Raw genomic sequence first — 57,671 nt, 5'->3', positions numbered from 1 at the left:
AAGGCGCGTAAGCAGCGCCTGCTGAGTAGAAAGACTGCCTGCAAGAGAGCGTCCAAAATCATAGCTGCTGTTACAACCCGTTTTCTTCAAGAAAATGGGTTTTTTTAGCAATATTTTTTGAATAAGACTCACTTTCCCTTTAAACCGGAGAAAACCTCTCTCTTACAAGTGGTTAATGATGTTCGTTTTTCACCTTACCCTAAAGGCAATTTCTTAAACCCTTGATTCGTCAGGGTTCTAAAATTTGGAGTTTCTCGTATCGTGAAAATTTCGTGACGCTAGCATCGTACAAATACTGACAAAAACTAGAAATTACTAAATCTTTACTAAAATTCCCTACATTTTTATCAGAACTATACAAATAATGCCGTAGTTGTATATAAAAATTGATGAATTGTGAATATTACTACCAGACTTAGCTAAATTAGTGGAGCCAGATATTGCAAACATTACTTGCTAAAGCTTCATCGGTAGGTACTCGCCCTGAAATCGAAGTGCTGCTAATCTGTGCCAGTACTCGGATGGAATTGGAAAGAGTTGAGCGGCTAGTTACTCTACTCCAGGAAAACAATATAGACTGGGCAGAACTGATGCAAATGGCGACTGAGCATAGGGTGATGCCGCTTTTGTATTGGAACCTAAACAGCACCTGTCCGGAAGCGGTTCCGAAGGATATTCTGGCTAAGTTGCGGGCTGATTTTCAAACCCTCACACGACGCAGCCTATTTTTGAGCGGCGAACTGGTTAGACTTGTGAATCTATTTGAAGCACAAGGAATTCCGGTTCTACCTTTCAAAGGTCCAGTATTAGCCGCTTCTGCCTACGGTAATTTGTTGAGAAGACAGTTCTGGGATTTAGACATTCTGGTGCAAGAAAGAGACATCGAAAGGGCAAAGGCGCTGTTTTTGTCTCAAGGATACCAGATGAAAATCGAGCGCATCGAAGTGACTCAAGAACAGGAAGCGGCTTTTGTGCGATCGCCTCATATTCATCAATTTGTACGCGAAGCCGCCTATCCATTTAGAAACCACCAGAAAGGAGTGTTGGTGGAACTGCACTGGGGAGTAATGCCAAAGTATTTTTCTTTTCCCATCGATTCTAAAGAATTGTGGGATGACCTGGAGCCAGTCTCCATTGCTGGAACGACAGTTCCCAACCTCTCCCCAGAGAATTCGTTGCTAACGATTTGCGGACACGGAACCAAAGACTGTTGGACGCAACTGGCAAGAATCTGCGACGTAGCCGAACTTATCCGCAGCCATCCGCAGCTAGATTGGGTCAAACTGATGCAGCAAGCTAGCGCCAAGGGCGGTCAGCGAATGTTGTTTATAGGTTTAAGGCTGGCACATCGTCTTCTAGGAACTGCCCTGCCAGATGATGTCTGGCAAAAGATTCAGGCTGACCCAGCGGTAGAATTGCTGGCGGCTGAAGTATGCGAACAGCTTTTCCGTTTGTCGGACGGATCTGTTAAAGACGGGACAACCACCCGCTTCCATTTAAAAGCCAGAGAACGCCTAATTGACAGGGTACGGTATTCTCTGAAATTAGCAATCACTCCGACTACTACCGACTGGTTGCTACTACCTTTGGCGGAATTTCCAGCTTTCCTTTACTATTTGCTGCGACCACTCAGGCTAATAGGAGAGCAAATATTAAAAAGATTCAAGCTGAGTAAAAAAAACTTATGATTTTCATGCTTAAACTATAAAATTTATTCCTTAATCAAAATGGTAGTAAGTAAGGAATAAATGTTTTTCAATTTTAAACCGGATACATATTATGAGCTTTAAATTTAAACTAAATCAAAAGCTCATAATATGTATTTTTTAATAACTAATATTATTTAAAATCGTTAGTTTATAATATAAGCGGAATCATTATAAAGTCTATAAGTTTAGCAATAAACCTAATTAGTTATACCTTGACATTAGAATATCTCAAGGTTAGCTTAGGGTTAAGAAAAGCGAAACAAAGCTTGGTAGTATAGCAAAAAAATCATGAATCATTCAGAGATATTTAAGGCGAATGCTCCTAAAGTTGTCCACGAAACGATTGATGGTGAAGTTGTAATCGTCAACTTAGATAAGGGAGATTATTATAGCTTAGTAAAAGTTGGAGCTGATATTTGGGAAGAAATTATTAAAGGGACTTCCAAAAGCAATATTATCCAAAAAATAATCCAGTGCTACGATGGCGATCGCCAAAATATTGAAAATACTGTCAATGATTTTATTGCCAGATTGCAGCAAGAAGAACTCATTACTCTTGATGGCACAGAAGATCCTAAAAATTTAAATATAGACAGCGCACCAAGCACCACAAACGACAATCCTGAAAAGCTGAGCTTTTCACCCCCAACTTTAGAAAAATATACAGATATGGAAGAATTGCTAGCTTTAGACCCCATTCACGAAGTGAATGAGGTGGTGGGCTGGCCTAATGTTAAAGTTGAAGCCTGATTAAATCAGCATTTGGCATCATTATCAGCAGCTTCAAGGTGTATTGGGAAGGGGCAGCCGTCAGGATTTGCCCCTAGGTTTCAGCTAATTCCTTAAGTTTTTTCAACATGATGACTAACGAGTTGGCATCTGAGATTGCCACTAAAACAGAAGCGAAAGACCCTTTAGCCTTTTTTAATACGGTTTATGAATTATACGAAAAAGCTGAGGCTGCATCTGGTTCTATTGACCGTTTTTATTGCTTAGGCGGGTTTAAAATTCGGTTGCGTTTTGCTGGTTCAGCTTTAATTTCCTACATGACACCTGCTTTAGGACATTTAGCTACAGAAGCCGTTTCAGATCCAGCGCTGACAGTTTGTTTGTGGGATAGCGCCTCGACAAACACCGTAATGCCACCTCCACCTTGGCAAATAAATCATCATCATCCAAAGCGTGGGGAAATTATCGGGTTTACTAATGAGCGCATTCATACCAGTTTCCAATGGGGAGCGTTTGCGTTAAGTATTTTAGATAGCGATCGCAACCTGGGAATCTATTGGGTTGAGACAACCGAACAACTTCCTTACTGGGAGGCAGGTTCTCCGCTACGGACAATTTTTAACGTCTGGATGAGTAAGCAGGGATTGCAACTGGTTCATGCGGGTGCAGTTGGAATGCCCAGTGGCGGCGTGTTGCTAGTCGGAAAAGGGGGGTCTGGTAAATCAACTACAGCTTTAACCTGCCTTAACTCTGAGCTTTTCTATGCCAGCGACGACTATAGTTTGATTACTTCCGACCCCACTCCAACTGTTTTTAGCATTTACAGCACTGGCAAAAAAAATGCCGATGATGTTCAAAGATTGCCGTTTCTCGCTAAGGCAATTAGCAATAGCGATCGCTTAGATTCGGAAAAAGCGCTTTATTTCATCAACGACCATTTTCCCGAAAAAATCTTGCCCAGTTTTCCCCTTCGAGGAATTTTAATTCCACGCATTACTGGGGAAACAGATACTAAGTTAACAGCCACCTCATCGGCAGCAGCCTTAGCATCACTTGTACCAAGTACCATCCTACAACTACCGGGTGCTGGCAAGGAAGCTTGCCAGATGATGATGAAAATCGTTAGCCAGCTTCCTTGTTATTACTTAGAACTTGGCACCAATTTAGGGCAAATTCCTGAAGTAATTTTAAACCTTATTTCCAATCGATAGCCAATGGAAAATCGCCAATTGTTCGTTAGCGTTATTATCCCTGTTTACAACGGAGAAAAATTTTTATCAGAAGTAATCTTTAATGTCAAAAATCAAGAATATCAGCCTTTAGAAATTATCATTGTTGATGATGGCTCAACTGATGGAACAGCGGAAGTAGCAGCACAATTCAAAAATAGTATCCGCTATGTTTATCAAGATAACAGCGGTCCAGCAGCGGCTCGTAACCGTGGTTTAAGTATAGCAGAAGGGGATGCGATCGCTTTTTTAGATGTTGACGATTTATGGTCAGAAGATAAACTGAAACTGCAAGTAGGTTATTTAGTAGATAACCCCTCAGTAGAGATTGTCCAGGGATTAATTCAACAAATGAAGCTATGTCAAATTACAACGAACAATCAGCCCCTTTTTGAACCTGCTTACAATCCTTATAGCTATATAAATTTAGGAAGCGCAATTTATCGGAGGTTAGTTTTTGATAAAATTGGCTTATTTGATGAAACACTTAACTATGCTGAAGATGTCGATTGGTTTATCCGAGCGTGGGAAAATGGGATTTCAAAAGTTGTATTAGAACGGGTTAGTTTGTTTTATCGCAAGCACGAAGATAACATGACCGTTGGAAAAAACTTAGTCGAGCTTGGATTTGTAAGGATTTTCAAAAAACATTTAGATCGGTGCCGAAAACGAGGGAATTATCAAAAGGCTTCTTTATTAGATATGCCAATTAATGAGTACCTTGGCACTTCTCCTGAAATTCCTAAAATAATGTAAAATCCTCAAAAAAATAATACAATGGAATATTTACCGCTAGTCAGTGTAATTATTGCTGTCAAGAATGGAGAACATCGATTAGCAGATGCTATCGAAAGCGTTCTATCGCAAACTTATGAAGACTATGAAATTATTGTTGTTGATGGTAAATCAACAGATAATACTGAAAAAATTGCCAAGTCTTATGAACGAGTTCGCTATATTTGGCAAGCTGGTCAGGGCCTTGCTGACGCTTGGAATCTTGGGATTGAGGCTGCGAAAGGAAAATTTATTGCTTTTCTTGACCACGATGATGTATGGACACCCAATAAACTAAGTCTTCAGGTTGATTACCTTATCAACAATCCAACAATTCAATATGCGATCGCTAAATTTAGGTTTATTTTAGAGCCAGAATGTCCTATCCCCTTAGGTTTCAAGAAAGATCTATTAGACAAAGATATTGTTGGGCCTATCCCTGGAACTGTAATAGTGCGGAAATCCCTATTAAATTCAGTTGGTAAATTTAACACTAACCTGGTGATTGCTAGCGATGTCGATTGGTTTGCTAGAGCCAAAGATGAAAATATACCTATGGCTGTTATCCCCGAAGTTTTTCTATATAAACGAGTTCACACCCAAAATCTATCATCCAATGCTGAGATAAACAATCAAGAATTATTGCAGATACTTAAGCAATCTGTTAATCGTCAACGTCGTGCCAAAATTAAAAAAGATGCAATTCAACAATGAAGCGATCGCATTATTTAGAGCCAACAGAGTTTTATAAAAACCAAATACTTTTTTCAAAAGTGTAGATTTACTAAAATCTGCTTAAACTTTTGCAAATGAAAAACATCAAAAGGATTTACTTCAATAGATTTATTTAAAGATATTGCAACTTAAATTAGAAAGAAAGACTTTGATTAAGAATGAATAATTCTTTTTTAGTTAGCGTTATTATCCCTGTCTATAATTGCGATCGCTATCTGGCTGAAGCGATTGAAAGCGTACTAGCTCAAACTTATCAGCCACTGGAAATCATTGTAATAGATGATGGTTCAACAGATAACAGTGCAGAAGTAGCAAAGCACTTTGCGTCATCAGTGCGGTACTATTCCCAATCCCAAAGCGGTGCTGGTGCTGCCCGAAATTATGGCACAGAATTAGCGCAAGGAAGTTTCTTTGCTTTTCTCGATGCAGATGATTTTTGGGTCAAAGATAAATTGACTTGTCAAATGCAGGTTTTTGAGAGCGAACCCGATATTGATATAGTCTTCGGATACGTTCAACAGTTTCACAGTCCCGAATTAGATGAAAGCATCAAGAATAAAATATACTGTCCTCCTGAATTAATGGCGGGATATCACCCTGGAACCATGCTGCTTAAACGGGAAGCTTTTCTTCGGGTAGGAAAATTTGAAACCAACTTACAAATGGGAGAATTTATCAGTTGGTATGCGCGTGCAACAGAGCTGGGATTGCGTGAAAAGATGTTACCAGACCTCTTGATGTCAAGGCGGTTGCACGAAACCAATCTGAGCATTCGCCAGCGTGAAGCGCGGACTGATTATGTCCGGCTGATTAAAGCTTCACTCGACCGACGCCGCGCCGCAACTTTGCCAGAAAATAATTCTTCATTTTCTCAATAAATATGAGTTTGAAAACTCGCCTTAAAGCTGCCTTAACAGCCTTCGTGAATCCGCCTACAGCTCCAAAGTTGGTAGTTACAAAACCAGCAACAGAGCCTTCGGTAGTTATCGATAATCAGCTTTTAGCTGGAAAAAATGTTCTGATAACTGGAGCAGCCAGAAATATTGGCAGAAGTATTGCTCTTGAAATGGCAAAACAAGGCGCAAACATTTTCTTCACTGACCTAGTTCGGGAAGGATGTGAAAATTTAGAAAAAGAATTAAGTTGCTATCCAGTTAAGTCAAGAGCCTTTGTGTTAGATATTTCTAAGACTGAAGATAACGATTATTTATGTAATTATTTATTAGAAAACAAAATAAATATTGATGTTCTTGTCAACAATGTGGGAATCCAATTTGAGACGAGCCAGATAAAAAACCTTGATTTAGGAGAATGGCATAAAACCTTTAATACAAATGTTTTCGGGCCAATGTATCTCACAAAGCTTATTTCTGAAATGATGGTTAATCATCGCATTCATGGCTCGATTATATATATCACGTCTATTCACCAATGGGAACTTGTACGTTGGCCTAGTTACAGCTCCTCAAAAGCTGCATTAGGAATGATTATCAAAGAATTGGCTCTAGAATTGGCAACTTCTGGGGTAAAAGTTAACGGAATCGCTCCCGGCTGGGTAGCGGAAGATGAGCAAGGAAACTCCCTCCGTCACAGCTATACTCCGCTGCATAACAGTTCAATCAATCCTTGTTATATTGGTCGGGCTGCTGTTTACCTAGCCTCCGACTATTTTTCAAAATTTACGACTGGAACCGTTCTCAAAATCGATGCTGGGTTGTCATTATATAATCATCGTTATGCCGAATATCTGAATCAATAAAAAAGCTTGTTATTTTAAAGAAAACCAAATGTTTAATATCATAAAATGGGTAAAAAGAAAAGTAGAAAAGCAATTATTTTCAGGGCACTTGGAGGCGAAATGTCAAGCAGTTAAAAGTCTTTTCCCTAAAAATGCAACTGTTGAGCGTGTGGCTACGGGATTTGAATTTACAGAAGGCCCTATTTGGTTTGCTGAAGAAAAGTATCTCCTCTTTAGTGATATTCCAGCTAACAAAATCTTTAAACTGACTCCCAGTAGTGACGTAACAGTCTTTAGAGAGACTAGCCATAATTCCAATGGTTTGACTAGAGATAAGCAAGGACGACTCATTGCTTGTGAACACGGAACGCGCCGCGTCACCCGCACCGAAAAAGATGGTTCGATTACCGTCTTAGCTGATAAATTTCAAGGTAATAAACTGAATAGTCCTAATGATGTTGTCGTGAAAAGTGACGGTTCTATCTACTTCACAGATCCGCCTTATGGCATCAAACCCGAACAGCAGGAACAACCAATCCAGGGGGTTTACCGCCTCTCGTCTGATGGCAAAGAAATTATTGTCGTAGCCGACGATTTTGATAAACCCAATGGACTAGCATTTTCACCGGATGAAAAAAAGCTTTATATCGACGATTCTGAACGCCGTCATATTCGCGTATTCGACGTTCAAGCTGACGGTAAACTTGCCAACAGTCGCATTTTTTACAATATCAATGGTAAGAAACCTGCTTTACCTGATGGGATGAAAGTAGACGTGCAAGGACATATCTACTGCACAGGTGCAGGAGGCGTGTGGGTTTTTGATCCAGAAGGGAATCATTTGGGAACAATTGTGACTCCGGAGGTGCCAGCGAATTGTGCTTGGGGAGATGATGATTTGCAAAGTCTTTATATTACTGCTGGCACTTCTGTTTACAAAATTCGAGTAAATGTTCCAGGCATCAAAGTGCCTTAATTGATTACCATCGTTTGAAATTTTCAATTACAAAAGATGCCTAAAATGAATCTATATAATAAGGATAGCTGTGACTGGCTTAATTCCGAGCAAAAATTGCTTTTGCGGGCAGCACTGTTGCAGGGAGAAGAGGCAATTGATTCTTGGAATCAATGGAAAGCATCTGCCGATCTTGAGAATCTCGATGTAGAATCCTATCGATTGCTGCCTTTACTTTATCGCAACTTATCCGCACATGGCGTGACGGATCTGCATATGGCAAGACTAAAGGGAGTTTACCGACGCACATGGTGTGAAACCCAAGTTTTGTTGCAACAAGTCGCAGCTATTATCAGTTGTTTTCAGAATGATGGTATCACAACAATGCTGCTCAAGGATGCAGCTTTGAATCTACATTATTACAAAGATTATGGCTCACGAATGATACATAATTTTGATTTTTTAGTTCATCCAGCAGATGCTTTAGCAGCCGTAAGTCTGTTACAAAAAATTGGCTGGAGAGCCAAAGGAAAAATACCAGTTACAATTACGCCCTTCTCTCATACTCTAGGATTTGACAATGAATTAAAACAACAGTTTAATCTTCGCTGGCATCTGTTCGCAGATGGTTTTCAAGAAGATGCTGAAAAATATTTTTGGGATAGTGCGATATTAACCAAGCTGGATGACTTATCAACTTATGTTTTAAATCCTACCGATCAGCTATTGTACGTTTGTGTATATGGAGGAATGAGTAATTTTGTTTTTCCAATTAGTCGGCTAGCTGATGCCGCAATACTTCTCAACTCATACCAAGCAGAAATTGATTGGAACCGACTGGTAACTCTGGCACAAAAATATCGCTTAATTTTGCCCATACAAAATATACTGACAAAATTACATAAAATCCTATATTCCCCAATCCCTCTGTCGATTTTACAAGAAGTACAGAGTATACCCGTTTCTAAATTTGAGTGCAGCGAATATCAGCTCACGAGTAGAAAAAGAAAATCATTTTCCGAGGGTTTGATAATGAGATATATACAATATTCAAGAGCAGTAAATACGGATAATTCTAAATTAGAATTTTTAGGTTTTCCCAGATATCTACAATATATCTGGGGTTTAGAACATTTATGGGAAGTTCCATTGCAAGCAATGATGCGGGGTATAAAAAGGCTCGTTTGGTAATCGCGATCGCTTTCACCTGAAAAGAGATGAAGACAACCAGGGTAGAAGCGATCGCCATCAATGCACTAGCAGATAACTATAAGCGTCTCCTAAAGCCCTTTACACATTTCCCTACCAGCCGGAAGAGGCAAGTCTCATACATGAGATAGAGCCTAGACACTCCAGAATCTGAGAACTTAAGAACAAATAAAGAAAATCTTCAACAACTGCTTTCTAATCATCATGTTTGGAAACCAAATTAAGACAGCAGCGTTGCTGGGACTCCTCAGCGGTCTTCTGGTTCTGGGTGGCTATTATCTGGTCGGCAACGAGCAGGGGCTATATTTAGGTCTGGCTTTTGCTGCATTCAGTAGTTTTAGCTCCTGGTACTATTCTGACCAAGCCGCCTTGATGGCGTATCGCGCCCAACCACTAGAGCGTCAGGAGGCTCCAGAACTCTACGATATGGTAGCTTCTTTGAGCCAAAAGGCGGGGATTCCCATGCCGAAACTGTTTTTAGTGCCAACCAAATCCCCCAATGCTTTTGCAACCGGGCGAGATCCGGATCATGCTTCTGTGGCAGTGACTCAAGGGATTATAGAATTACTCTCCCGCGAAGAACTTGAAGGTGTTTTGGCTCACGAACTTACCCACGTCAAAAACCGCGACACTTTAACTCAGGCAGTTGTAGGCACCATCGCTGGAGCGATTACTTTTGTCGGACGGATTCTCACTTTGGGAGCGCTCTACGGCCCTGTCACCCGCGATGACCGCCGAGGTGGAAACGCTTTGGGTGCCTTGTTTCTAATCGTTTTGGCTCCTATTACTGCGGCGCTAATCCAGTTTGCGATTTCCCGCACCAGGGAGTATTCTGCTGACTTGGGTTCGGCTGAAATCACGGGGAATCCTTTGGCGCTTGCCAGTGCGTTGGAGAAGCTTGAGGCAATGGGTCATCAGATTCCGATGAACGGCAATCCCACGATGTCGCCGCTACTGATTGTCAATCCTATCTCGACAAAAGGGTTGCAATCTCTTTTCCGTACCCATCCCCCGACTGAGGATCGGATTCGTCGTCTCGTAGAATTGGCTCAGCAACAAAAGCAACAAAAGCAAATGACTCCAGCGATCGCATAATGTGCAAGCAGTGCTGGTGATGCTTGATTTTAGCCGGTGGTAACGCCGGTTTTTTATTGAATGAGGATGCTAAACCGGAGATGTCTCGCGTTTCGATTATTATTCCCACGCTGAATGAGGCGACGTGCTTGGAACGCACGCTGCGCCAGTTGAATTTGCTAGATCCTCCAGCTTGGGAAGTGCTGGTGGTAGATGGGGGAAGTGACGATGAGACAGTTGCGATCGCCCAGCGGATCTTACAAGCGATCGCCCCGTCATCTCAAGCGCGTGTCCTCTGTTGTGATGTTCGCGGACGTTCAGTGCAGATGAACCGAGGCGCAGAGGCGGCGACGGGAGATATCCTGTGCTTCTTACACGCAGATACTTCGGTTCCAGATGATTTTGTGGCAGTGGTTGAGCAAACTTTAGCCGATCCATCTGTTGCTGGCGGCGGGTTTATTTCTTTGATGACAGGTTCCCAGACGACGCGCTGGGGAGTTTCGCTGCATAATTACCTCAAAACTTACTACGCGCCGCTGCTTTTCCGACCTCGTTTGTTTTTTCAGGGGTTGCGATTGTTATTTGGCGATCAGGTGATGTTTTGTCGTCGCGCCGATTTCTGGAAATGTGGCGGATTTGATCCGGCATTGCCAATTATGGAGGAAGCGGATTTGTGCCTGAAGTTGGTGCAACGAGGTCGGATTCGTCAAGTGAATCGAGTTGTGCAAAGTAGCGATCGCCGTGTGGCAAAATGGGGTTCGCTGAAGGCTACCGCGATATATCTCTACATCGGCTTTCTTTGGGGTATCGGAGTTGAAGCAACTTACCTGAAAAAGTTTTATGAGGAAATTCGCTAATTCGTTATTAGTTATAGAATCTGTTTAATTTCCCATAATAAAAGAACCCCACCCCCCAACCCCTCCCCGCAAGCGGGGAGGGGAGCCAGAGCCGCAGGCGTTGGCGGGGTGGGGTTCCGGGGAGTGGGTAATTACTGAATTTGATATCAAAGTGCATCTGCTGTCGCTCAACTAACAACTAATAACTCTTTTTTTCATTCAGATTCCACTCGTAATAGAGATAGGAAATCGGCGTTGAAGCGTCAAGAGGCACGTCGGTTTTTAAATACAAGCGGATGTATTCAGGAATTGAAGGTGCGACTTTCAGTAAATCGCTCTTGTACCACTTGAAAATTTTGCTACAGTAAAGCGTTCCCGTTTGGAAATCGTAGCGAACTTTATCGGGATTATTGATAAAACGGCTGGCGTCATCCTCTAACTGAGTCCGCACCGATTCCGGAAAGTATGCACCGTTTCGCAACAACGGACAACCGATGGATGCACAAACAAGGGCGAAGTGGATGAGGGGTTCGTCAAATTCGCGGCGGAGGATGCCATGTTCGATTTGGTTGAGGCTGTAGCGTTTACCTGCAAAGGAATAGACGGGACGGATGAAGAACAACAGGAAGGCAAGCCAGTTGGGAATTCCTAAAATCTTCGGTCGGATGGAGGGGATGGGATAGCGTTCTAGAACTTGATTGAGCGCGATCGCATTATATAAATTCAGCCACAGCGCTAACCGTTCATCTAGGTTGGGATAATCCCCCAAATCTACTTCCTGCAAGGAATTCAGCCATTGTGAAAGCGCTTGCGATCGCTCTGAAGACCAAGCATGATAATCGACGCGACCTTCTAGATCGACGTATCGGCGCAGTAGCTCATCCCAAACTGTAAAGTCGATCATGGCTCAATACTTTCTCCGAGCGGACAAATCTAACCCCATATTAAAGTTCCTGACCTCTTGCACGTCAGCCTCAAAACCCACCCAGAAATAAATTTCTGGGCGGGTTATTGCAACTGGTGCAAGATGTGTGATTCCCGATAAGGGAAGGGAGAAGAATTGAACTCCCCTCTCTTTTTAGAGGATGCTTTAAAAGGTAAGGGTAGCTGTAAAAAAGCTCACAAGGCTGAAGCTGAAATTGCAAATATCAGCACCACGCGCACGCGAATGACTAAAGCATACTAAGCGCAACCTAACGTGTGTTTAGCTGGCGATTATCAAAGACTACCCGCAACCTCGGAGGTTTTTATCTATATAGCCATGAGGGGGATTATGGTCAGACAATTGACATAATTTTCAACTGGTTTTGGTTTTAATAAACCCATTTTTTATAAACCTAACCTTTAATAATTAAGCGATTATAAACTTGTCTGTTATTATTTTTAATGGATTTGAAAAGCCAACAATCCATCTGATTAAGAAAAACTATTATTAAAAATTATTTAAGCTAGGGGAAACTGAGACAAATCCAGACCAAAATATAGTAGAAGTATCTCGTTGCAAGGGGGTTAAAATTTTGCTCTGCTGATAGTGGCAAAAAAGTGTTATGGTGCTTCTCGATTGAGTCAACTACACTCAATGTCTAACTTCCAACAGAGTTCCCGGAATCGAGCAAGGGGCTAACTTCTAAGCCTCTCTCTGATTCCAAATAAAGAGCAAAAGTGTACTGTATACAAATGAGAACTGCTATATTATTTTTCTTTTATCTAAAGTGACACAAAAGAACTACTCACTGTACTTATAGTCTCATAATACCCGCAGAATATTTGTTTTCCGACATCTGGAGAGCGAGAAATAATCACAAGGAAATGACGCATGAACGCCTTTGAGTTCGAGATTACCATTCAGAGCAAGTCAGGTGTTAGTAGCTGGCCTATTGTTGTCAGGTGTAAGCAACCGGACGGACTAACTATCCATTCAAAAGAAACCCTACAGCTAAGTCAGGATAACTTTCACCAACTCACCCAACAGCAAGAAAACGAGAAAGAATACGGTACCTTACTAGGCAAAGCCCTGTTTCAAGGGGAGGTGCGCGAAACATTTATTCGTGCTTTATCCAAAAGCAGCCAGGACTCCCCCTTGCGAATTCTGCTCTCGATTGAAGCGGCTGAAAATGACGAACTCAAAATATTGCATTGGGAAAGGCTGTGCGCCCCGATTGATACTGACGGAAGTTGGCATCTTTTAGCCCGCGATCAGCGCGTTCCCTTTTCCATTTATATTCCTACTATTATCGATCGCCGCTTTCCCCCGATTGGACGGCGTGACTTACATGCCCTTGTACTAGTAGCAAGTCCCTCGAATATCGGCAAGTTTCAATTAGCACCTTTTGATGTGGAAGCTGTTTTATCCGGAGTCAAGGAAGCGCTTGGTGAAATTCCTCACGATATTTTGGCAAATAATGTTGCAGGTGCTATCGGACCCCCGACGCTACAAGAACTTTCCAAGCAACTAATCAATGCCAAAAAACCATACACATTACTGCACTTTGTCGCCCACGGCAAGCTACTTGATAACGGAGAAACTGTTCTGTATTGGGCAAAAGCCGACAATCAAGTTCTGCCAATTACTGGAGAAGAATTACTCTCAGAGCTAAAGAATATTGGCAATCATCAAAGGAGTTTACCGCACTTTGCCTTCCTCTGTACTTGCGAGAGTGCCGATCCTAGAGCAGAAGCAGGATTAGGTGGATTAGGTCAAAGATTGGTGAGAAATTTGGGAATGCCTGCTGTAGTAGCGATGACTCGCAAGGTGAGCGTAGAGACAGGCTTGGCTCTAGGACAGAACTTTTACCGACGACTGAGAGAGTCCGGAGAAGTAGACATAGCGCTACAACAGGCAACAGCCGGACTGGGAAAGCGCCACGACATTACGGTTCCGGCTTTATTTAGCCGTTTGGGTGGGCGTCCCTTATTTAGCGATCGCCTCGACAATCGGGATTTAACAGACGAGGAAATCGAGTATGGGATTGCGAAGCTAAGCAAATTCCTCGCAGAACGCGCTCCTAATGCCTCCGTACTCAAGCAGCGGTTTAAAACGCAGGTAGAGACGCTCAAAGATACCCAAGGAGCCGAGTCACGCACCGCCCGTGAAGAGCGCCAGCAGGCAATATTAGAGATCGATAACTTGTGCGATCAAGTTCTGGAAATTAGCTTTGATGCTCTCTCCGCTTTGGGTAAGGAACCACCACCCTATCAGGCTGAGTGTCCTTTTCCGGGTCTATCTTCCTTTGCTGAGGAACAATTCCACAAGTTCTTTTTTGGGCGCGATGAGCTGATTAGAGACTTACAAAAAGAACTGGCGAAGGATAATTTCTTAGCGGTTATCGGTGCTTCGGGCAGCGGCAAGTCATCCGTAGTGCTAGCAGGACTGATTCCGAAGCTGAAAGAGCAGGAGCCAAGCCTACAGTCGGTTCGTATCACGCCAAGCAACGAGCCGCTGAAACAATTAGAAATCCTGTTAAAGGTATCCCAACAGCCTTCGGTACTGGTGGTAGACCAATTTGAGGAACTGTTCACCCTTTGCGAGGATAAAGCCAATCGCCAAGAATTTATCGACAAGTTGTTACACCTTGCCGAGCGGCGGAAGGTTGTAATTACGATGCGGGCGGACTTTTTAGGAGAGTGTACCTTCTACCCCGAACTGAGAAAGCGGATTGAAACCCGACAAAAATTGGTTGGACCGATGGAACCTGCGGAACTGATTACAGCGATGAAGATGCAGGCAGATAGGGGAGGGTTGCGCTTTGAAGCTGGTTTGAGCCACTCGATTCTCAATGATGTGCAAGGAGAGCCTGGGGCAATGCCACTGCTGCAATATGCGTTGCAGGAACTGTGGAAGCGGCGGCGGGGGCGCTGGTTGTGCGATGAGGAGTACCAATCTATCGGTAGAGTTCACCAGGCGATCGCGAAAACTGCCGATGATTTTTACAATAGCCTACCAGCCAAGGAACAAGAGCAAGTCCAGAATATTTTCTTGCGCTTAACTCGCTTGGATAAGAATGCCGTACAGGAAGAGAAGCGACGGGACACCCGCCAGCGAGTGGAGTTAGAGGATCTGGTGCCAAGCGGGAGCAATCTGGCCCAGACAAAGAAGTTGGTACAGCAGCTAGCTGGTGAGGGGGTACGGCTAGTCGTTACCAGTCGGAACAAAAGTACCGGGAAGGAAGAAGTAGAAGTCGCCCACGAAGCTTTAATCCGCTATTGGCCTACGTTGCAGGAGTGGTTAAGCCAGAATCGGAGCGACTTGCAACTGAGAGAGAGCATCAATCAGGCGACGGAGGATTGGTATAACCATAAAGAGCAACCAGACCAAGAAAGTTATCTGATTCATCAGGGCGGACGATTAGAAGACGCCCAAATGCTCTTGCAGCACCCAAAATTTGTGCATCTGAATCAAGAAGAGGCGGCATATGTCAACGCTTGTTTGGAATTGCGCGATCGCATTCGCAAGCAAGAAAGACAACGCAGACATCGCTTGCTTTTCGCTGCGGTCAGCTCAGCTTTTGTCCTTGCAGGATTTGCAATTTTTGCTGGATATCAGTGGCGACAAGCAGAAATCGAGCGAATTCAGGCGTTAAGTGCTTCCTCAGAAGCTAAGTTGGAAGTGGATCAATTAGAGGCATTGATAGGAAGTTTACAAGCTGGAAAAGAAGCTAAGCATCTGTGGATATCAAAAGCAACCTTAATAAACGAAGTCAGGGGCAGGCTGCAAAAAGTAACTTCTGAAGTCAGAGAACTCAATCGCTTAGAAGAGTATGAACGCTCAGTTACAGATGTCAGTTTTAGCCCAGACGGTCAGATCCTGGCGAGTACTGGAGTTGATGGTACAGTTCGTTTGTCAGATTTACATGGTAAAGAACTAATCAAATTTTTAGGGACTAAAGAGCGGATTAGAAATGTCAACTTTAGTCCCGATGGTCGGCTACTGGCAACGGGTGCTGAAGATGGAACGGCAAAATTGTGGGATTTGCAGGGGAGAGTATTAAGAGAATTTCCTAGACAGGAAAAGGGGGTATTTAACATCACTTTCAGTCCTAACGGTCAGATTGTCGCCACTGGTTCTGGGGATGGCATCGTTCACTTGTGGAATTTGCAGGGAAAATTAATCAAAGAATTTCCTGCCCACAATATCGGTAGTAATAAAAAAGTCTGGGGTATCAGTTTCAGTCCTGATGGTAAGACTCTCGCTACTGGTTCTGGAGACCGCACCGCCAAGTTGTGGGATTTGAACGGAAAACTATTAAGCGAATTTAAAGGGCATAAAGATACGGTGTTTAGTGTTAGTTTTAGTCCCAATGGTCAAAAACTTGCTACCGCCTCTAAGGACAGCACTGTCAAGTTGTGGGATTTGAAAGGAAAAGAGTTGAGAGAATTGTCAGGACATAAAGACTGGGTGTTTAGCGTCACTTTTAGTCCAGATGGTCAGAATCTTGCCAGTGGTTCAAAGGACGGTGTTGTTCGCTTCTGGGATTTGAATGGAAAACTCTTGAAGGAATTTAAAGGGCATAACGACTCAGTTAGGAGTGTTATTTTCAGCCCAAATGGCAAGCTTTTGGCAACTGCGGGATACGACAACACTGTCCGCTTGTGGAATTTGCAATATCGCCCGCAGCTAACTGATTTTAAAGGGCACAAAGGGGCAGTGTGGAGTATCAGTTTTAGCCCGGATGGCGAGAGCCTAGCGACGGCTGGAGCTGATGGCACTGTCCGCCTGTGGGATTATTTATCAGGTGAGCAATTGGGGGAATTCAAAGGTCATAAAGGTGTAGTTTGGAAGGTGAGTTTTAGCCCAAATGGCAAACTTTTGGCTACATCAGGACAGGATGGCACCGCTCGCTTATGGAGTTTATTTGGTAAGCAACGGAGAGAATTCAAAGGTCATAAAGGTGAAGTCTTAGGTCTGAACTTTAGCCCGGATAATAAACTTTTAGCCACATCAGGAGAGGATGGCACTGCCCGCTTGTGGGATTTGTCTGGTCAGCAATTAAGAGAATTAAAAGGTCATAAAGGAAATGTACTGAGTGTCAGTTTTAGCCCGGATGGGAGACTTTTAGCGACTTCAGGAGCGGATGGTATAGTCCGCTTGTGGGATTTGTCTGGTCAGCAGTTAAGGGAATTCCCAGCGCATCGAGACTGGATCAACAGCGTCATTTGGAGCAATGATGGTCAGAAACTGGTTACAGCTAGTAGCGATCGCACTGTCCGCTTGTGGGATTTGGAAGGTCATAAATTAAAGGAATTGAAAGGTCATATAGGTGCGGTGCTTAAACTCCGTTGGAGTAACGATGGTAAGCTGCTAGCAACTGCCGGAGCTGATTCAACTGCTCGTCTATGGGATGTATCCGGTCAAGAGGTAGCCGTATTCAAAGGTCATAAAGGTGAAGTCAAGAGCGTCGGTTTTAGTCTTGATGGCAAGCTTCTAGCTACGGGTGGTGAAGATGGAACGGTTAAGTTGTGGCGGGTGGAAGGATTAGATGAGCTGATGGTGAGGGGTTGCGCTTGGGTACGAGATTATATTAACAATCCGAATACGGAACTCGATCCGAAAGAACGTCACGTTTGTGACGGTATCGGCACTGCTAGTAATTTACCAAAATCCAACTGAGACTATGAGCTGTTACTTGAAAGTTTGAAAGCTGCGCGGGAATTTTACGGCACAACTTTTTTCATTTTCATAGTTGCGATATTGGTGCTCGCTGCGATCGCGTTATTAGTTCAATCCCTTCAACACATCCAAAAGGTTGCTAGCTAGTGACATTGCTGTTTGCATTTCGGTGCTATTAGCTGGAGCTTTTTGTACAGTATTGATAAATTGCTCTAGTGATTCAAGTAGTTGATGAAGCTGCTCTGGAGCAGGCTCATTAACTACTTGCTCTTGATTTTCCTGCGCCTCTCCCGACTTATTGGAAGGCAAATGCACAGTTTCAATAGTGGGGCACTCGGCACTCGCATCCTTACTGCTATTAACCACCAGCCGCACTGCTGGATCGCCACTAATCGCATAGTTGCGGGCGTTGTTGTTAGCCGTCCACATACCAGCTAAACTCTGATTATTGGGAGCCGTGCCAAACTTGATCTCTTCTAATTCAACATTCAGGTCAGAAGAAATTTCGGTATCCCGTCTTCATGGCATCTTTGGTTACTCCCCATACTCCTGATATATCAGCTTTTACTGTATAAACAGTCTCTGAATAACAACAGAATATTTGCGGTTCAACATCTACTGAAGAGCAAAAAATAATGGGAGGAGATAACGCATGAACGCCTTTGAGTTCGAGATTACCATCCAGAGCAAGTCAGGCGATAATAGCTGGCCCATTGTTTTAAGATGCAAGCAACTGGATGGGCTAACCACCCATTCCAGCGGAATTCTCCAGCTCAGCCAGGATGACTTTTACAAGCTGACACAACAGCAAGAAAACGAGAAGGCATACGGCATCATACTGGGCAAAGCCCTTTTTATAGGAAATGTGCGTGATACCTTTGTCCGTGCCCTGTCTATGAGTAGTCAGGACTGCCTCTTAAGAATTTTGCTTTCTATTGAAGCTGCTGACAACGACGAAGTTAGAATATTGCATTGGGAAAGGCTGTGCGCCCCTATTGATACTGACGACAGTTGGCAGCTTTTAGCCCGTGACCAGCGCGTACCCTTTTCACGCTACATCCCCACTCCTATCGATCGCCGCTTTCCCCGGATTGGGCGGCGGGATTTGCGGGCGCTGGTGCTGGTAGCAAGTCCCGCCAATATCGGCAAGTTTCAATTAGCACCTTTTGATGTGGAAGCTGTTGTATCGGGGGTGAAAGAAGCGCTGGGGACAATTCCTTATGAGATTTTGGCAAATAATGTTGCCGGTGCTATCGGCCCACCAACGCTACAAGAACTATCTAAGCAACTGACTAACGCCAAGAAGCCATACACCTTGTTGCACTTTGTCTGCCACGGTAAGCTGATTGATCGGGGAGAAACTGTTCTGTATTGGGCGCAAGCCGACAATCAAGTTCTGCCAGTGACTGGGACAGAATTGCTGGACGAGCTGAGCAACATAGGTGGTCGGACGGGCTTGCCTCACTTTGCCTTCCTCTGCACTTGCGAGAGTGCCGACCCAAGAGCAGAAGGGGCATTAGGCGGATTAGCTCAGCGATTGGTACGAGATTTGGGAATGCCTGCCGTCATAGCGATGACCCGCAAGGTGAGCGTAGAGACAGGCTTGGCTCTAGGACAGAGCTTTTATCGACGACTCAGAGAGTCTGGAGAGATAGACACGGCGCTACAACAGGCAACAGCCGGACTAGGAAACCGCCACGACATTACTGTGCCAGCCCTGTTCAGCCGCTTGGGTGGGCGTCCCTTATTTAGCGATCGCAGCGAAAATGGCGAGCTAACCGACGAGGAAATCGAGGATGGCATCGGGAAGCTGCGGGAACTGCTCGCAGAGCGAGCACCTCATGCATCTGTGCTTCAGCAGAGGTTTAAAACGCAGGCAGAAAAACTGAGCAATACACGGGGAGCAGATTCACCGGTTGCCCGTGACGAGCGTCATCAGGCTTTAGAGGAACTCGACAACATCTGTGACCAAGTCCTCGATCTCAGTTTCGATGCTTTGGCAGTAGGTAAGCAACCACCAGAATACAAGGCTGAGTGTCCCTTCCCTGGATTGTCTTCCTTCGGCGAGAAAAAATACCACAAGTTCTTCTTTGGGCGCGATGAGCTGATTCAAGAGTTACAAAAGGAACTGGAGAAGGATAACTTTTTAGCCGTTATCGGTCCTTCAGGCAGTGGCAAGTCATCGGTAGTGCTAGCTGGGCTGATTCCTAAGCTTAAGGAGCAGAACCCCAGCCTACAGTGGGCTTACCTAACACCGGGTAGGGAGCCAGTCAAACAATTAGATAGACGATTAGAAAGGCTATCGAAAGTATCAGAACAGCATTCAGTACTGGTAGTAGACCAATTTGAGGAAGTTTTTACCCTTTGTGAAGATAAAGACGATCGCCAAGAATTCATCACCAGATTGTTAACCCTTGCCTCCCGGCGGAAAGTTGTCATGACGATGCGGGCAGACTTTTTAGGAGAGTGCACCTTCTACCCAGAGTTGAGCAAACGGATTGAAACCCGACAAAAATTGGTTGGACGGATGCAACCCCCTGAACTGATTACAGCGATGAAGATGCAGGCAGACAAAGCGGGACTGCGCTTTGAAGCGGGCTTGAGCAACTCAATTCTCGATGATGTTCAAGAAGAACCAGGAGCGATGCCACTGCTGCAACATGCTTTGCAGGAGCTATGGAAGCGGCGACATGGACGGTGGTTATGCGACGAGGAGTACCAAGCCATCGGTAGAGTCCAGCAGGCAATAGCTAAAACTGCCGATGATTTCTACAATAGCTTGCCAGCTTCTGAGCAGGAGCAAGTCCGGAATATCTTCTTGCGCTTAACCCGTATGGATGCGAGTGCCGTCCAGGGAGAGAAGCGACGGGACACCCGACGGCGAGTGGAGTTAGAGGATCTGGTGTCAGCAGGTAGCGACCTAGCAGTGACCAAGAAGTTGGTGCAGCAGTTAGCTGGTGAAGAGGCGCGACTCGTAGTCACCAGTCGAAATGAAGCGACAGATAAAGAAGAGGTAGAAGTTGCCCATGAAGCATTAATCCGCTACTGGCCGAGGTTGCAAAAGTGGTTGGACGAGGACAGAACCAACCTACAACTGCGGGAGATCATCACTCAGGCAGCACAGGAGTGGAAAAACCATAAAGAAAACAGAAACGATTATCTAATACAGGGAAGACGATTAGAGGAAGCCGAGGCACTATTGAAACAACCCAAATTTTTGAGCCAACTTGAGGCTGAATATGTGAAGGCTTGCGTAGACTTGCGCCAATCACGACGTAATTGGAGGATAGTCCGATGGATAGCTATCCTATTAGCTCTACTAGGCGTGGCAACAGTTAGCATTGGCATAATCATAAAATCTAGTTTGAAGCAGAAAAAAAATGTTGTGTTTGCATATCCCGGACAAACAATTGATGGACGTACACAATATGTATACCAATATCCTGAACGTGGAGAGGGGACTATTAACCAAATTCTCCTAGGCATCAATAATGACAAACGTGCTCAAGCTTGTATCAATGCTGGATCTGTAGTCTCCAAAGGAGATGAATTCTTTAAACTAACAGCGCCGAAAGAGCCAGGAGTTTATTACGTTCGATTCCGGTATGCCCAGGAGTTCGGATGTAATGAAAGGGCAAAAGACTGGTGGACGATGGGCGGTGTTCCTGATGAGAAGACTAATGTTGGGATTATTATAGTGCTTGGTAATCCCCTTAACTTTGCCATCTATCCTCAAATCTTTTATAGCTATTCTAAGAATGTGCCCGATCTAGTCAGCGATGGGGATTTGAGTAGCGGTAAATACATTATATTAGGTGACTTCAAGCTCTCCGGCGATGACGGAAAGACGGGAGCATCCCAAAGGTTTATAGCAGGTTGCGATTATAAACAACCCGTTTTTCACAAGCATCTAAGCCCTAATCAAAGATTAGAAAAAGGTGAGTGTGTGGCTTCAGAAAATAGTTTTTATTACCTTAAAATGCAAGACGATGGAAACCTTGTCCTGATTAAATCAAATGGAACACCTCTGTGGGCAGCTGGAACCAACCCGAACGGTAGTTACACTGTAATGCAGGACGATGGAAATTTAGTTGTCTATGACTTGAATAACAAGCCACTTTGGGCTTCTCATACGAATGGTTCTCCTGACCCTCAACTCTCGGTTCAGAATGATGGAAATGTAGTAATATATCAAAATTCAAGAGGAAAACCCCAGCTTATATGGGAAACTAAAACAGCAGGCAGATAATACTGCGAATGTAATACCAGCGCGCCGGTGTTATGTATCATATCTTCGTCAGCACTGTTTAGGGATCGCTGCTTGTAGTAGGCGCTAAAGTGCGTCAGGGTCAGCATCTAAGTACTTTCGTGCTCACTACGAATCCCCAACGCCGATTGCTCGCTGCTTTCTCCCTATTGGGCGGCGTGACTTGCGGGCATTGGTGCTAGTAGCGAGTCCCTCTAATCTGGGGAAGTATCAATTAGAACCTTACTATCTGAAGAAGCCCAGAATTAATCTCAGTGAGAGCGATCGCCATCTTTGTGATGGTATTAGCACTGCTAGTAGTTCACCCAAAAAGTAGGGAGCGTCAAACCAAAACGAGGACGCAAGTCCTCGTTTTAGTTTGACACTCCCTAACAACTTGAAAGCTGCGTGGGAAAAGTCCCGGCAGCCGTTTACTTAGGTGCGATCGCTATTAACTCAATCCCTTCAACACATTTAAGAGATTGGTGGCTATTGACATTGCTGTTTGCATATCGGTGTTATTAGCTGGAGCTTTTTGTACAGTATTGACAAATTGCTCTAATGATGAAATCAGTTGCGTCTGAACTTGCTTAAGGGCAGCTTCATCAGGCACTTGCTCTGGAGTTTCCGGAGCCAACCCCTGTCCCGGCTGGTTAGAAGGCAAATGCACAGTTTCAATCGTGGGGCGCTCGGCACTAGCATCTTTACTGCTACTGACCACTAGCCGGACTGCTGGGTCGCCGATAATCGCATAGTTGCGGGCGTCGTTGTTAGCCGTCCACATAGCAGCTAAACTCCGATTGTTGGGAGGCGCGCCAAACTTAATATCTTCTAACTCAATGTTAAGGTCAGAGGAAATTTCGGCATAGCGCTCATCAAAATACTCCACTGCCGACCCGACTGGATGACCTTCCAGCAGGCGCTTCACGCTACTTTGAAAAACTGCTATCTGCCGTTTATCTGCACTTGAACCGCGAATATCTGACCAAGAGAAAGAACAATCCCAAGCTCGATCTATATGACCGATGACAGCTAGGGCACCTCCCTTGGGATGGCTCAGAAGTTTCTGCGGTAAGCGGGCAAGAAAGGGATACGGCGCAATGTCTGGTCTTTCTGAAAGAGATTGAGAGTGACCCTCGAATTCATCCTTTTGGGGACAGCCAGCACCATAGCAGGCAAAGTGAAAAGCAATCATCCCTAACAGCCGCGCTTGTTCGCTAATATCGTCCCCAGAAAAGTAAAAATCTTCCGGAATCGGTTTTTTTCCCCATTCGAGACCAGGCCAGTCTTGGCACAGCAATGCGCCTTGGTGGGGCAACTGTCGCGGATCGCCGTTGGGAAAGACCATACCGTGACTGGCAGTGAACAGCAAACTAGGCGTTTCGCTGCCTCCTAGCAGCTGCCCCAGACGCGCTTTGGTTGCTTCTTCTTTAAGAATCGTTTTCACATCCCAGTTGGAATGTTCCTCGACAGCCCATTCAGATAACGGCTGAATCAGGTCTTGAGTGCTGAGATTAGTGGCACGGTCTCCTGGGTTGCACACGCCGAAAAAGGCAGCGCTAGGAGATAAGGATAGATTGCTAGTTTCCGCTTCTACTACACTGCGAGCGTACTGCGCGTACTGCTGTGGCGTATCAAAATAAATGCGACCTACTGCATACTGAACGCTAAGCTGGGACTGAAAGCGATAGGGAATTGTTACTGGATCTCCAACAATCAGCAGGTAGTAGGGCATTTTGTCTGGATCGGCAGGACCTGGACCTAATCCTTGACGCGACAGGAACTTATTTTTTGATTCGTACTGATTTTTTGCCTTGTCGTGACGATAGCCTTTAGGACCAATGTATTCCTGATAGTAATGCTCGTGCTTTTGGGTGGCTTGCTTTTTGCGATGGTCTAATAGCTCGCTGAGCGCCTCTCGAATTGCCGGATCGGCATCGTAAGCGAAAATTACTCCCCAACCTGTTTCTGCAAGGTTTTTGGGGTCTATTCCCTCTATGGGAGCAAAGTCAATCTCTTCTTTTTGTCGCTTTTTTAGCTGGATATCTTCTAAACTTTCTGGATCGAATTCTTCGCCCTGGGCAATCTTAGCTACTTGCTCAGCAGTCAAAGGAGGCAGCAAATAATCGCCACTGGCTCCATTAATTCCATTGAAGAATAGCAGGTCTTCGGACATCTCTTTGGTTCCTGATAATTTTGAGTGACTAACACCGCAAGGCTGTTGGATTGACCTCTTTTCCCACTCTTGTGTCGCAAGTACAGACGCATCTGTCTTCCCTCTTGCCTATATAGGCAAGCAGGGTTGGGGAGGTTAGGCGATCGTCCGAACAGTCTTAATGTCTTAACTAAGACTGGCGGTTAACTGCCAGAAACTGCCGACCACAGCACATGGGCTACTTCCGGTTTGGCAAAGTCGTTATGGGCACCAACAAACTTGTCTGTCACGTCATTAATAAACTTGCTGCTTTCCAGGTTGTAGACTTTACCCGGTTTAAACTGATAAGAGGCATCAGAGCCGAGCATATTTATGTCTTCTACTGGAAAGCCGTTTCCGCAGAGACCAAAGCAGCCAATTCCGCCATATTTAGGCAAACCACCGGCGGCAAAGTCCACACGACTAAAGACAATCTTTCCAGCTAGGGGGTACATCTTGCCGACTGCATAGTCGAAGTGAGATTGGGTCGTAACAATTGGACCAGCGACTTTACCTTGAACAATGAGTGGATTAAAGTAACCAGGGCGATTGCGTTCGTAGGAAATTTTTGAACAGTAAGACCAGAGAGACATCGCTCCTTGAACCAAAACCAAAGAATTAACTGGCCGGACTAATTTGCCCTGACCTTTTGGACCGGCAAGGGCGGCAGAGACAAGAACGCATCCGAAACTATGACCCATCAGATGGAATCGCACAGTTTCAGGAGTGTTCTGTTGAAGTGCTTTTAACAAGTTGAACCCAGCGCTTTCACCGATTTTGCGAGCGCGGTCTTTCATCGTCCAAAAAGATAGTAGCCGCAGGGGAGTTAGAAACTTATCCCAGTCAAAGCTGCTGCCAGCACTGAAGCTGACGGGTTCTTGGTGACTTGCTTGATAGATGCCTTCCGGATCGAAACCTTCCCAATCCGAACCTGGTGCCCCACCCCCACCTTCGCTACCCAAACCAGCCTCTTGGTTCAACACTTGGTAGGCGTTTACTACCTCTGGCGGTAAGGTATCGGGTTCGCTGTCTTCCATCCCCTTCCTAAAAATTGTTTGTAGTGCTTGCCGCGCTTCCTCAGTGTTAGCAATGCGTTCAGCATATTCATCAACGGCGCTATCGACAGGATCTGCATCGTTCACGCCAAAAGACACCGAAGCACTTGTCAAATCTTCATTGCCCCAAGGCTTGCTGGGCCAATGCACTCCGATCATTAAGGGACGAAACGGTCGCGCCTGTGTGATTTTTTCGAGATCGGCTGTTTGTTTAGCCATCGCGCCAATCCATTTGTTGTACTGATCTCGCGCTCCGGGAATGTCACCCATCCAGCCGTGGCTCATGATGAATACATCTGTGATTGGTTCGCTAGCAAGTGCTTCCAAGATTTTTTGGCTCATCAACTCGCCATGTTCATCGCGTTCTTTGCCAGATGCATCAAAAGCGATCAGGTAATACTTTAAGGAAGTTCCGGGTACTGTTTCGATTGGCATTTATAAATTCCTCTGCTTAAAGATTTCTCTCCAAAGTTAGGTGCCAAAACCAAAAAACGAACACTAATTGTAAAAAAACTTTGCAGAGTCTTGCTCAGGCAGTCCCTACTTCAGTTAGGATCGATTCACTGGGAAAGTGGTTGTTCAACTGACTGGTAGTATAAATTGCCGCGCTCCTCGTCCGCTCAGGACAGCCGACTCAACCAGGATGTCGTATCGCCTACCCATGTCGTTAAGTAACTCTGGCTTGGGTGCCAAGTAATACTATTTCACTTTATTAGGACTTACGCACCAGTAACAGAAAAATGAACCGCCTAAGAGTTGTGAAGCGCTCTCTTCGCTTTAGACGCTCTCGTACACGTTGGCGTAGCCTGCGAGCAAGCGCATAGGAATAAGAGTTTGAGAGGTTTTGCGTCACTCCTGTTTATGTCTAACACATATCCATCTATCGCAATCCTATTTGAGTTTGGAGATGCCAACCCTTGAGATCCCCGACTTCTTTCTCGAAGTGGGGGGTCTCGCCTTTAAGAATCATTTAGAACTGCTATATTACCCCTTTTTAACCGGATTGGGGACTCGTAAATGTGGCATCAAAGCAGTGAATTGGTATTATTCAACAATTCAAGTTCTTGACGGTTACTGCTGAGGATTCCTGGCTGAAGAAGCTCTACAGGGTTTGCCAGCCGAGTCAACAAAGTAGCAATTTCCAGCCCCAAAATTACTACTTACAGGAGCCTGAGAATTTTCAGGAGCTTGAATGCATAATTTACCGAGATCCACAGTTCTCCCATCTTCAGTTTGTAGATAGCAAACCGGAATATCTATATTTGAAGCTGGCACGACTGGATAGGGAGAATCTGCCTGTAAAGGGAGGCTAAAAGCTATACCAGGAAACAATGAAATGAGAGCAGTAGATACGGTAGCTGTTAAATGGAAGCATCTGAACATTGGAGTTTCTTAAGTTTTAATGGTTGAGTTGATGGGTGAAATATTAGATTAAAAACGGCTAAAAAACTTTAGTCAATCGGAAATTAGAAATCACTCATTACTGTTGCCAATATTTCATAATTTAATTTCAATTGCCATACCTACTTAGCGGGATAAATGTCAATTTTTTAGAAAACGGGTTCGGCAAGCGATGCAATAGGAGCGATCGCTAACACGCTACGATTTATAGCCGAATCAACCCGGTTTGCATCAAAGCTTGGGTGGTGATGCCTACACCCAAAAGGGCAATGACTAATGCACTCACCGCAGGCAAAACCCTCACAATCCGCATCTGAATCGATAGCCGATCGAAGAAGCGCTTGCTGTAAACGAGTAGCAATCCCAACCCAGTTAGCACGCCTGCGAGTCCTAAACTAAATGTCAACACCAACATCAGTCCAAAGCCGATCCGTCCTAGTGCGATCGCGCTTAGCAGCAAAACCAGGGCTGAAGGACACGGCACTAAACCGCCTGAAATACCTAGCGCAAGCAGGCTACGCCAGGTAACGGGCGATCCATCCGCGCCAGGGGGTAAGTGTGAGTGATCGTGGTGGGAATGCTCGCCGTGGTGATGAGGTTCGTGAGGGTGGTCGTGGTGATGAGGTTCGTGGTGATGAGAATGGTCGTGATGATCGTGGTGATGAGGTTCGTGGTGATGAGGTTCGTGGCTGTGATGGCTGTGGGAATGGCTCTGGGAAGCTGAAAAGCTAAGATGCTGATGTGCAGCCGCTGATTTGCCGCTTTGATGACTCCGCAGGCGGTTGATGAACAAGTTGAGACCGATCGCCACCACCATCAAACCGGAGAGGACACTAAGCCAGGGATATAACTGATCGGGTAGGATGTACTGTGAGGCGAACAGAGCGATCGCACCCAAGGCAAACACTCCGGTAGTATGGGCGATTGTCGTTGCTAACCCTAAAAATAGGGCGTGTTTCGGGGTAGCATGAGAACCCACCAAGTAGGCTCCCACAATCGTCTTGCCGTGACCGGGAGAGAGGGCGTGCATGGCACCCCACGCAAACGAGCCAGCGATCGCAATCAGCAAGCTTCCTCCGTTAAGCCACGCCAAACCAGGCGGCATTAATGAAAATGTCTGGTTTGTGGGGCTGAAGATAAAGTTTTGCACCTGTCCGGAATGCAGAATCGTTGCAAGGCAAGTGGCAGTTGGCACTCCAGGCAGAAATAGATTGTAGTGGATCTGGAGTCCTTGAACCGGCTGAGACCAGTTGTAGGTGAGCTGTAAGCTGCTGTGGGTGCCCGTAGTAACTTTCAAGTTTGGCGGTAGGGCGCTGGTCTCGGATGCATTAATGGTTAGGGTAGCTTTTTGCTTCTGGTTATCGCTGAGGCGGATGCGATCGCTTAAGAATGTCTGCAACTGAGTTTGATGAGTGCGGACTTCATCGGGTGACACCTGACTATCCTGGTTGTCATCTGCAAATGCCATCAACCCTGTGGGAAAGGTGAGTGTCATTTGAGTTTCAGTCTCGCCCACCATAATCTCAGCTACTGATAAATCAGCCCAGTGAGAGTAACTGGGGGTAGCAGCAGCGAACCAAAGTAATATCGCTCCCAAAAACGACAGCAGGCTCAGCGTGCCGTATCGACGCCACTTTGCGTTCATTGATTCACCTCGGTTGCAGAATTTGAGTTAAGTCTTTGCGATCGCTGTGTCTGTTCGTCAAAAGTCGGGTCGATTTCTTCAGCTTTTTGGAAATAAGCGATCGCTTGGGAATTATTCCCCAATGCCTGCTCGATTGTGCCTGCGCGAGCAAAAATTCCCGCATCACGAGTGCCTCGCCCTAGCGCTTCGGCAACGACCTGCTGAGCTTCCCGCCAGCGTTCCGAACGGCAAAGCGCCCAAGCTAGAGTATCCAGTGTCTCTGCATCGCGGCGGATAGCGACTTCTGCCTGCATTAGGGAAAGCGCTTCCGCGAAGTCCTCGGAACGCCCCCGTTCCAGTAACAGGCGTGCCAGTTCGCGCCTATGTCCAAAAGAAGTGATATTTTGATGCTGGCGGATTAACGCTTCGGCTTTGTCCCATAACTCCTGAGCGCCTGACTGGTCGCCCTGCAAATGCTTCACCCGTGCCATGCCCTGCAAGGCAACGTGATCGAATACATTCTGGTAGGTTGGGGAAACAAAGACCTGGGAGTAATGACGCTCCGCGGCTCGATACTGTCCGAGTCGAGTCTCTAATTCTGCCAGATTGACTAATGCCAAGGGATATCGCGGCAGGATGCGTAAAACTTCCTGGTAAAGTTCCTTGGCAAGTTGATGGTTGCCCCGCTGGAAGTAAAACCGACCCAGCAATGTCCGCGTCCAAGCCGAACTGCCTGTCTCGCCCGGTTCTTCAGCTGCTAGAGCTTGCTGGAAATCTTGAATGGCTGCTGCATCTTGACCTTGTGCAACTTTTACCAAAGCCCTAAGTGTCAAGGAGCCTAACGTGGGGATTTTATCTACTAAAGCATTGGCGACGCGATTGGCTTCATCCACCTTGCCCATTGCCAAGTTTGATGTAACCAGCAGCGAGAGTGCATCTTCATTTCCAGACTCGGTTTGCAGTACCTGTTTTGCCAAGCGAATCGCTTCTGTGAAGTCATGTTTCGCTTCCGCAATCCGAGCCAGCACCAGAATGGCACCTTGATTATCAAAGGATAAATTAGCGAGCGATCGCTTTGCCGACTGCTCTGCCATGAGATACCAATTTGCATCTCCTGTCGCACGAGCCATCTTCAAATAGGCTTTGGCTAAGGAGGTTCGATCCAGTCCGTCCCCTGGATTTCGCCGAATCCGTTCCTGATAGAAAGCAATTTCCCGTCCCAAAGCAGTGGTGATATTGTCTGAGGGTGATTGGGAAAAGGGATAACGATAAGGAGCGTCGAGTTCAGCACTGGGATTCCACAAACGCCAGCCTCCCAAAACTCCGGCAATCGGTAGCGCCACTAAGAACGGTATCCACCAACGCTTCAGCACAAGACGCCCACTCAACCCACCTTTCAAGATTTCAGATTTGTAATACTCAGCACGTTTCATGCTTCTGTCTCTAAGCTCGGTTAACCTCTCCCCCAACCCATCCCTTAGTAGGGGACGGGTTTTCAGTGATTCCCCCTCCCCCGTAAAAAAGATTGATTGGGCTTCCCTCTCCTCTTGGGAGAGGGTTAGGGAGAGGTGAGAAGGAGGTTAGATTTTCATCACTGATAATGTACGCAGTTCATCACTCCTGACCTAGTTGGGTAAAGCCAAATAGGGGAATGCGGGTTGTAACGGCTTGTGTCCTTGTGCTGGATTACCCGGTGCGCCGTCGTAGGACACGTTATCACTCGTAACCTTCCCCTCGGTGACGACGCTTAAGGTGATGTCGATGACATCATCTTTTATCAAGCGACCCCGAATCGGGCTACCTTTGGCATTCAGGGCGTTGGCGTATCCGCTGGGTCCCCTGGTGTCGATTCGCATCACGTCTGGTAGAAAGGCACCCAACAAGGCGTTCGCTCGTTGCTCGGTATTCCCAAAAGCTAACAGCGTCTTTTTCGCTTCCCCGACGATTGGCCCAGCGATATTCGCAGCCGGTTGTTGACCCGCCAGAGCAGCAGCTTCAAAACCAGGACTAACGGTGTTTAGGGCGTTCAGGAAGTCGTTTGTGACGACTAGACCCTCGTTGATCGCCGGTCGAGCTAGTCGCTCAAACTGAGTAAATTTGCCGTTTGCTCCGGGCACTGAAATGGTTTCCCAGACATCAAAAGTCGTTGCGGAGGTTGAGCCTTGTAAGAATTTAATCGGTACCCGGACTGCGATCGCGTTGACGTTGTATCCTTTGGTAAAATCAACCGCCTGTTCGGGCGGACGGAACCCAGAAACTGCGGGACCGATGCCAAGAAAAGCAGCGCGAACCCGAAAATATTGCTCAACGTCGAAGAAGAATGGATCTTCCCGCAGTCCAGCAAATACGGCTAAGTTAGCGCCACCGCCGGATACCTGATTAACAATTGGCGGCGCACTGGGGTTAGGATTTAGCGGCGTGGTGCGGAGGTTCTTGGTTTGGAGAACAATTGCACCGTCCCGGATGGCGGTCATCGTAATGGTTTGTTGGCGATTTGCATCCGGTGGGCTAAAGGTGAATTGCAGAACCACATCTTCCTTACCCGTGGGAGTGGCATCATTATTATTCACCCGCGACACTTTGAACTCGTACTTGGCTCTGGTACTGAAGTAATACTGCTGACGCGCTAGCGATCGCGGGTTCGTATTCATAATCAAGACCAGATCGTTTTGAGACGCATTCGGGTTCTGATCTTTTTCCCGGAATACAAACAGGTCAGTTAAATTAAGGTTGCGTCCCTTGGCATCTACCTCACCATCATCATGGTCAGAAGCTTTGAGATAGAGAGGTGTCATCCCAGCGATCAAAGCTAATCCTAAAACAAGTACGCCCAAACCGATTGGGTTTCTTAAACCAAAGCGACGCGAAGGTTTTTTAGGGGAAGTTGCAATTTTGTTGAGAGGAGCCGCAGTTTCTTTCACAGGAACACAAGTTTTTTGCTTCATTTCAGTTTTTCCTAAAGATGTATCCATTCAGTCACTTATTGGTGCGGAATGGGAATGTTTATCTTCTTTTGAATCGCTAGGCTTAAAAGAAGTACGGCTCAGAGCTAGTTATGGATTCTTCCGAAAGCCAAAAGTCAATCTTTAACTTGTTTTGGCAATTCTATTCCCACTAGATTTTCGCTCTTTCCCTAACCTCTGCATTGAGGAAATCGCAATTATCAAAAATACAGTAATAAAACAAATCCCTGTTTGTTTATTGGCATCCCACCAACAAAGGCACGATTGCACCTTTCCTCAATAACCACCCAGAAAATGCTGGGAACTCAGCTAGTGATTTTTTGTTTTTTTCTATTGTTTTTCACATGAAAAACTGCGCCTAAAGTACCCAAAGCTAAAATGCCTAATGTTCCAGAGGGTTCGGGAATGCTTGCCGTGCTACTTTCAGCACTAGTTGTAACTCCGGTTAGTGCGATCGCGTATCTTCCACTGGTAGCGCTCGTACCTGTAAAGCCGCTCAAGGAAAGGTTTCCGCCCGAACCCATCGGTTCTAGAGTTCCATCCGCTCCAGCCGAGAAAATTTTCCCAGATGCACTTACAGGATCGTAACCAGAGCTAGCAATCGCTAAATAGTAAATACCAGATTGAGTGGGAGAAAAACCACCAGAGGATAAAACTGATTGTGAATTTAAGCCAGGGATATCGTCATTCCCATAAATGCCCTTACCAGCCGCATCAAACAAGAATAACTGCGGGTCTTCAAGCAGCTCGGTCGGGGTACCTAAAACATTATCAACTGGGAGTCCTACCAGCGTATCCAGGCTAATTGTTGTCGCCGAGAATGTCTGTCCTCCGGTCAGAAAAATTTGGAATAAGTCAGCATCCTTATCAGAAAGTGTCCCAGTAATAAACTCTAGTATTTGCGACCCTGATGGGATAATTTTTGCTGTATTTAGAGTCTTCCCAGCATCACTTTTCTCTGTGAATGTGGCAGCTTGGGCATGAGCTGATGATAACCCTATAACCAGTACCGATATGGCGGTTATCTGCGCTAGTTTTTTCATTGGCGGCTTCTACCTCAGTGGAATCGGAAGGATTCCCTTTTTGATTTCTTGACTAAAAAAGATACGGCGATGGATTGGTTATGGATTGTTTTACAGCTCAATATATGTCTCAAGATAGAGAATGAAACTAGAAGCGCGAGTCAAAGAAAAGCAAAATCCAGCAGGCATTTCTTGTTCTTGGTTCTGAAAAACGCCTTGGATATTTCTGTTGAGCCTGTAACTTGACTCATCTGTAAATTTGCTTTAAAAATCTATCTCGTGATAGATACAAACAAATAATTGGGTAGCAAGATTAGTGAAAAATGGGGAACACATTTGCCTAACTCAAGAGAAAGCGATCGCAAGTGCAACACTCACATCACCCGCCGTTGCATAACACCAATCGGGCGATCGCCCCTGCTATCAGAGAGTCGTGGGATGTCAGATGGATAATTGTTACAGTGGTTAAAATCTGGTGTAACTATCGTCGCGTACTCTCATTTTGTCCCGTAAAAAATCCCGCAATCAAATCCAAAGCAGCCAAAAGGCGCATCCCCTCAAGCGTCTGATTGACTATGGACGCAACTATCGTGCCCAAATTTGGCAGGCGACAGTTTGCTCAATTCTCAATAAAATCTTTGACTTAGCCCCACCCGCCTTGATCGGTGCAGCGGTGGATGTGGTGGTGAAGCAACAAGACTCAGCGATCGCTCAATTTGGCGTCAAAGATGTTTTTTGGCAACTCCTGATCCTAAGCTTCCTCAGCTTCATTATCTGGGGGCTGGAATCTATCTTTGAGTACGCCTATGCCCTGCTTTGGCGCAATCTCGCCCAGGATATTGAACACGACTTGCGCCTGGATGCCTACAGCCATATCCAAGAACTGGAACTGGCTTATTTTGAAGAGCGCAGCACTGGCGGTTTGATGTCTATCCTGAATGACGATATCAATCAGCTGGAACGCTTTTTAGATCGGGGAGCGAATGAAATCCTCCAAGTAGCGACAACGGTGGTAATTATTGGCGGTGCCTTCTTTATTTTGGCTCCCAGCGTGGCTTGGATGGCGATGCTGCCGATGCCGTTTATTCTGTGGGGTTCGATTGTCTTTCAGCATCGCCTTGCCCCCCGTTATGCTGAGATTCGGGAAAAAGTCAGTCTGCTCAACAGTCGCCTCTCGAATAATTTGAGCGGGATGACGACGATTAAAAGCTTTGTCACGGAAGACTATGAAGCGAACAGGATGGCAGTCGAAAGTGAGGCTTATCGACAAAGTAACCGGAGAGCGATCGCGCTTTCATCCGCTTTTGTCCCCTTGATTCGCATCATTATTTTAATCGGGTTCACGGCAACGCTGTTAATCGGCGGGATGGACGCTGCTGCTGGCAGATTGTCTGTGGGTACTTACAGTGTATTGGTATTCCTAACCCAGCGGTTGCTTTGGCCTTTGACGAGATTGGGCGAAACGCTCGATCAATATCAACGGGCAATGGCTTCTACAAATCGGGTGATGAATCTGCTGGATACACCGATCGCGATTCATTCGGGACACATTTCCTTACCCGTCGCTTCAGTGCGGGGTGAAATGGAATTAAAAGATGTCACTTTTGCCTACAATGGGCGAAATCCAGTCATTCAAAATCTCTCTTTACACATTCCCGCAGGTAAAACAATCGCCATTGTCGGTTCTACTGGTTCGGGCAAGAGTACCTTAGTGAAACTGTTGCTGAGGTTGTACGAAATTCAGTCGGGAACGGTGACATTGGATGGGATTGAATTACGCGATTTGAAATTAAGAGATTTGCGTTCCTGTATTGGTTTAGTCAGTCAGGATGTCTTCTTATTTCACGGCACGGTAAAAGATAATATTGCCTACGGCAGTCCTGATGCAACTGAAGCTGAGGTAATCGAAGCGGCTAAAATTGCCGAGGCTCAAGACTTTATCATGCAACTTCCCCAAGGTTACGACACGATTGTGGGTGAGCGGGGGCAAAAGTTGTCAGGTGGGCAAAGACAGCGGATTGCGATCGCGCGTGCCGTTTTGAAAGATCCGCCGATTCTGATTCTGGATGAAGCCACCTCCGCCGTAGACAATGAGACAGAAGCAGCCATTCAGCGATCGCTCGAACGAATTACCGTCAATCGCACCACGATAGCGATCGCTCATCGCCTCTCCACCGTCCGCAATGCTGATTGTATCTATGTGATGGAACAAGGCTTCTTAGTAGAGCAAGGACGACACGAACAACTATTAGAAGACCAAGGAATTTATGCCAGCCTTTGGAAAGTGCAGACAGGCATCAAAAACGGCAAAAATTAGCAATTAGATTTAAAATAAATGGCACTAAATTAAGCTGTCTGCTGGGTTTCACTATCGTTCAACCCAACGCTCTACAGCGGTTGCTAAACATCCAAAACTCGGATGAGCCGCCGGTGCTAATTAAACCTAGCACCGAGACTTTTTAGGTTTCTGCGCTGCTGCTCCGTTAACCCAATTCCTTTTCCAAAATGGCAATCTTCTACCACCGCACCTGACCATATTGTCTCATTAAGAGTTGCACCCCTCAAATCCGCATTTCTCAAATCTGCTCCAGTGAAATTGGCAAATAAAAGGTCGGCTTCTAATAAACTGCTTCCCCTCAAATTTGCCCCCGATAAATCACCCCGGATAAAGTTAACGCCATCTAACTTCAAGTTAGATAAATCCGCTCCCCTAAGATTCGGGAATTTCACGCGACTTGTATCTCTAAAAAAATGCATTACGCAAGCTACATTTGCTTCTGTTAATGGCATTTTAGTTAAAAAATCAGCATAACGCGCTATCCCCAAGTCTTTGAGACTCTGCAAACGTTTTTGGGGATTTTGTGCCAGAAATTGAGTGCAAATAAAAAGAAGGTCTTGCGTTGGGGAGTTCAACATGGCTTCAGATAAAGGAATCTTAAAATTAAACATCTCTGACTTTAGGCAGACAGTTCCACTAACTTTAGGATGATTCTAGAAAAGAAATTTTCCTTCTCACGGTATAAGATGCAGCGGATTCCTCGTGCAAAAATTAGAAATATGAACACACTTGAACGTCTCGAAAATCTCAACCACATCCGCAGACTTAGCCGCCTGATGGATAATGCAATCCGAATCCCAGGCATCGGCTTTCGTATTGGTTTAGACCCAATTATTGGTCTGATTCCAGGTGCCGGAGATATCATCAGCACCGGGTTTTCGGCTTACATCATCTATTTAGCCGCCCGCTTCGGCTTACCGCGTGAAATCCTACAAAAGATGATATTTAATATTGCCTTAGAAGCCACAGTCGGCTCGGTGCCTTTGGTGGGAGACTTGTTCGATGCATACTACAAGTCAAATATCCGTAACTTGGCGCTTTTAGAGCAACATCTTCAGGTAGCTGAACCCGAACTGAATGAAGTTACCCCTCTTCAGACTGTAACGAGCATCAATTGATAGTAACGAAGCCGGAAGGAAGCGCTTCCTTCCGGCTAAAAAGCCATTTAGACTATCGTTCAATCTTGACAGAAAGAATTTTGTCTCCCTGACGAATCGCATTGACTACATTCATGTCTTCAGTTTTACCAAAAACTGTGTGTTGTCCGTCTAAATGAGGTTGAGGAGCGTGACAGATAAAGAATTGACTTCCACCCGTATTGCGCCCTGCATGAGCCATTGATAGACTTCCTGCCTGATGCTTATTGGGGTTAATTTCACAGTTGATTTTGTAACCTGGACCACCTGTTCCCGTTCCCTGCGGACAGCCGCCCTGAATCATAAAGTTAGGGATGACTCGGTGGAAATTAAGACCGTCGTAAAACCCTTTTTCAGATAAGTCAACAAAATTTTTCACCGTGTTCGGTGCATCTTTGTCAAACAGCTCCAAATTGATTGTGCCTTTGTCGGTTTCCATAATCGCGCGAGTCATAGTTTCTCCTTTTCTAATCCCTTCGGATGATTGATTGATGTGGCTAGGAATATGCCACAAACAAACTATATTAGAACAAAAACACTCTATCTTTACTTTATCTAATTTTAAAACTGTAATCCTTTGACGCTGCTACAGATTTACTGTTCTGACGCATCTAGCTCGAAGCATATAGCACAAGTGGTACGCTCTATGCGAGTGTCACCTAGCCATCAAAAGCTTTTGTATAATAAGTTTATTTATCACCTGCTTAGGTAGCTTAGGGTCATGGTAGGCACTGGAACCAAGCTCACACTACAAGACTTTCTGGCTTTGCCAGAAGGGGATGTAATCTATGAATTTATAGATGGTCAGGTAGTGCCTAAAGTGTCTCCAAAATACTTTCATTCAACTGTACAGTTTGCTTTGATGGTTCTGATTCGTGCCTGGTGCAAAGGGCGTGGACGAGTTGTTCAAGAGTGGGCGGTGCTGTTGAAACGGAATGGTCAGGATTGGGCACCTGTACCTGATGTAACGTACATCTCTTATGAACGGCTACCCGCTAGTTGGAAGCGTAACGAAGCCTGTCCTGTGGCTCCTGAACTGGCAATTGAGATTATTTCCCCAGACCAAACTATAAAAGAATTTGAAGACAAGGCTAAGGACTACTTTGATACTGGTGTGTTACGAGTTTGGATTGTAGATCCTGAAGCCATAAGTATTAGAGTTTTTTCTCCAGATAAAACAAGTCAACTCTACACTGATAGCGCACCAATTATAGATTCATTATTTCCTGGATTGGAAATCACACCAAAACAGGTTTTTGAAGAAGCAGAAGTACTTTAATTTTAAGTGGCGATCGCTAAACTAAGAAATATTGCTTATTTCGGGCTTTGCCACCAGTTTTTTAAATAGCGCTGAAGCTGCCTCAATACTTTGGTTATCCTCTAAAAATCTGAAAGCAGAAGCAGCTAAATAAGACGGATTTTGCTCAAAAGCAATCCAACGCCGTCGCAAAGCCTCAGCCGCCGCGCCAGTCGTATTCGATCCAGCAAAAATATCGAGGACTGTATCTCCTGGATCGGTGAGGAAGTTAATAAAAAACCTCGGCAGTTTTTGCGGAAACCGCGCCGGATGTGCAGCAATTCCAACGGCTTTGCAAAGTTGAATGTATCGAGAATTGCTTTCACTATTAGGAATTTGCAACAAGTTGGAGGGAATGGCACCGCCGTTATTAGTAGCAAAACCCGATCCAATATCGTGACCTGAAGGACGTGCTTTGGGTTTATAGTATTTTTCAGGATTCTCGTGTAGCTTTTTCATTCGTTCCGAATAAGGAACCAGTACGTTACTCACATTCGCTTTAGGATAGTCAGTTTTTGACAACCACCAGACAGTATTGACAGAATCCTTCGCGCGGATCTTACGTTTATTCACCCATTCAATCGGCGAAGGTAACTTAGAAGGGTTGTGCCAAAAAAACTCCTCAGCTAAGCGAAAATCTAGCTGATCGCAGAGTTTAATTAAAATCCGGTAATTGTAGAGCGATCGCACTGGACGTTTACTTTGATAAGCACCACCCAGATCGATGACAAAACTTCCCTGCGGTGATAATACGCGATGCACTTTTCGACAGAAGGCAAATAGCCAATCGATATAGGCTTCTTGCTCAACATTTCCATAACTCTTTTCGCGTAGCAAAGCAAATGGAGGAGAGGTCATTACTAGATCGATTGAGTCAGATTCAAGGCAGTCTAGCAATTCAAGCGAATCACCAATATAGGCAGTGCCGTAATTTGTAGCGTACAAAGGTTTCTTTAGATTCATCGCTGCCATTTTTCACGAATACTTTCAAAACAAATTGTATAATTAAATCAATTATCAGCAAATACAAGCTTTTTATAGCTTGTATTACGTTATAAATAACATAGGCGTAAAGTAAAAGGTCACAATATGAACAGAGATAATCCAAAAAAGGGAAATAATCAGGAGAAAAATATTGCCTCTCCTTCACCTAGCGAACCAAAACAGGTTCCTCACACGATTGATATAGATGGGAAGCGTCCAATCGCGCCAGATAATATTCAGATTGAAGACACTCTTGACGTAGATGGACACCGACCGATTACCTCTAGTAATCTTCAGTTTGAGGACACTCTTGACGTAGATGGACACCGACCGATTGATCCAAGCGATATTCAGGTTCGTGAAACCGTGGACATTGATGGAAAGCGCCCAATTACTTCAAATGATTTTCAAGTTCAGGGCACTGTTGACGTAGATGGGCACCGTCCAATTGGCTCTAGCAATCTTCACATTGATGAGACAATGCATATAGCTGGAAATCGCCCAGTTGCTTCAAATAATCCGGACGATCTTGATATTACAAACGATTACATGGATTAGCCTTTATAGGCTTCTTTTTACCCTTTTCATCTACCGTGCTGCATTAAAAGCCATCTGCCAGAAATCCTGCTCTAATTCAGCCACCTTTAAAAAGGCTTCTTCGGCTTGATGCTGAACGGTTTCTGATGCAGTTTGCAGCACTTCATCTGCTTGCTGTTCCAAGAGTTTTACATATTCCGTAAAACCTGGATTTCCCCAGCGGTCGGCAAACTCGGCATAGGGATCTGGCATGACTCCTGGTAATTGCCAACCTTGATTGTAAGCAAGCTCAATTGCCCATAGTGCAGTCGCTTGAACTGGGTGTGGCATTGTCGAAAGACTGTGCATATAGTCACAGTATTCTGTGCAAGTTGATTGTTTTTGGGTATTGAGATTCAATTGTCGTTCAGAGGCTTTTGCTTTGAACCAGTTGAGTTCATCTTTCAGTGCGACTAATCCACCCAGAATAACATCAAAATGATCGGGTGGTGCAACTGCCAAAATTTGTGCCACCATCCGCGTGAACTCTACTACAAAAAGATAATCTTGTACCAGCCAGGTGTTAAATTGCTGCGGCTGAATAGTTCCTGATTTGCACTGCATTAGGAAAGGATGCACCGTTGCTTGGTGCCAAACTTGAGTATGTTTTTGAAGAAGTTGTTGACAGCTTAAGGTCATCTCTATTTTAGATTGTGGATTCGCAGTTTATTGAGATATTGAGTATTAATACTTAATTTTAGTAGGTTTTAGCGATCGCCTTCTTGTTTAATTTCTTAACTTTAGACCGAGCTAATTTTCAGACTTTAGAGAGAGTTATTCTCCACGGTTTTTTATCCACATTGAGTATAGAGCGTTAACGATACAACGTTACAAAAGTATAAGCAAAAGTGTACTTAGAACGCAACCTCTCATAGAGGCAGTCTTTCGACTTTGAAGGCGTAAATACCATGTTTCAAAGTGTAAAAATGATGCTGGATTTGTCCAGCACACAATTTTGTCTTGCCAAAGTTCCAGTGGCTCCGAGTGGGATTCAAGCCGTGAATCCCCCCATAAAAGAGGCAACACTTGTTTTTTCAAGTCCACAGTTTTTTGTTGCCTTGATTGCCGGAGTATTAATGGCCTTTGCTTTCCAATTTTTGTTAACCAATTTTTCGATTGCTGCTGGAATTTCATCCGCAGAGAATCCCTTAGATGCGGATGATGATGATACAGAAACTTGGGGCGAAAAAGTTCGTAGCATTGAATCTAAGGTAGGAATTTGGACATTATTGACCGTCAATATTGCCATATTCATTGCTTGTTTTCTGGCGGTGAAGCTGACTCTGATTAGCAGCGTCATTTTAGGTGCAATCACAGGCGTCGTGATTTGGTCAGCTTATTTTTTGCTGCTCCTTTGGGTAAGTTCTACGGCGGTGGGTTCCTTAGTTGGTTCGGTCGTGAACACTGCGGGTTCAGGGATGCAAGGGGTGATGGCTACAGCCAGCACTGCGCTTGGTGGGAGTGCGATAAATAGGCAGATTGTTTCTACTGCTGAAGCATCCGCCGCCGCCGTTCGCCGGGAATTGAGTTCGTCTCTCGATCCGGATAGCTTGCGAGAAACAATTAAGGATTACTTTACAGATTTGCAACTGCCAAAGCTAGACATCAATAAGGTTCGCAGCGACTTAGAAAAGTTACTTAGCGATGTTGATGTGAAATCTATTGCGGGGAATGACGTTTTACGCAATGTCAATCGCCAGACTTTTGTGGATTTAGTGAGTAGCCGTAGTGATTTCTCTAAGCAGGATGTTAATCGGATTGCGGAGCAATTGGAAGTTGTTTGGCAGAAGGTATTAGGTCAACAACAGGGAACAGAAAAACCAACGGAAACAGATCCGCAGGTTGAATTACTCAACTTTCTGAAACAAGCCGCTCCAGAGGAGTTGAAATCTAATGAGCTTTCTGCCAAGCTTTCTCAACTTGTTGGAGTTGGACAAGGCAAATCAGAGCGCAGTCATGGCAATGGCTTGATGGAACACTCCATGCAGTTGGGTGTAACTGCGTTACTGGGAGAAGTCATGAAGCGGACGGATCTCTCCGATTTAGATGTGGAAAAAATTTCCAGCCAGTTGCAACATTTGAAAGAGCAAGCAACTGAACAAGCTAAAACGGTTGGGACAAAAGTTGCCGATAAGGTGCCTGCGCCATCTTTTAGCACGATTAAAGCGGATGTAGAAAACTACCTGCTAAATTCCAAACCTTGGCACTTGAACCGAGAAACGATTAAGCAGGAATTTAGAGAGGTTATTTACGATTCGGATGCAGCTCCTGGAAAAGTTCGGCAGCAGATAGAGCAGCTGAATCGGGACTATTTTGTGAGGGTGCTGGAAGCACGGGGTACTTTCACCTCCGAGCAAATTGCGGATATTGCCGAGCAGATGGATAGTATTCGGCAAGAAGTTTTTGAAACTGTCCAGGGTGCGGAATCTCAAGAACAGTCGCAAGACCTCCGCGATCGCGTTGAACATTATCTGCACTCGACGGGTAAGGAAGAATTGAACCCAGAAGGCATTGAGCGCGATTTCAAAGCACTTCTAGAAGATCCGGATGCTGGGATTGATGCTTTAAGCGATCGCCTCTCGCAATTTGACCGCGATACTTTAGTGCAACTCCTCTCTCAACGGGAAGACTTTAGTCAAGAGGAAGCCGATCAATTCATCGGTCAGTTGGAAAGTACGCGCGATCGCGTCTTGTCTCAAGCGCAAGAATTGCAAGACCGCGCCAAATCTGAAGCGGAAGGGCTGTGGCAAAGGGTAGAATCCTATCTGCGCGAGACTCACAAAGAAGAACTGAATCCTGAAGACATCAAGCGAGAGTTGCAAACGCTTCTCAATGACCCTCAGGCAGGACTTGCCGCACTCCGGACGCGACTTTCTCACTTTGACCGCGATACGCTGGTGCAATTGCTCAAGGGACGCGGCGATCTGGGCGAAGAACAGATCGATGGCACAATCCATCAGATCGAATCGGTGCGAGATAGTATTCTACACGCACCGCAACAATTAGCCGGTCAAGCGAAGGATCGCTACGACCAAGTGACGAACCAGATTGCTGAGTATCTGCGAAACACCAACCTGGAAGAACTCGATCCGCAAGGCATCCAGCAGGATTTGGCAAAACTCCTGAATGACCCGAAAGAGGGAAGTTTGGCCCTGAGAGAACGGCTGTCTCACGTCGATCGGGAAACCTTGGTGAAGCTGCTGAGTCAACGAGAAGACTTGAGCGAAGAGCAAGTCAATCGAGCAATCGATCGGCTGCAAGAGGCGATTCGCAGCATTGTCAAAGCGCCGCGACGCTTGGCAACCCGTGCCAGAGACACGGTTCAGAATTTCCAAACCGATTTGGAAGATTACCTGCGGAACACGAACAAACAAGAACTCAACCCGGAAAGCATCAAACGAGAGTTGCAATTAATGCTGAACGATCCCCAAGCGGGGTGGAAGAATATCAGCGATCGCTTCTCTCATTTCGACCGTTCCACCTTTGTTGCACTCCTATCGCAACGGCAGGATATCTCAGAGGAGGAAGCCAACCGGATTGTCGATCAAATTGAATCGGTTCGCCATCAGTTTGTCGAACAAGCGCAGAATGCTCAGCACAAAGTGCAATCGGTGCTTGACGGAGTTTTTGGCAAGATTCGCAATTACCTCAACTCCCTGGATCGTCCAGAACTCAATTACGAGGGAATTAAGCGCGACTTCCGGAAACTCTTTGACGATCCGCAAGCTGGATTTGACGCGATGCGCGATCGCCTGAGTCAATTCGATCGGGACACTTTGGTGGCTCTGTTGAGTTCCCGCGAGGATATTTCTGAAGCGGATGCCAACCGACTCATCGACCAGATTGAAGGGGTGCGCGAGAGTACGATACACCGCGCTGAACGCTTCCAGCAGGAAACGAAACGACGCATCAAAGACCTCAAGCGCAAAGCGAAGCAGCAAGCTGAGGAAACCCGAAAATCCGCTGCAACCGCTGCTTGGTGGCTTTTTGGAACCGCGCTAACTTCTGTCGCCACCGCAGCGATCGCTGGAGTCATCGCTGTATCCGGTTTCGCTTTCTTTAGCTAAAGCTTTAACGATTTCCAAGCAAGTTAAGCCTCCTTTTCAGGAGGCTTTTTCTTATATTTTGCATCCAGCTCAATCCTTTCTCTGGAAAAGCTTGAGATTTCCTAAGTCATCGCCGCCGGGATGTTCGATTGATCAAACCGAGAGCGGCTGCCAAAAGAGCTGAACCAATAATTGACCAGATAATTGGGAAGGATTTCCCTCCAATATTGAGAGCAAATATCACCGGAAGATTAAACTCTTTGGCTACCCACAATCCAATGTATGCACCGATAATCCCGACAATTATCGAGAGTAGACAGCCCCCTGCCGAGTAACCCACTAACGCTTGTCCAGTGCCGCCGCAGAATGCAGCAATGACCAACAATACCAGAAACTCGATCGGCGTCATTGTTCCTCCAGTACAGGAGTGATGGAACTGCTAATAGGTTCGCACAACTCGGTGCTTTTTCAGGAAAGTTGTAAATTCAGAGCTATGAATGCGATCGCTCTCTAAAATCTCATTCATGGCTTGCTCCGACTCCAGCCAACCGGCAACTTCCAGATTTAAACTCAAGGGGAGCGCTTTTGTACCATAGATTTATTAGCCCATCCACTTGGATAACTTATAGTCATGGTAGGCACCGGAACCAAACTCACATTACAGGAATTTCTAGCTTTACCTGAAGGAGATGTAACCTATGAGTTTGTAGATGGTCAGGCAGTGCCTAAAGTGTCTCCTAAGCTTTTTCATTCTGTACTACAGTCAGCTTTGTGGGTTCTCATTGGTGCCTGGTGTAAAGGACGAGGACGAGTTGTTCAAGAATGGGCAGTGCTGTTGAAACGTCATGGTCAAGACTGGGCACCTATACCCGATTTGACTTACATTTCTTACCAACTCCTACCCGCCAGTTGGAAGCGGAACGAAGCTTGTCCTGTGCCTCCCGAACTGGTAATTGAGATTATTTCCCCAGACCAAACCCTGAAAGAATTTGAAAATAAAGCGAAAGACTACTTTGATGCTGGTATTTTAAGAGTCTGGGTTGTAGATCCTGAAGCGATGAATATCCGGGTATTTTTCCCAGATGGATCGAGTCAAGTCTACACAGATACGATGCCCATCGTGGATACCCTGCTTCTAGGTTTGGAACTAACACCCAGACAGATTTTTGAACAAGCAGAACTGATTTAATGGTTCCACTGTTACAGATGCGATCGCTCTCATTATGAATCACTACTTTGCCACAGTTGCCCGTGGTCTAGAGTCTACTGCCGCTGCTGAACTGGAACGTCTAGGGGCAAAGGAAGTCCGTCCTGATTTTACTGGAGTACATTTTGTTGGCGATAAAGCATTGCTATACCGGGTGAATCTCTGGGCAAGGACAATTTTTCGAGTGCTAGTCCCCATCCATGAATTTGCCTGCTATGACGCCCAGATGCTCTACCAAGGGGTGCAAAACATCTCCTGGGATGAGTATCTACGCCCCAACAACACCCTAGCTGTGGACTGTACAGGAGGCAATCAAAAACTTAACCACACCCACTTCACGGCTTTACAAGTTAAAAACGCCATCGTAGACCAACAGCGTGACAAATCCGGTCACAGGTCTAGCGTTGATACCGAAAATCCAGATGTGCGGATTAATGTCCACATCCATCAAGACCGTTGTATTTTAAGTTTAGACAGTTCGGGTACCAGTCTCCACCGCCGGGGATATCGACCCGCAATGGGGCTGGCTCCGCTTAAGGAGACTCTAGCGGCTTCTATCCTCGACATGGCAGAGTGGGATGCGAATCTTCCCTTTTTAGACCCGCTCTGTGGCTCTGGAACTCTTCCCTTAGAAGCCGCTTTAAAAGCTTTGAATATTGCCCCCGGATTATTTCGGGAAAAGTTTGGCTTTTTCAGCTGGCTGGACTTTGACGAACATCTGTGGGACGAGATATGGGCGGAAGCCGAAAACAGCGAAATCTCAGACTTAAAAGCACCAATTTGGGGGAGCGACAAAGACCCTGATATCCTAAGCCAAGCTCACACGAATGCCCAACGGTGCGGCATTGCAGATAAGCTAACGTTTACGCAAACCGAATTATCCCAATTAGAAGCACCCGCAGACAGCGGCGTTCTCATCTGTAATCCGCCCTACGGAGAACGTCTGGGAGATGAGAGAGAATTGGGCGAACTCTACAAAATGCTCGGTGATGTTTTCAAACAACGCTTCAAAGGTTGGACTGCCTTTGTTTTGACCGGAAACAAAGAGTTATCGAAAAGAGTGGGACTCAAAACATCTCGTCGCATTCCTGTTTATAACGGTTCTTTAGCGTGTACTTTGCTCAAGTACGAATTGTATTAAAAATTAAAGCCAGTGGAAGAATCGAAAGCATTCATCTTTCTCCCCAATTCTGTTAAGACTCAATCTCAGCGAGTTCCATCCAGCGTTCAGTCGCAGCATCAATAGCCTGAGTTAAAGTTTCCACCTTTTGATAGAGTTCCCCAACTTGGGCGACTTTACCAGGAGCCGCATTATAAAGCGCTTTCTCTGCCTCAGCTTTTTCGGTTTCCAATTGAGCAATCTTGCTTTCAAGTTTCTCAAACTCGCGCTTTTCCCAAGTTGAAAGCCTACGCCGTTTGTTGTTATTGTTACTAGAGGGTTGTGGCTCTGCTGGACGTACTTGGGGCTGCACTGACTTTGAGCTATCCTTAGCATTGGCAGCTTCGCGCAATGCTGCTTCTTCTTCGGCTTTCTTGTAGTCCAAGTAAACTGAGTAATTACCTGGATATTGGCGCAGATTGCCACCCTCTTCAAAGGAAAATATTTTGTCTACGGCGCGGTCGAGGAAGTAGCGATCGTGGGAGACACAAATCATACAGCCGGGGAAATCTTCTAGATAGTCTTCTAAGACCGCTAAGGTTTGAACATCTAAGTCATTGGTTGGTTCATCAAGGATGAGAACATTAGGCGCACTCATCAAAACGCGCAACAGAAATAGGCGACGTTTTTCCCCACCAGAAAGTTTATGAATCGGGGCATATTGTTGATTGCCAGGGAATAGAAAACGCTCCAACATTTGGGAAGCCGTAATCTGAGTGCCATCGGCAATTTTGAGATATTCTCCAACTTCTTTAATGTAGTCAATCACTCGCAAATTTTCATTCAATGCAACGAGTAATTCTTCAGAGTGTTGGTTAAAATAGCCAATGTGAATGGTAGAGCCAATCTCAACGCTTCCAGAATCAGGTTGAACGCGCCCGGTGATAATATCCATCAAAGTTGATTTGCCTGCACCATTGCCACCGATGATGCCGATACGATCTTCGGGACTAAATTCATAGGTGAAATCTTTGATTAAGGTGCGTCCATCGTAGGCTTTAGAGATATTCATTAAATCAATAACTTTTTTGCCAATCCGACGACTCAGAGTGGAAATATCGACTTTGCCCTGAGTCTGTTTGAACTCAGTTGCTTGCATCTCGTGGACGCGATCGATCCGAGCTTTCTGCTTGGTACTCCGGGCTTTTGGCCCTCGCTTCAACCATTCCAATTCTCGGCGAAGTACTCCCTGATGTTTGCGCTGACTGCTGACAGCAGACTCTTCAGCGAGGGCTTTTTTCTCCAGATAGTAGGAATAGTTACCCGCGTAAGTGTAGAGGTCGCCTCGGTCGATTTCAAGAATTCGGTTGGTGACGCGATCGAGAAAATAGCGATCGTGAGTGATGAGCAGAATTGCTCCTCGATAGCGGTTCAAATAGCTTTGTAACCACTCAACAGATAGGGCATCTAGATGGTTAGTTGGTTCATCCATCAGCAACACTTCGGGTTCTGAAAGCAAAGCGGTTGCCAAAGCAATTCGCTTGCGATAGCCGCCGGATAGAGTAGCAATTTTGGCGTTAAAATCTTCAATTCCTAGCTTGGTGAGGATGATTTTGGCATTTGTCTCCAGTTCCCAAGCACCAGTAGCATCCATGCGTTGCATGACCGTAGAGAAGCGGGACATGAGCTGGCTATCTTCTCGATTGTGAGCCAGTTTGTCTGACAGTTCTTCATATTCGCGGACAAGGGACATTTGCTCCCCGCTATCGGCAAAGACTTGCTCTAGAACGGTGAGATTTTCATCTAAGTCGGGTTGCTGAGGTAAGTAAACAATCCGTACTCCTGAGTTGACTAAAAGTTGACCGCCATCAATCGGTTCTAGTCCGGCTATCATCTTCAACAGCGTTGATTTTCCGGAGCCATTGGTACCGATTAGACCGACTTTATCTGTAGGATCTAGGCTAAAGCTGGCATCTTTTAAAATTTCTTTGATGCCAAAGTCTTTTTTAACTGATTGCAGTGTAAATATGCTCATATCATTCTCAACTTTGTTTGGAGGGAGTAGGTGTTGCCCGTGAGTTGCCTAAATAGAGGGCGAAGCATTTGGGAGTGCAATTTCTTGGAGTGTGTTTGGGTTTATTTCCCGAATGCTTCGCCCCTACAAAACCATCTATGTAGGGTCGAAGCATAAGCATAACTGAGCGTAACGATGTGTTAGCTGGCAACCCTTAATTTTATTCGCTCATGGTTCGCCTTCTTAATTCTGAAGAGGCGAATCTACCCCCTAAAACTATTGAGGGGCAGTTGCATCCTGAAGATTACCCAGGTTGAAGAGGAATGGGATACTGCTATTAGAGTCACCACCCGTGACGAGAACTTTTGGCATTTGGGAACCTCCTTGTCTCCACGCTTCGATCGCTTCTTTCTGAAGAACTAGCCCACCACCTTGTTGCTTTAAGGTTTCAGCTAGGAGTCGTTGAGCCTCAGCTCTACCTTTAGCACGATTGATGTCTGCTTGGGCTTCTTGTTCAGCTTCTTGCGCCACATAAACTGCTCGTTGCGCCCGCTGTTCGGCAATTTGTTTCTCTTCAACTGCCCTCGCAAACTCAGGGGAGAAAGTTAGGTCAACGACACTAGTATCTAGCACGATAATTCCGTACTTATCTAACCGTTGACCCAAGGCAGTATCAAAGTCTTGTTTCAGTTCCTCTCTTTTAGTAATTGCTTCTTCAACGGTTCTCCTAGCCGCTGCTACTTTAAAGGATTCCTGAGTCTGCGGTGCAATAATTTTTGACACGATATTCTCTAAGGTTCCTTGTTTCCTTCTCACCTCAACGACTTGGATAGGGTCGAGGCGAAAGTTGATGGCAAATCTAGCAGAGAGATCCTGTAGATCCTTGGTAGAACTCTGTGCCGGAACTTCAAATTTTTGCACGGTCAAATCATAGATGTCTACAACTGAGATCAGTGGGGGTTTGAGGTGGATGCCTTCTAGCACAGCTCCATCTCTCGCTTTCCCTAAGATACTGATGACTCCTGCCTGACCTGGGTTAATAATTACAAAAGAATTGAGACTAATAAAGAGGACTAAGGCAGTGATAATCCCTAGGATTGATAATTGTAAATTCTGCGCGTACTGATTTTTCAAGAGCCGATCTCCTTTTGTTTTGGTGTGACTCAGGGGTTATGGTTTGCTACCTCTACTTCTGTATCACCCTTCTCCACGGTAAACTAAAACTCATGTTTACCCGTTTTCTACCATCCGCAGCCCAAGCGCTGACAGAATCCACCTCGATAGCCCTAGCAGAGAGTATCGAGCAGACTGCGATCGCAACTCCTCTCTCGCAACAGGCGATCGCTACCACCTACGTTCATCAGGGTAGCGGCGGAACGCCCATCCTGTTGCTGCATGGCTTTGATAGCTCTATTTTCGAGTTTCGTCGCCTCCTACCACTGCTAGCAGCCCAGAATGAAGCCTGGGTTGTCGATTTGCTGGGTTTCGGCTTTACCGAACGACCGGCGGGACTCCCGTTTAGCCCAACAGCCATTAAAACCCATCTCTACTACTTCTGGAAAACGCTGATTAACCAGCCAATTGTTCTCGTGGGAACTTCAATGGGGGGTGCTGCGGCAATTGATTTTACCCTCACCTACCCGGAAGCGGTGCAAAAGCTGGTGTTGATTGATAGCGCTGGTTTCGCCAGTCCCCCCAACATTGGCAGGTTGTTGTTTCCTCCCATTAGTAATCTGGCTACTTCATTTTTGCGAAATCAGAAAGTGCGCGATCGCATTTCACGCAATGCTTACTACGATCAAAGCTTTGCCTCTCTCGATGCTTTACGGTGTGCGGCGTTGCACCTCGATCTCCCCAATTGGCATGATGCCCTGATTGCCTTCACCAAAAGCGGGGGGTACAACTTTTTGAGCGATAAAATTGCTCAAATCGACAAGCCGACACTGATTCTGTGGGGAGAGTTTGACAGGATTTTAGGGACGGCTGACGCAGAGAAATTTAAAAGAGCGATCGCGCTTTCTCAACTCATCTGGATCGAAAATTGCGGTCACGTTCCTCACTTGGAACAGTCCCAAATTACCGCCCAGCATATTCTAGAATTTTGCTAAATTTTTAGCTTTTCCTTCTTCTTTCCCTTTGACTTAATTGCCCTCGATTCAATCGTAAACTCTGGAATCTCTTGGAGTTGGGCTTCACACAAGCTGTACTGCTCGCAAACCAAACTCAGGCGAAACCCTGAACTGGTGACTTGATTCACTGAATGAGTTAAATCGCCCTGAAAATCTAGCAGCGTGTTGGCTTGAGGGCGAATTTGTCCTACATTGCGCTTCTGGCAGCGTAACACTAACTCTCCTCCCATCAAATCCCGTGGCACTTGAACATAGAGGACACTCACCCAGGCTGGCGGTTCGATACTCTTGCAGTAAGAGCGCAGACTGCGGTCAATGTGGGGATCGACGCGAGAACCCTCCTTCAGCATCAAAGGATTGAGATAGAAAGCATTACACTTCGGGTGCAAAGCCACGTTGAGATAAGGTTTGAAAAAGGGAAAACTTCGTTCAACTTCGCTCAAGCCCGAACGCTGGAATACAACCGAAAATCCCTTAGTGCCGATAAAGTCGCGGTTCAAGTTGTTAACCGCAAAATAGGGACACGCGAGAATCTGCCCCTGCAATTCGCTGAGGTAGTCAGGCTCAAAAACTTGGTGCTGTAGGCGGTAGTAGCTCAAGAAACTCTCAGAAAATGAAATGTCCTTCTGTTAGTTGTATCGCTTGTTGCACCTTGTTGTGTATATTCCACCGCCCCATCCCGACTATTTCAAAATTAAGTAAATTATTTTTACAGAAATGAGCAAATCAGCAATTTAGGAATTAATAGGTTTACTCTACTTTGTATCCATCATTGTTTCAGGGAAATGGTGCGACCATGATGCTGAACCCATACAGAGTAGAAGAGTGGGATGCAAAGCTATTTCTGAACCGCTGCGCTAAAACACATCACCGTCAAGACATTCTCCTCTACCTTGCTGTTAGCAATGATTGTTCCCACCTGGAAAACTTAGCCGCCGAAGTTCACAATAATCTTCCGGGCTGGTTTGACAGCGACAAGCCGATTTTATTGGGCGCGAACGACCTGAGTGTCATTGTCAACTGCTGCCAACAAAGCCCCATCGGTAAATTGCTGCCGGGTGCCCTCTACGTTCATGTGTCAGCACTTTCTCAACTCGACCCTCTGCTGAGGCTCTACGAGGGCTATGCAAGACGAACAGTAGGACGTATTGATGGCGCTACCCTAATAAAATTCAACATCGAGCAGCCTAAAATCTCTTACTTGTTTTATCCTGACTTTGATACCGACCCTCATCCCGCCTTGCAAGCTAGCATTCAGATTGATGTTCGGGACGGGAGTTCAACTTACCGAGACTACAGTACTAGCGACAATCCCCCTGTCCTCCACCGCAAAGAAACCTTTGTCACCCCCGATTATCCCCACTACGAAAAATTCGCCAACCTCACTCGGCAAGAAGAGAAATTGCGGCTTTTAGACAAAACCCGTGGCATTGGAACGCTTCGGGGTTGGTTAGAATGCTTACAAGATTATGGTGTCGAAATCCAGGGTCATCAAGTTATTCGGCGGCAAGTTGTAGAGAACTTACATCCAACCTCTCTACATTCGACACTGCCTAAAATAGAGCGTCACAAAGCTGCAATTGCTCGTAAAAATCTTTCTCGCCCCGTGCGTCTCGCTTTAGAAGCTGGCTTATTTAGTGAAGATAGCACTTTCTTTGACTATGGTTGCGGCTACGGAAGCGATATTCAGCACATAGCGGAAAAGGGCTACACCAGCGCTGGATGGGACCCTTATTACTCTCCGGATACCCCCCGCACCACCGCTGATATTGTTAATCTCGGTTATATCATCAATGTTATTGAACGCACAGATGAGCGTCGAGAAGCATTATTAAACGCCTGGGAGTTAACAGAAAAAGTCCTAATTGTTGCTGCACTGGTTTTAATTGATGACCGAGGAACGGGTCAACTTGCCTACGGCGATGGGGTGATTACTCGCCGCAATACTTTTCAGAAATACTACGAACAGGAAGAACTGAAAATTTATATTGACCAGGTTCTTAATGTTAATGCGGTGCCAGTTGCATTAGGCATTTACTTTGTTTTCCGAGATGAAAGGCTTGCCGAAGCTTACCGCGCCTCTCGCTTTCGTTCTCGCGCCACAACTCCCAGAATTCGTGCCAACATCAAGCGATTTGAAGATTACCAGGAAATGCTGGCACCGCTGATGGCGTTTGTCACCGAACGCGGTCGTCTGCCTGTCAAAAATGAAAAACCAGAATTGGAGAATTTGAGGGCTGAATTTGGCGGGTTTCGCCGTGCCTTCCAGGTCATTTTACAAGCAACCGACCAAAAAGAGTGGGATGCGATCGCTCAAAAACGCCGCTTAGACCTTTTAGTTTATCTCGCACTAGGCAAGTTCAATCATCTCAAGCTCAAACAAATATCACCAGAAGTCCGTAACGATATCAAATGTTTATTTGGTAGCTACGACGAAGCCTGGGAATTAGCTGAGGAAATGCTATTTAGTCTAGGCGATCCCGGTGTGATTGCCCACTGCTGTCAACAAAGCTTGGTTGGCTGTACCACTGGTTTTAAGCACACGCCTCTCTATCCTAGTTCCTTCATGGTTCATGTTTCAGCTTTTTCCGAACTCGAACCGTTGCTGCGCCTCTACGAAGGCTGCGCTAGTCGTACAATTGGACGCATGGATGAAGCCACGCTAATTAAATTTCACACCTATAAACCAAAAGTTTCATATTTGTTCTATCCCAATTTCGATACTGATCCTCATCCGGTCCTGCACACCAGTATGCAAATCGATCTGAGAGATTTGAGCGTCAGCTACCGGGATTACGAAGATGATGTTAATCCACCAATACTACATCGAAAAGAAACTGTTATTACCCCCGATTATCCGAATTATGAGAAGTTTTCCCGACTCACTCAACAGGAAGAAGACTGGGGGCTTTTAAATGATGAGCGGACTATTAAAACGCTTAGAGATTGGCAACGATGCTTAAAGGCAAACTGCCTAGAAATAGAAGATTATTGTCTTTGCTGGCGTAAAGACGCCGATCCGATTCGGGTGCAGGAATTAACAGCAGTTCGTGAAAAAAGGAAAAATACAAAAGTAACATCTTTTTAAACGCAAAGAGCGCAAAGGTTAACCCTGATGTACTCAAAGATTTTTGTTTTCTTTCCTTGGAGTAACTTTGCGCTTTCCTTGGCAAAACTTTGTAGTTAAAAAAATTCATTAATTTCAATTCAAACTAGCTTCACAATTCTTTTGCTAACTGAATCCAATGTTCAATTCCCTTTTGTGTTGGTTGCCCCGATGCTGTGAAGGTTCTGATGTCTCTCTTGTGTTGAAAACCATAACTGATATGAATTGGTTTATCTACTCCATAAAAGTATAGAGAATCAAATGGTAATTTTTGACTTAATATCCAATCGATAACGCGATCGCTATCTGAACCAACGATCAAAAAATCGCAGGCAGCGCCTAGTCGTTTACAGTAATATTTACCATTCTTGTTCATTTCATGCGCCATGTGCTGGTCTAGTTCCGGTGCAACTCGACCATTTTTATGACCTGTCGCCGAATCTTTTTTATCTAGGTATCTTTTTAAGTCCTTGGAACAAAAGCCATAAGTTAGGTGAAAATCATTAACGCCGAAATAGTCAATTATTGGATCTAAGATAAGTTGATTTAGCTTTTGTAGTGCAGGCAGCGTTTCTTCTGGATTTTGGGGAAATGGATAAATTTTGGATGCGTACTTTTGATAAGTCTGGGTACAGGTGCAAAAATCCTCTAAAGTAAGGTATTTTCCTAGGGAAACTTCTTTCATCGTTGAGGAACTATAGTGCATCAAGAGTACAATAAGCTGGTACGCGATCGCATTCCCGAAATCATTCACCAAGCAGGGCGAGAGTGTGAAGTAGAGGTAATGACAGAAGCAGCGTATCACCAAGCATTGCGAGATAAACTCATCGAAGAAGCGCAAGAAGCTGCTGAAGCTACTGCTCAAGACTTAGTGAAAGAACTCGCTGACCTATACGAAGTCATCGATGCCTTGCGTGCAGCTTGTCAAATAGAGCGTTCCTCAATTTTGGCAGAACAAGAAAAACGACGTTCAGAGCGAGGTGGCTTTGACCAGCGCTTTCGATTATTGTGGACTCAGTAGCCGCGAAGTCGATACGGTAGAGGTATGGATAACCCGCTACACCTGCTAGACATCGCCGAGTCTTATCTAAGAAAATCGGTTGCACCATTAGCCACACAGATAGATGGCAGCCCAGAAGCACTACGAGAGGCGCTTAAAGGACTTGGCGAACGTTTTTTACTGGCGTTGCGAGTTCCCCAAGAGTGGGGTGGTTCCGAAGTCAGTGAACAGACTTTTCGGACTTTTCAAGAGCTAATTGCAAGATATTCCGGTGCTTTGGCATTCTTGCAGACTCAACATCAAAGTGCCGCTGGGATGCTTGTCGCCAGCAAAAATTGTTCTCTTAAATGCCAGTATCTTCCCCGTATGAGCAACGGGCAGATTTTAGTCGGTGTCGGCTTCTCTCAATTGCGGCGGCAGGGCGACCCAACTGTGAAAGCCTTTCCGGTAGAAGGGGGATATCATCTAGAGGGACAAGTGCCTTGGGTTACGGGCTGGGGCTTGTTTCAAGAGTTTATTGTCGCCGCAACACTCCCCGATGGGGGCGCAGTCTTTGGCATTGTGCCCTTTGTTACCAAGTATCAGGAGATGGGGGGTGCAATTACATTTACCCAGCCAATGCAACTGGCAGCAATGACCTCAACCAATACCGTCACTGCAAATCTTACCAGTTGGTTTTTGCCTCAAGAGCGTGTTGTCTCTATCAAGCCTGCGGGTTGGATTCACGAAAACGATTTGAAGAATGTCCTTCACCAAGGCTTTTTTGCTTTGGGATGCGCTAGAGCTGGACTTGATATTCTGGAAGCTGCTGCTCTAACCAAGCCTAACGCCTTTATTTCCAAAGCTTTTAAGTCACTCGACCGGGAACTCACCGCCTGTAGCACTGCCATCAGACATCCCTCTAAACCCTTTGCAGATCGTCTGCAAATCCGAGCTTGGGCAATTGATTTAGCTGTGCGGTGTGCCCATGCTGCCGTTACCGTTTCCCGTGGTGCCGCCAACTACAGCCACCACGCAGCACAGCGAGTTTACCGCGAGGCACTGGTGTTTACTGTTTCCGGTCAAACCACGGCTGTCATGGAGGCGACGCTCAACAGGTTGGTGCGTTCAGAATCCGCACTTTCTCTCAGCACTGAGGAGACTCAGCCTGGGACCGACAAACAGCAACTTGAAACTTATTCCTCATCCGATTAATCTATGAATCGCCAAGAAGTTGAAGCTAGAACGATTCTGATTGCTTTGACAGGTTCCAGGGGCTACGGTTTAGCGACTGAAACCTCAGACTATGACTATCGCGGTATTTTTGTGGCAACTAAGCCTTATTACCTGGGATTTTCTCAAATTGAACAAAAGGATAGAGGTTGGACAGAAGAGCCTGGAGAATTTTCTTATCTGACTAAAGATACTTGTATTTATGAGCTGAAAAAATTTTTAGAACTGTCTGCCGATAACAACCCAAATATTTTAGAGCTTCTCTGGTTCAAAGATTATGTTCTTTTAACTGAAGTCGGTAATACCTTGAGACGCTATAAACAGATGTTTCTGTCAAAAAAGGTGAAGCACACTTATGCGGGATACGGTTATGCCCAAATAAAAAAATTAGAGTCTCACCGCCGCTGGTTACTCGAACCACCAACCAGAAAACCTGAGCCAGAAGACTTTGGATTAGAACCTGCCCAAGCGCTGACGGTGGGCGAAATTCATGCGTTTCTAGAATATCTCTACTTGTTAATTAGAGGCCGAATTCAGTTTTTGGAAGAAGGGCAGGAACTTTATAATTTGCTAACTGCCAAAATTGATTTTAAGGGGGTATTGAAGCAATACGCTTTACCAGAAGAACCGCTGGAGTACACCCGGAAACTTACCGGCAGCTCGGAAGAATTTATTAAACTGCTGCAAAAAAGCCAGCAGTATCAAAACGCCCGCCGAGAATACGATAACTACCAACAATGGAAAAAAAATCGCAATCCAGCACGGGCAGCGATGGAAGCTAAAGTGGGGTATGACTCTAAATTTGCGATGCAGGCTATCCGCTTATTAAGAACAGGTATCGAAATTTTAGAGACACAAACCTTAATAGTCGATCGCCGGGAAACCGGCGATGCACGGGAATTGCTAGCCATTAAAAACGGCGAGTATCGCTATGAAGAAGTCATGGCGATCGCTAACAATTTGTACAAAGGACTCGATGAAGCCTACGCTAAATCTACCCTGCCTAGAAGTGTAGATAGAGAAGCAATTAATCGACTTTGTATTGATTTAGTGGCAATGCAAGGGTGGTAAGGCTAATAGCGGACAACGTTTTGTCTTTTGCAAATTTGGCTTTTACTTTGTACCTTGTACCTTTTTTTGCCACTGGTCAATTGCCTTCTGGGCAGTCGTATAGGTAGGTGTGTCTTTCGGGACTAAAGCCGCTGTCTGAATGGCTTCTTTAAGCCTTCCATCAGAGGCGCGAGTCTGCGCTGTCTGATAAATCGTTTTGCTCCACTGGGCAATTAACTGTTGTGCCTCGGTATATCCAGGCTGATCGGGGGGTACTTTGCGAACAGCGGCGATCGCGCGAGTGTAAGACGAAGCTTGTCCGGGTTGAATTAATCCTTGAGCAGATTGGAGAAGGATTTTGTTGGTTCGCTGTTGCTGTGCTTTTTCACGCCAGCTGGCGATTGCTCCTTGAGCTTCCTTATAAAGGGACTGATTATCCTCTGGAACCAGTCGTGCCGCCGCGATCGCCTTATCAAACTGCCCTTGTTTTGCCCGCCCGTTAGCTAAATCCAGAATCACACCGCTCCAGCGTGCAATGTCTTGCTGTGCCTGTTCGTAGAGAGGTTCGCCTGGTTTTATTTTCTGGGCTTCTGCGATCGCCTGACTAAACTGAGAAGCTTGATTTGGGACGATCAAAGTTCTTGCTCTATCCAACACCGCTTGATTCGCCCCCGCTTGGGTCTCGGTGCCCCCCACTGCATTCTGGGATTTGGAACCTGAAGAAGCTGACTGTAACGATACAGCAGCCGGTGTGGTGCTGCCAGGAGCGGCATCCGTTGAAGTATTTATTGCCTGCTGACCAATAAATGCGGCTCGGTTACGGAGAAATACCCCCCCGATCAATGCCACTATCAGTGCGATACCACCGCACCACAAAAGTAGATTCAACCACCAGGGTGTGTCATCTACAAGGGTAGTAGATGACACACTTGTCTGGGGGACGATAGCACCTTGACCAATCCCTGAGCGGATGCCGGAAGGGTTATAGTTTGTCTCCGATCCTTTAGAAGTCTGCTTCTGGGTCAAGGCGGCTGCACCAGCTACGTTATTATGCCCCACCATACCCGGAGTAGCCTCCTGACGATCCATTCCGACGTTGTGCATACCAGAAGTGGAAGCTACTGGAGGTGTATCTGAAGCTAAGGTCGCATTCCAGTTCATCACTCCGTTCGGGAGGAGCGTTGGGAGTTTGTAGTTACTTGCCGAAGAGGGTATTGCACTCAAGGGTATCTGAACGGGTCGCCAGTGGTGTTCGCTCAACTCAGGCAGGTGCGATCGCAGATAACGCTCCAGACTCTCCAAATTCTTGCCTTGGTTATATCGCAGTCCTTCTAGCAGTACTGCTGTAAATAATCCATGACCCAGTGAGGACGCTTCGTAAGAAAATTGATCAACTTGGCAGGACAGGACTGTGGCAATACCCATTGTTTGGGCTAATTCCAAAGTTTGCGCCCCTACCTTTGCACCTGCTTGACCGCCCTGACTGCGGTTTATATCTAGCAGCACCAAAATATTTTTAGCCGCCGACTCTTTGAGAGTGGTAAAGAGCGATCTTACAGATATACCAGTTTCCGCTATTTCATCTGGGTCTCCTTGACTGGGCATTAGGTAATCCTCCCCGTCGAAGGTTACTCCATACCCACTGAAAAAGAACCAGAGCGAATCATCGACGTTTACTGGCGCATGGCACCACTCATCAAACCAATCCAGCAGGTTTTCCTTAGTAGGGTAAGTTGACTGATCGCTAATCGGCGGTGAGGTGTCCGTTAACAGCAGACACTCGTCTGCTGACCATCCAGCTTCGTCAACCAGAAACTGCCACAGCGTCTGTGCATCCGCTTGGGCATAGCTTAGAGGCTGGAAAAACTGATATTGATTGATGCCAATTGCGATCGCCCAGTGATTTGCCATGACCCATGCCCCAGATATCTATTAGAGAGGGTAGCCCAAAAATAGCATTTACTAACAAGCAAACTACAGGAAACGGCTTCTTTTGGCAATTGCACAGTGGAAACAAAGCAGTTTGCATTAGCTCAATCCTATAATAAAGGGTCGCTCTTGAAGAGCGACCCTTTATTATAGTCAATCTAACTAAAAATCAACCTGGCACTGAGCTATTTTCCCAGGCAGTCACCCACCGAGTATCTTCGCCGCAGTTGCGTTTCACCTCCGAGTTCGGGATGGAGTCGGTGTGGTTCCACAACGCTAGTAGCACCAGGAAAGAATGTGAGGATGAACCCTCAATACTGCATAGTAACGTTAGTTTAGTTTTAGGAGTTGAGGTCAAGCCCTCGGTCTATTAGGACGCTTCGGCTGCATACATTGCTGCACTTCCACCTGGCGCCTATTTACAGGTGTTCTTCCTGTGACCTTACTG

General features: G+C 45.6%; 45 protein-coding genes and 2 rRNA genes (1 of these 47 only partly in view). 26 read left to right on the top strand and 21 right to left on the bottom strand.

The features are described 5' to 3' along the window. Nucleotides 1–440 precede the first annotated feature (440 nt). The 11 genes from NDI44_RS12350 to NDI44_RS12300 all read left to right on the top strand — a co-directional run bounded on the left by NDI44_RS12350 (nt 441) and on the right by NDI44_RS12300 (nt 11,009). Nucleotides 441–1,688, top strand: a complete 1,248-nt coding sequence (locus NDI44_RS12350) for a nucleotidyltransferase family protein (RefSeq protein WP_190411528.1) — start codon at nt 441–443, stop codon at nt 1,686–1,688. Between the two features lie 309 nt (nt 1,689–1,997). Then, a complete protein-coding gene (locus NDI44_RS12345; RefSeq protein WP_190411527.1) occupies nt 1,998–2,459 on the top strand; it encodes a PqqD family protein in 462 nt (153 codons plus the stop codon). 107 nt (nt 2,460–2,566) lie between these two features. Continuing rightward, on the top strand, nt 2,567–3,649 hold the full coding sequence (locus NDI44_RS12340; RefSeq protein WP_190411526.1) for a serine kinase: 1,083 nt from the start codon (nt 2,567–2,569) through the stop codon (nt 3,647–3,649). A 3-nt stretch (nt 3,650–3,652) separates the two neighbouring features. After that, complete coding sequence (locus NDI44_RS12335) at nt 3,653–4,423, top strand: glycosyltransferase family A protein (RefSeq protein ID WP_190411525.1); 771 nt, start codon at nt 3,653–3,655, stop codon at nt 4,421–4,423. Nucleotides 4,424–4,444: 21 nt separating this feature from the next. Beyond that, nucleotides 4,445–5,155, top strand: a complete 711-nt coding sequence (locus tag NDI44_RS12330; RefSeq protein WP_190411524.1) for a glycosyltransferase — start codon at nt 4,445–4,447, stop codon at nt 5,153–5,155. A 179-nt stretch (nt 5,156–5,334) separates the two neighbouring features. Further along, a complete protein-coding gene (locus NDI44_RS12325; protein ID WP_190411523.1) occupies nt 5,335–6,054 on the top strand; it encodes a glycosyltransferase family A protein in 720 nt (239 codons plus the stop codon). A gap of 2 nt (nt 6,055–6,056) precedes the next feature. After that, nucleotides 6,057–6,935, top strand: a complete 879-nt coding sequence (locus tag NDI44_RS12320; protein ID WP_190411522.1) for an SDR family oxidoreductase — start codon at nt 6,057–6,059, stop codon at nt 6,933–6,935. Nucleotides 6,936–6,963: 28 nt separating this feature from the next. After that, nucleotides 6,964–7,890 carry an SMP-30/gluconolactonase/LRE family protein gene (locus NDI44_RS12315; protein WP_190411521.1) on the top strand — a complete coding sequence of 309 codons (927 nt, stop codon included), beginning with the start codon at nt 6,964–6,966 and terminating at the stop codon, nt 7,888–7,890. Nucleotides 7,891–7,935: 45 nt separating this feature from the next. Beyond that, nucleotides 7,936–9,060, top strand: coding sequence for a nucleotidyltransferase family protein (locus tag NDI44_RS12310; protein WP_348235285.1), 1,125 nt, complete (start codon nt 7,936–7,938; stop codon nt 9,058–9,060). Between the two features lie 222 nt (nt 9,061–9,282). Then, nucleotides 9,283–10,173, top strand: coding sequence for a M48 family metalloprotease (locus NDI44_RS12305; RefSeq protein WP_190411519.1), 891 nt, complete (start codon nt 9,283–9,285; stop codon nt 10,171–10,173). An 80-nt stretch (nt 10,174–10,253) separates the two neighbouring features. Further along, complete coding sequence (locus NDI44_RS12300) at nt 10,254–11,009, top strand: TIGR04283 family arsenosugar biosynthesis glycosyltransferase (RefSeq protein WP_190411518.1); 756 nt, start codon at nt 10,254–10,256, stop codon at nt 11,007–11,009. Nucleotides 11,010–11,187: 178 nt separating this feature from the next. Here the strand turns inward: NDI44_RS12300 and NDI44_RS12295 are convergent, their stop codons facing one another. Further along, the gene (locus NDI44_RS12295; RefSeq protein WP_190411517.1) at nt 11,188–11,892 is read right to left on the bottom strand and encodes a DUF547 domain-containing protein; all 705 of its coding nucleotides are present in this window, start codon (nt 11,890–11,892) and stop codon (nt 11,188–11,190) included. 912 nt (nt 11,893–12,804) lie between these two features. On the opposite strand from NDI44_RS12295, the gene NDI44_RS12290 reads away from it, so the two are divergent. Continuing rightward, on the top strand, nt 12,805–17,595 hold the full coding sequence (locus tag NDI44_RS12290; protein WP_190411516.1) for a CHAT domain-containing protein: 4,791 nt from the start codon (nt 12,805–12,807) through the stop codon (nt 17,593–17,595). Nucleotides 17,596–17,700: 105 nt separating this feature from the next. Here the strand turns inward: NDI44_RS12290 and NDI44_RS12285 are convergent, their stop codons facing one another. Continuing rightward, nucleotides 17,701–18,024, bottom strand: a complete 324-nt coding sequence (locus tag NDI44_RS12285) for a hypothetical protein (protein ID WP_190411515.1) — start codon at nt 18,022–18,024, stop codon at nt 17,701–17,703. A gap of 223 nt (nt 18,025–18,247) precedes the next feature. Between NDI44_RS12285 and NDI44_RS12280 the strand changes: the two genes are divergently transcribed. After that, a complete protein-coding gene (locus tag NDI44_RS12280; protein WP_190411514.1) occupies nt 18,248–21,844 on the top strand; it encodes a CHAT domain-containing protein in 3,597 nt (1,198 codons plus the stop codon). A gap of 448 nt (nt 21,845–22,292) precedes the next feature. Here the strand turns inward: NDI44_RS12280 and NDI44_RS12275 are convergent, their stop codons facing one another. Both NDI44_RS12275 and NDI44_RS12270 read right to left on the bottom strand, forming a co-directional pair. Then, on the bottom strand, nt 22,293–24,017 hold the full coding sequence (locus NDI44_RS12275) for a hypothetical protein (RefSeq protein ID WP_190411513.1): 1,725 nt from the start codon (nt 24,015–24,017) through the stop codon (nt 22,293–22,295). A gap of 182 nt (nt 24,018–24,199) precedes the next feature. Further along, nucleotides 24,200–25,525 carry a hypothetical protein gene (locus tag NDI44_RS12270; protein WP_190411512.1) on the bottom strand — a complete coding sequence of 442 codons (1,326 nt, stop codon included), beginning with the start codon at nt 25,523–25,525 and terminating at the stop codon, nt 24,200–24,202. Nucleotides 25,526–25,997: 472 nt separating this feature from the next. On the opposite strand from NDI44_RS12270, the gene NDI44_RS12265 reads away from it, so the two are divergent. Then, nucleotides 25,998–26,171, top strand: a complete 174-nt coding sequence (locus NDI44_RS12265; RefSeq protein ID WP_190411511.1) for a hypothetical protein — start codon at nt 25,998–26,000, stop codon at nt 26,169–26,171. Between the two features lie 525 nt (nt 26,172–26,696). Here NDI44_RS12265 and NDI44_RS12260 read toward each other — a convergent pair. The 4 genes from NDI44_RS12260 to NDI44_RS12245 form a co-directional block, all read right to left on the bottom strand. Next, nucleotides 26,697–28,136, bottom strand: a complete 1,440-nt coding sequence (locus tag NDI44_RS12260; protein WP_190411510.1) for a sulfite exporter TauE/SafE family protein — start codon at nt 28,134–28,136, stop codon at nt 26,697–26,699. Then, a complete protein-coding gene (locus NDI44_RS12255; RefSeq protein WP_190411509.1) occupies nt 28,133–29,548 on the bottom strand; it encodes a tetratricopeptide repeat protein in 1,416 nt (471 codons plus the stop codon). The genes NDI44_RS12260 and NDI44_RS12255 overlap by 4 nt, the downstream gene beginning before the upstream one ends. 192 nt (nt 29,549–29,740) lie before the next feature. After that, complete coding sequence (locus NDI44_RS12250) at nt 29,741–31,060, bottom strand: DUF4331 domain-containing protein (protein ID WP_190411508.1); 1,320 nt, start codon at nt 31,058–31,060, stop codon at nt 29,741–29,743. A 323-nt stretch (nt 31,061–31,383) separates the two neighbouring features. Beyond that, nucleotides 31,384–32,121 carry a DVUA0089 family protein gene (locus NDI44_RS12245; RefSeq protein ID WP_190411507.1) on the bottom strand — a complete coding sequence of 246 codons (738 nt, stop codon included), beginning with the start codon at nt 32,119–32,121 and terminating at the stop codon, nt 31,384–31,386. Between the two features lie 481 nt (nt 32,122–32,602). Here NDI44_RS12245 and NDI44_RS12240 point away from each other — a divergent pair, with 481 nt between their 5' ends. Then, on the top strand, nt 32,603–34,417 hold the full coding sequence (locus NDI44_RS12240; RefSeq protein ID WP_199304776.1) for an ABC transporter ATP-binding protein: 1,815 nt from the start codon (nt 32,603–32,605) through the stop codon (nt 34,415–34,417). 116 nt (nt 34,418–34,533) lie between these two features. Here NDI44_RS12240 and NDI44_RS12235 read toward each other — a convergent pair whose 3' ends face one another. Beyond that, nucleotides 34,534–35,016 (bottom strand): pentapeptide repeat-containing protein, encoded by a 483-nt coding sequence (locus tag NDI44_RS12235; RefSeq protein ID WP_190411716.1) that lies wholly within the window; start codon nt 35,014–35,016, stop codon nt 34,534–34,536. 141 nt (nt 35,017–35,157) lie between these two features. Between NDI44_RS12235 and NDI44_RS12230 the strand changes: the two genes are divergently transcribed. Next, nucleotides 35,158–35,556 carry a DUF4112 domain-containing protein gene (locus tag NDI44_RS12230; RefSeq protein ID WP_190411506.1) on the top strand — a complete coding sequence of 133 codons (399 nt, stop codon included), beginning with the start codon at nt 35,158–35,160 and terminating at the stop codon, nt 35,554–35,556. 52 nt (nt 35,557–35,608) lie between these two features. On the opposite strand, the gene NDI44_RS12225 is transcribed toward NDI44_RS12230, so the two are convergent. After that, nucleotides 35,609–36,028 carry a peptidylprolyl isomerase gene (locus NDI44_RS12225; RefSeq protein WP_190411505.1) on the bottom strand — a complete coding sequence of 140 codons (420 nt, stop codon included), beginning with the start codon at nt 36,026–36,028 and terminating at the stop codon, nt 35,609–35,611. Nucleotides 36,029–36,295: 267 nt separating this feature from the next. On the opposite strand from NDI44_RS12225, the gene NDI44_RS12220 reads away from it, so the two are divergent. Further along, nucleotides 36,296–36,853 carry a Uma2 family endonuclease gene (locus NDI44_RS12220; RefSeq protein WP_190411504.1) on the top strand — a complete coding sequence of 186 codons (558 nt, stop codon included), beginning with the start codon at nt 36,296–36,298 and terminating at the stop codon, nt 36,851–36,853. A gap of 21 nt (nt 36,854–36,874) precedes the next feature. Here NDI44_RS12220 and NDI44_RS12215 read toward each other — a convergent pair whose 3' ends face one another. After that, nucleotides 36,875–37,834, bottom strand: a complete 960-nt coding sequence (locus tag NDI44_RS12215) for a site-specific DNA-methyltransferase (protein WP_190411503.1) — start codon at nt 37,832–37,834, stop codon at nt 36,875–36,877. A gap of 126 nt (nt 37,835–37,960) precedes the next feature. On the opposite strand from NDI44_RS12215, the gene NDI44_RS12210 reads away from it, so the two are divergent. After that, complete coding sequence (locus tag NDI44_RS12210) at nt 37,961–38,413, top strand: hypothetical protein (protein WP_190411502.1); 453 nt, start codon at nt 37,961–37,963, stop codon at nt 38,411–38,413. 30 nt (nt 38,414–38,443) lie between these two features. Here NDI44_RS12210 and NDI44_RS12205 read toward each other — a convergent pair whose 3' ends face one another. After that, nucleotides 38,444–39,070, bottom strand: a complete 627-nt coding sequence (locus NDI44_RS12205) for a TenA family transcriptional regulator (RefSeq protein WP_190411501.1) — start codon at nt 39,068–39,070, stop codon at nt 38,444–38,446. A 269-nt stretch (nt 39,071–39,339) separates the two neighbouring features. Between NDI44_RS12205 and NDI44_RS12200 the strand changes: the two genes are divergently transcribed. After that, a complete protein-coding gene (locus tag NDI44_RS12200; RefSeq protein ID WP_190411500.1) occupies nt 39,340–42,498 on the top strand; it encodes a YrzE family protein in 3,159 nt (1,052 codons plus the stop codon). A gap of 106 nt (nt 42,499–42,604) precedes the next feature. Here the strand turns inward: NDI44_RS12200 and NDI44_RS12195 are convergent, their stop codons facing one another. After that, on the bottom strand, nt 42,605–42,886 hold the full coding sequence (locus NDI44_RS12195; RefSeq protein ID WP_190411499.1) for a hypothetical protein: 282 nt from the start codon (nt 42,884–42,886) through the stop codon (nt 42,605–42,607). A gap of 30 nt (nt 42,887–42,916) precedes the next feature. Then, nucleotides 42,917–43,051, bottom strand: a complete 135-nt coding sequence (locus tag NDI44_RS12190; protein ID WP_277877523.1) for a hypothetical protein — start codon at nt 43,049–43,051, stop codon at nt 42,917–42,919. A gap of 57 nt (nt 43,052–43,108) precedes the next feature. On the opposite strand from NDI44_RS12190, the gene NDI44_RS12185 reads away from it, so the two are divergent. Both NDI44_RS12185 and NDI44_RS12180 read left to right on the top strand, forming a co-directional pair. After that, complete coding sequence (locus tag NDI44_RS12185; protein WP_190411498.1) at nt 43,109–43,666, top strand: Uma2 family endonuclease; 558 nt, start codon at nt 43,109–43,111, stop codon at nt 43,664–43,666. Between the two features lie 34 nt (nt 43,667–43,700). Next, nucleotides 43,701–44,825 (top strand): THUMP domain-containing protein, encoded by a 1,125-nt coding sequence (locus tag NDI44_RS12180; protein ID WP_190411497.1) that lies wholly within the window; start codon nt 43,701–43,703, stop codon nt 44,823–44,825. A gap of 52 nt (nt 44,826–44,877) precedes the next feature. Here NDI44_RS12180 and NDI44_RS12175 read toward each other — a convergent pair whose 3' ends face one another. Then, nucleotides 44,878–46,818: an ABC-F family ATP-binding cassette domain-containing protein gene (locus tag NDI44_RS12175; protein WP_190411496.1), complete on the bottom strand. Its 1,941-nt coding sequence runs from the start codon at nt 46,816–46,818 to the stop codon at nt 44,878–44,880. A gap of 255 nt (nt 46,819–47,073) precedes the next feature. Further along, nucleotides 47,074–47,931: a prohibitin family protein gene (locus NDI44_RS12170; protein WP_190411495.1), complete on the bottom strand. Its 858-nt coding sequence runs from the start codon at nt 47,929–47,931 to the stop codon at nt 47,074–47,076. A gap of 92 nt (nt 47,932–48,023) precedes the next feature. On the opposite strand from NDI44_RS12170, the gene NDI44_RS12165 reads away from it, so the two are divergent. Further along, nucleotides 48,024–48,905, top strand: a complete 882-nt coding sequence (locus tag NDI44_RS12165; RefSeq protein WP_190411494.1) for an alpha/beta hydrolase — start codon at nt 48,024–48,026, stop codon at nt 48,903–48,905. On the opposite strand, the gene NDI44_RS12160 is transcribed toward NDI44_RS12165, so the two are convergent. Beyond that, the gene (locus tag NDI44_RS12160; protein WP_190411493.1) at nt 48,902–49,525 is read right to left on the bottom strand and encodes a 2OG-Fe(II) oxygenase; all 624 of its coding nucleotides are present in this window, start codon (nt 49,523–49,525) and stop codon (nt 48,902–48,904) included. The genes NDI44_RS12165 and NDI44_RS12160 overlap by 4 nt on opposite strands. Before the next feature lie 197 nt (nt 49,526–49,722). Between NDI44_RS12160 and NDI44_RS12155 the strand changes: the two genes are divergently transcribed. Continuing rightward, a complete protein-coding gene (locus NDI44_RS12155; RefSeq protein WP_199304775.1) occupies nt 49,723–52,014 on the top strand; it encodes a DNA phosphorothioation-associated putative methyltransferase in 2,292 nt (763 codons plus the stop codon). A 130-nt stretch (nt 52,015–52,144) separates the two neighbouring features. Here the strand turns inward: NDI44_RS12155 and NDI44_RS12150 are convergent, their stop codons facing one another. Then, nucleotides 52,145–52,717 carry a hypothetical protein gene (locus NDI44_RS12150; RefSeq protein ID WP_190411492.1) on the bottom strand — a complete coding sequence of 191 codons (573 nt, stop codon included), beginning with the start codon at nt 52,715–52,717 and terminating at the stop codon, nt 52,145–52,147. A gap of 15 nt (nt 52,718–52,732) precedes the next feature. Here NDI44_RS12150 and NDI44_RS12145 point away from each other — a divergent pair, with 15 nt between their 5' ends. From NDI44_RS12145 to NDI44_RS12135, 3 genes are read left to right on the top strand one after another with little or no spacing between them, the layout of a single operon-like run. Beyond that, on the top strand, nt 52,733–53,053 hold the full coding sequence (locus tag NDI44_RS12145) for a nucleoside triphosphate pyrophosphohydrolase (RefSeq protein ID WP_190411491.1): 321 nt from the start codon (nt 52,733–52,735) through the stop codon (nt 53,051–53,053). A gap of 24 nt (nt 53,054–53,077) precedes the next feature. After that, nucleotides 53,078–54,226: an acyl-CoA dehydrogenase family protein gene (locus NDI44_RS12140; RefSeq protein WP_190411490.1), complete on the top strand. Its 1,149-nt coding sequence runs from the start codon at nt 53,078–53,080 to the stop codon at nt 54,224–54,226. A gap of 3 nt (nt 54,227–54,229) precedes the next feature. Next, the gene (locus NDI44_RS12135; protein ID WP_190411489.1) at nt 54,230–55,315 is read left to right on the top strand and encodes a nucleotidyltransferase domain-containing protein; all 1,086 of its coding nucleotides are present in this window, start codon (nt 54,230–54,232) and stop codon (nt 55,313–55,315) included. A gap of 42 nt (nt 55,316–55,357) precedes the next feature. Here the strand turns inward: NDI44_RS12135 and NDI44_RS12130 are convergent, their stop codons facing one another. The 3 genes from NDI44_RS12130 to NDI44_RS12120 all read right to left on the bottom strand — a co-directional run. Then, nucleotides 55,358–57,205, bottom strand: coding sequence for a caspase family protein (locus NDI44_RS12130; protein WP_190411488.1), 1,848 nt, complete (start codon nt 57,203–57,205; stop codon nt 55,358–55,360). Between the two features lie 190 nt (nt 57,206–57,395). After that, a 5S ribosomal RNA gene (rrf, locus tag NDI44_RS12125) occupies nt 57,396–57,513 on the bottom strand. A 60-nt stretch (nt 57,514–57,573) separates the two neighbouring features. Continuing rightward, a 23S ribosomal RNA gene (locus tag NDI44_RS12120) occupies nt 57,574–57,671 on the bottom strand (it continues 2,790 nt past the right edge of the window).

Source organism: Trichocoleus sp. DQ-A3 (genome assembly GCF_039961975.1).
Taxonomy (GTDB): domain Bacteria; phylum Cyanobacteriota; class Cyanobacteriia; order Cyanobacteriales; family FACHB-T130; genus FACHB-T130.
The sequence above is the reverse complement of the archived record's forward strand: the minus strand, read 5'-3'. Positions and strand labels throughout refer to the sequence as shown.

Bases quoted from the DNA above. Each gene is read 5' to 3' on its own strand.
- NDI44_RS12270 (WP_190411512.1), bottom strand. From the start codon at position 25,525: ATGCCAATCGAAACAGTACCCGGAACTTCCTTAAAGTATTACCTGATC.
- NDI44_RS12205 (WP_190411501.1), bottom strand. From the start codon at position 39,070: ATGACCTTAAGCTGTCAACAACTTCTTCAAAAACATACTCAAGTTTGG.
- NDI44_RS12130 (WP_190411488.1), bottom strand. From the start codon at position 57,205: ATGGCAAATCACTGGGCGATCGCAATTGGCATCAATCAATATCAGTTT.
- NDI44_RS12265 (WP_190411511.1), top strand. From the start codon at position 25,998: ATGCCAACCCTTGAGATCCCCGACTTCTTTCTCGAAGTGGGGGGTCTC.
- NDI44_RS12175 (WP_190411496.1), bottom strand. From the start codon at position 46,818: ATGAGCATATTTACACTGCAATCAGTTAAAAAAGACTTTGGCATCAAA.
- NDI44_RS12210 (WP_190411502.1), top strand. From the start codon at position 37,961: ATGAACAGAGATAATCCAAAAAAGGGAAATAATCAGGAGAAAAATATT.
- NDI44_RS12165 (WP_190411494.1), top strand. From the start codon at position 48,024: ATGTTTACCCGTTTTCTACCATCCGCAGCCCAAGCGCTGACAGAATCC.
- NDI44_RS12135 (WP_190411489.1), top strand. From the start codon at position 54,230: ATGAATCGCCAAGAAGTTGAAGCTAGAACGATTCTGATTGCTTTGACA.
- NDI44_RS12260 (WP_190411510.1), bottom strand. From the start codon at position 28,136: ATGAACGCAAAGTGGCGTCGATACGGCACGCTGAGCCTGCTGTCGTTT.
- NDI44_RS12280 (WP_190411514.1), top strand. From the start codon at position 18,248: ATGAACGCCTTTGAGTTCGAGATTACCATCCAGAGCAAGTCAGGCGAT.
- NDI44_RS12250 (WP_190411508.1), bottom strand. From the start codon at position 31,060: ATGAAGCAAAAAACTTGTGTTCCTGTGAAAGAAACTGCGGCTCCTCTC.
- NDI44_RS12150 (WP_190411492.1), bottom strand. From the start codon at position 52,717: ATGAAAGAAGTTTCCCTAGGAAAATACCTTACTTTAGAGGATTTTTGC.
- NDI44_RS12345 (WP_190411527.1), top strand. From the start codon at position 1,998: ATGAATCATTCAGAGATATTTAAGGCGAATGCTCCTAAAGTTGTCCAC.
- NDI44_RS12180 (WP_190411497.1), top strand. From the start codon at position 43,701: ATGAATCACTACTTTGCCACAGTTGCCCGTGGTCTAGAGTCTACTGCC.
- NDI44_RS12140 (WP_190411490.1), top strand. From the start codon at position 53,078: ATGGATAACCCGCTACACCTGCTAGACATCGCCGAGTCTTATCTAAGA.
- NDI44_RS12235 (WP_190411716.1), bottom strand. From the start codon at position 35,016: ATGTTGAACTCCCCAACGCAAGACCTTCTTTTTATTTGCACTCAATTT.
- NDI44_RS12340 (WP_190411526.1), top strand. From the start codon at position 2,567: ATGATGACTAACGAGTTGGCATCTGAGATTGCCACTAAAACAGAAGCG.
- NDI44_RS12255 (WP_190411509.1), bottom strand. From the start codon at position 29,548: ATGAAACGTGCTGAGTATTACAAATCTGAAATCTTGAAAGGTGGGTTG.
- NDI44_RS12275 (WP_190411513.1), bottom strand. From the start codon at position 24,017: ATGTCCGAAGACCTGCTATTCTTCAATGGAATTAATGGAGCCAGTGGC.
- NDI44_RS12185 (WP_190411498.1), top strand. From the start codon at position 43,109: ATGGTAGGCACCGGAACCAAACTCACATTACAGGAATTTCTAGCTTTA.
- NDI44_RS12290 (WP_190411516.1), top strand. From the start codon at position 12,805: ATGAACGCCTTTGAGTTCGAGATTACCATTCAGAGCAAGTCAGGTGTT.
- NDI44_RS12295 (WP_190411517.1), bottom strand. From the start codon at position 11,892: ATGATCGACTTTACAGTTTGGGATGAGCTACTGCGCCGATACGTCGAT.
- NDI44_RS12215 (WP_190411503.1), bottom strand. From the start codon at position 37,834: ATGAATCTAAAGAAACCTTTGTACGCTACAAATTACGGCACTGCCTAT.
- NDI44_RS12230 (WP_190411506.1), top strand. From the start codon at position 35,158: ATGAACACACTTGAACGTCTCGAAAATCTCAACCACATCCGCAGACTT.
- NDI44_RS12305 (WP_190411519.1), top strand. From the start codon at position 9,283: ATGTTTGGAAACCAAATTAAGACAGCAGCGTTGCTGGGACTCCTCAGC.
- NDI44_RS12300 (WP_190411518.1), top strand. From the start codon at position 10,254: ATGTCTCGCGTTTCGATTATTATTCCCACGCTGAATGAGGCGACGTGC.
- NDI44_RS12285 (WP_190411515.1), bottom strand. From the start codon at position 18,024: ATGTGGACGGCTAACAACAACGCCCGCAACTATGCGATTAGTGGCGAT.
- NDI44_RS12200 (WP_190411500.1), top strand. From the start codon at position 39,340: ATGTTTCAAAGTGTAAAAATGATGCTGGATTTGTCCAGCACACAATTT.
- NDI44_RS12330 (WP_190411524.1), top strand. From the start codon at position 4,445: ATGGAATATTTACCGCTAGTCAGTGTAATTATTGCTGTCAAGAATGGA.
- NDI44_RS12315 (WP_190411521.1), top strand. From the start codon at position 6,964: ATGTTTAATATCATAAAATGGGTAAAAAGAAAAGTAGAAAAGCAATTA.
- NDI44_RS12310 (WP_348235285.1), top strand. From the start codon at position 7,936: ATGAATCTATATAATAAGGATAGCTGTGACTGGCTTAATTCCGAGCAA.
- NDI44_RS12335 (WP_190411525.1), top strand. From the start codon at position 3,653: ATGGAAAATCGCCAATTGTTCGTTAGCGTTATTATCCCTGTTTACAAC.
- NDI44_RS12155 (WP_199304775.1), top strand. From the start codon at position 49,723: ATGATGCTGAACCCATACAGAGTAGAAGAGTGGGATGCAAAGCTATTT.
- NDI44_RS12220 (WP_190411504.1), top strand. From the start codon at position 36,296: ATGGTAGGCACTGGAACCAAGCTCACACTACAAGACTTTCTGGCTTTG.
- NDI44_RS12320 (WP_190411522.1), top strand. From the start codon at position 6,057: ATGAGTTTGAAAACTCGCCTTAAAGCTGCCTTAACAGCCTTCGTGAAT.
- NDI44_RS12245 (WP_190411507.1), bottom strand. From the start codon at position 32,121: ATGAAAAAACTAGCGCAGATAACCGCCATATCGGTACTGGTTATAGGG.
- NDI44_RS12325 (WP_190411523.1), top strand. From the start codon at position 5,335: ATGAATAATTCTTTTTTAGTTAGCGTTATTATCCCTGTCTATAATTGC.
- NDI44_RS12225 (WP_190411505.1), bottom strand. From the start codon at position 36,028: ATGACTCGCGCGATTATGGAAACCGACAAAGGCACAATCAATTTGGAG.
- NDI44_RS12195 (WP_190411499.1), bottom strand. From the start codon at position 42,886: ATGACGCCGATCGAGTTTCTGGTATTGTTGGTCATTGCTGCATTCTGC.